Below are 45,952 nucleotides of genomic sequence, written 5' to 3' on the forward strand. Positions count from 1 at the left end.
TTTAGTTTTAAAAAATTTGTTAGATAATAATTATATAACTTCAGAATGGTTTGAAAAACTTACAAAAAAGGAAATAATTTTAAAAAAAAATAAAAAAATTTATTTAGAAGATGCTCAATATTTTATTGAAGATGTGAGAAAGAGCGTAATTGAAACTTTGAGCTATGATAAAGTTTACAAACAAGGTTTTAATATCAATACTCCAATAGATTTAAATTTACAAACAATTGCAACAAAATCACTTAGAGATGGATTAATAGCATATGATAAAAGAAAGGGATGGAGAGGACCACTTACTAACAAGAATTATAATTCAGAATGGAAAAAAGATTTAGAAAAATATAAATTAGAAAATTCAATTAATTGGAAATTAGCAATAGTCAAAAAGATAAATAAATTTTCGGCAGAAATAGAAACAGAAGATAATATCAAAGGTGTTATTGAATATCAGAGTATTTCTTGGACAAAAAAAGAATTTAATAAATTATTAAAACCTGGTGATATTATTTATGTTAAAAATCTTAAAGATAATATTTTTAACTTAAAACAATTACCAAAAGTAAATGGTGGAATTGTTGTGATGGATCCATTTACTGGAAGAGTTTTAGCGCTAAGCGGTGGTTTTAGTTTTAAACAAAGTGAATTTAACAGAGCAACTCAAGCTAAAAGACAACCTGGATCAGCTTTTAAACCATTTGTTTATGCATTAGCCTTAGAGAATGAATTTACACCAACATCATTAGTTCTAGATGCACCGCTGGTTTTAGACCAAGGAGATGATTTAAAAATGTGGAAACCAGAAAATTATGGAAAAAAATTTTATGGACCTTCGACTTTAAGGGTTGGTTTGGAGAAATCTAGAAATTTAATGACAGTAAGAATTGCCCAAAATCTTGGGGTAAAGAAAATAGTTGATTTTTCAAAAGCATTAAAAATTTATGATAATCCAGAAGAACTTTTATCCATATCTTTAGGATCTGCTGAAACAACTTTGTTAAAACTTACATCTGCTTATTCAGTTTTTGTTAATGGAGGAAAACTTGTTGAACCAATACTGATAGATAGAATTCAGGACAGCGAAGGAAGTACTATTTTTAATAATGATAAAAGAAAATGTATTAATTGTGATCAAATTTCTTATTTAACCAACGATTATCCAGAGATTAAAAATAACTATAAGCAAATTTTTTCTCCAGAAACAGCTTTTCAAATGACATCAATCTTAGAAGGAGTTGTTCAAAGAGGTACAGCTAAAAAACTAAAAGACTTAAATTTAAATATTGCAGGTAAAACTGGAACAACAAATAAAAATACAGATACTTGGTTTATAGGTTTTACCTCAAATGTACTAGTTGGTGTTTATGTTGGTTCAGATAATCCAACTCCATTAGGAAAATATGAAACGGGATCTAAAACGGCTTTGCCAATATTCAAAAGTTTTATTAGTGATTCTATTAACAAAAATGATGCAAGACCATTTAAGGCTGCTAAAGGTACAGTGATGATGGTTGTTGACCCTTTAACAGGTCAAAAAGCAAAATTTAACTCAAAGAATACTATTATTGAGGTTTTTAAAAAAAAAAATGTGGTTGATGGAAAAGTACTTTATACAAATTCAGATAGATTAGATTCAAATAATATATTAAAGTTTTATTAATGCATAATAATTTTCAAAATTTAAAAGAAGAGATTGAAAAGATAAATCAAAAAATACAGGAGTATCTTTGAAAAAAACAATATCCATTCAAAGCTACAATCTTTAAACTCACAAATGCTGAGTGCCGATTTTTGGCAAGATAAAAATAATTCTCAAAGAGTAATCAAAGAAAAGAAATTTTATGAAGATTTAACTAATTCTTTAAATAATAATGTCGAAAAACTAAAAGATTTAGATGATTTGAGTCAACTGGCATATGAAGAAGAGAATTTACAAGTTCAAAATGAAGTTTTACAAAATATAAAAGATTTAAGAAATGAAGTTAAAAAAAATGAAATTAAATGTTTTTTATCTAATGAAGCAGACCCTTTAAATTGTTATATAGAAATACATGCTGGTGCTGGAGGTACAGAAAGTCAAGATTGGGCTGATATGCTTAGAAGGATGTACTTAAAATGGTCTGATAAAAAAAATTTTAAATCAAGTTTAATAAGTGAGCATAAAGGAGATGAAGCTGGAATTAAATCTGCGACGATCAAAATAGATGGGGATTATGTTTTTGGATGGTTAAAAAAAGAGTCAGGAATACATAGATTGGTTAGGATTTCTCCATTTGATTCTGGAGCAAGAAGACATACAAGTTTTGCAAGTGTTTGGATTTATCCAGTTGTAGATGAAAATATAAATATAGAAATTTTAGAAAAAGATTTAAGAATAGACACTTATCGTTCCAGTGGAGCAGGCGGCCAGCATGTTAATACTACTGATAGCGCAGTTAGAATAACACACATTCCTTCAAAAATTGTTGTTCAATGTCAAAATGAAAGATCTCAACATAAGAACAAAGAAACATGCATGAACATGTTGAAAGCAAGGTTATATGATTATGAAATTAAAAAAAGGGAGGAAGAAAATCAAAATGTTGAAAGTTCCAAATCAGAAATAGGTTGGGGCCATCAAATTAGATCTTATGTTCTTCAACCTTACAGACTTGTAAAAGATAATAGAACTAGTTTTGAAAGCACTAGTCCAGATAAAGTATTAGATGGCGATCTTGATGAATTTTTGGAACAATCACTTTATAAATTAAATGAAAAATAATATTTTAAAATATTTTAGTCTGCTTCTGTCAGTCTTAGTTATTTTGACAGTTTATCTCACCACTATAGGTATAGAGACAGATAAATTTAATGATCAAATTAAAAAGAGAATTTTACTAATAAATAAAAAGATAGATATAGATTTAAAAAAAATTAAATTAACTCTAGATCCTTTTAAATTAAAAATTTATGCAAAAACAATTGGTGCCACAGTATATTTTGCAAAAAGACCTCTACAATTAGAAAGTATTAAAACGCAAGTTTCACTTAGTTCTTTAATTAAAAATGAAATTTCATCATCAAATATAGAGGTAAAAACTAAGTCTATATTATTAGATGATTTAATTAAATTTATTCGGACCATAAATAATAAACCTCAATTATTTATATTAGAAAAAATTGTAAATAAAGGTCATGTAATTATAGATCTGAGTTTGAATATCGATGAAAATGGTAAACTTAAAAATGATTTTATCATTGAAGGTTTGATAAAAGATGCAAGTATTAATTTTTTAAATAAGGCAAATTTTAAGAATATAAATTTTAATTTCAATTTTCGAAAAGATAATTATTTTTTTAATGAACTAAATTTTAAAGTGGAAGAAGTGAAATTTCTTTCAAAAAAACTTAATGTAAAAAAGAAAAAAAATAGTTTTTTAGTTGATGCTATTATTGAAAACGATCAATCAAGTTTAAATTCAAATATATTAAAATTATTAAATTTTAGTTTTGAAAATATAATTATTGATGATGCTAAATTTAAAACAAATAATGAATTTTCTTTGGAAATAGATGAAAAATTCAAAGTTAAAAATATTATATTGAGTTCTGATATAAATATTACTCAAATAAAATATAAAAAATTAAAAATAATTAATAATTATTTTCCAGAAGTTGACGACTTAATTTTACTTGACAATCATAAATTAAATTTAAATTACAAGGATAACAATTTATCAATTAATGGTAAGGGGCAAATACAGTTAAATACTGATGAAGTAGATGAAATTAAATATTTAATAAGTAAAAAAGATAAGGATTTAATTATAGAATCAGATTTATTTTTAAAAAATATAGTTTTAGAACAACAGGATTTTTTAAAAATCTTTTTCCCTCAAACTAATAGAAATATTAATTTTAATAATCAAAAATTAAAAGTTAATTATAAAAACAATAATCTAACTTTTTCAGGTTCCGGAAAATTTAAAATCGATAAAGATTTTGAAGAAATTGATTATTTTATTGAGAAAAAAGAAAATAAAATAAGTTTTAATACTAATTTAAACGTAAAAAGTACATTATTTAAAATTGATAAAATAAACTTTAAAAAAAAAGATAATAGTCAAATGTATCTTCAAATTAATGGAGAACTAAAAAATAATAAAAAAATGAATATAAATAACTTTATTATTTATGAAGAAAAAAATAACATTAAAATTAAGAATTTATCTCTTAACGATTCTAATCAAATAATGAAAATTGATCAGGCAAATTTCAATTATGTAGATACAGAAAATAAAAAAAATAATTACAACATAAAAAAAGTAGAGGGCCAAAAATACTTAATTGATGGCACTTCATTTAATGCAAATTCTTTAATTTCGAATTTATTAGATGCCGATGAAAAAAAAGAAAACAGTCTTTTTGAAAATAATATAAGCCTGGACCTAAACTTTGATGAAGTTTACTTTGATAAAATATACTTTGTTAAGGATTTAAAAGGGAAGATTAATATTATTAATAACAAATTAGAAGAAGCAGATATTTTAGCCTTTTATAACAATTCACAAAATATAAAATTTACAATTAAAACAAATGATCGAGGTGAAAAAATTACAACTCTTTTTTCATCTAAGGCAAAACCACTAGTAGATAAATACAAATTCATTAAAGGTTTTGAAGATGGTAATGAAGGATATTTAGATTTCTCCTCTCTAAAAAAAGACGGAATTTCAACTTCCAAGTTGGTTATAGATAATTTTAAAGTTAAAGAAATTCCTGCATTAGCAAAGTTGTTAGCACTTGCATCTCTTCAAGGATTAGCAGACTTACTTACAGGAGAAGGGATTAGATTTACAGATTTTGAGATGAATTTTACAAATCAAGATGAACTTATGAAAATTCAAGAGTTATACGCAATTGGCCCAGCAATATCTATTTTATTGGAAGGATACATTCAGGAAGATAAATTAATAAGTTTGAGAGGAACTTTAGTTCCAGCGACAACAATTAACAGGTCTATTGCTTCAATACCTTTGCTTGGAGATCTATTGATTGGAAAGAAAGTGGGCGATGGTGTTTTTGGAGTCAGCTTTAAAATTAAAGGTCCTCCTAAAGATTTAGAAACTACTGTAAATCCAATAAAAACTTTAACACCTAGGTTTATTACTAGAACTTTAGAAAAAATTAAAAAAAATTAATTTAACTCTATTTTAATATGTCTTTTTTTTCCGAGTGAAAGTTTAAGATAATTATCTTTAAATAAATTTTTATTGATTTCGAATTTTTCATCTGAAATAACGTCATCATTTATTTTTACCGCATTCCCTTTTATAAGTCTTCTAATTTCACTTTTCGAGTTTTCTAGTTTAGATAATAAAACAAGCTCTACTATATTTATTTTTTCTTCTATTTTATCTGATTGGATATTAACTTTAGGTAAGTTCGAACCCAGAGCGTTTCCAGAAAATGCTTCTTTTGCTGCTTGCTCAGAATTTTTAGCTGCTTCCTTTCCATGCAACATTTCTGTGGTTTTATTAGCAAGTAGTATTTTTAATTCATTTATATCTTTATCTTTAATTGTTTCTATTTCCTTAATTTCAATTTCAGTAAACATTTTTAAAAATTTAATTACATCTCTATCATCTACGTTTCTCCAAAATTGCCAATAATCATAAGCTGATAAGTATTTTTCATCTAACCAAATAGCCCCACTTTCAGTTTTTCCCATTTTAGCACCAGTTGCAAGTGTAATTAGTGGAGTTGTTAAACCAAAGGCTTGGTTATTAGAATATCTTTTAATAAGCTCAACACCATTAACAATGTTTCCCCATTGATCTGAACCTCCCATTTGCAAGAGACAATTTTCTTTCTTATTTAATTCAAGAAAATCGTATGCTTGTAAAATCATGTAATTAAACTCCATGTAGCTTAGAGACTGCTCTCTATCTAATCTAAGTTTTACACTATCAAATGTTAACATTCTATTTATCGTGAAATGTTTTCCTATATCTCTTAAAAAAGAAATATAATTTAAATCTTTAAGCCAAGTATGATTATTTACAAATATTGGTTTTGTATTTGGATCATTATTATCTAAAAATTTTTTTAAAATATTTTTAATATTTTTAATATTTTTCTCAATCTCCTCTTCGCTTAGTATTTTTCTAGTTTTGTCTTTACCAGACGGATCCCCAATTCTTGTAGTTCCTCCACCAAGTAAAACTATTGGTCGATGTCCATTTTTTTGTAGTAGTCGCAAACACATTATTTGCAATAAGCTACCCACATGTAAGCTTTCAGCTGTACAATCAAACCCTATGTAACCTTTAATCTTTTCTTGATCTAATTGTTTAGATAATTCATCTTCACTTGTACATTGATAGAAAAAACCTCTATCTTTAAATTCTTTTAAAAATTTATTCATAAGTTTATAGTTACAATATACAAATTTTTTTTAAAAAACATATCAATGAAAAAAAAATTATATACTGCAATTGGACTAATGAGCGGAACATCTATGGATGGTATTGATTTATCTATAATTAGCTCAGATGGATACGATGAATTTTCAAATATTTTAGATGATTATTATGAGTATGATAAAAATATTCAGGATCAGTTAGTTCGATTAAGAGATTTAGTCTTAACAAAGAAAGATCTTTTACAAAATTCAGAAAAATTAAGAGAATTAGAGCGTAATTTAACTCTTTTTCACGCTGATGCAGTTAATCAATCATTAAAAAAATATAGAGATCCCATTGATTTGATAGGTTTTCATGGTCAAACAATTTTTCATAACCCAAAGGAAAAAATTACCAATCAATTAGGAGATGGGAAATTGTTATCTCAAATGGTCAAAAAAAAAGTCATATATGATTTTAGACAAGCAGATATTCAAAATAATGGACAAGGTGCACCTTTGACTCCAATTTTTCATCACATTTTATCAAAAAAAATTAATAAAAATTTTAATATTAAATTTCCAATAGGTTTCTTGAATATTGGCGGTATCGCAAATGTTACAAAAGTTAAAAATGACTCTGATAATTTTCAAAATAATCTTTCTGCTTTTGATATAGGCCCTGGTAATTGTTTAATTGATGAATGGGTAAGAAAGAATTCAAATAAAAAATTTGATAAAAATGGTGAAATAGCCAATTCAGGGAGAGTTGATCAATTAATTCTTAATCAGGCAATAGATAATTTTAAAATAAATTCTTACTCCCACTCATTGGATATTAAAAATTTTGATATATCCTTTGCAAGAGGCTTATCTTTAGAAGAAGGTTGTGCTACTATAACAGACTTTACAGCATATTTAATTGCAGAAGGGTTAAAATATATTAGTAAAGAAAATAGTATTACATTTTTACTCTGTGGTGGTGGTAGAAAAAATAACAATCTAATTAATCGTATAAAAAATTACATATCAAATGAAAATTATATTAATTTGGAAAGTATAGATAATTATAATTTAAATGGTGATTATATTGAATCCCAGGCATTTGGATTTTTAGCTATAAGGTCTTTTTTGAATTTACCAATTTCTTTTAGCGCAACAACTGGTTGTAAAGAATTTACGGTAGGTGGAAAACTGGTCGAAAATTTTTAATATAGTGCTGTTTCTTTTTTTATATATTTATCAAGATGTTTAATTAAAGAATCGCTTGTTTTTGAAAAAAAGTGGTTAGCCTCTGATATTGCATTAAATTCTACTTTAATACCTTTTTGTGCACTTAATCTTTTATCAAGTTCAGTAATATATTCTACTGGTACCAATTCATCTTTTTTACCGTAAGCAACCAAGCCTGAAGTTGGACATGGAGATAAAAAAGAAAAATCATAAACATTTGGTTGAGGTGAAATTGCTATAAATCTGTTTATTTCTGGTCTTCTCATTAATAATTGCATTGCAATCAAAGATCCAAATGAAAATCCTGAAACCCAACATTGTGAATTGTCAAAATTTTCTCTTTCTAACCAATCTAAAGCAGCTGCTGCATCTGCAAGTTCGCCTTGACCATTATCAAATTCTCCATCACTTTTACCAACACCTCTGAAATTTACTCTGCAAACCGAAAAATCATTATCCATAAATGTATGAAAAGTATCTACTACTACTTTATTATTCATAGTTCCTCCATATTGAGGATGGGGCTGTAACACTAAAGCAATCGGTGAAGTATTTTTTTTACTTTTATAATATTTAGCCTCAAGTCTTCCTGCAGGACCAGGTATAAATATTTCTAAAATTTTATTATCCATATGCGATATTGATTATTATTCTCAAAAAAAATGTACGTTTATCATAAGTCAGCGACAATATGTTAGTTTTTTTTTATACTCTAAACTTGACCATTTTAGTCAAGTATGTATAAAAACCCACAATTTAAGGGTAAAAAATGAAACTTACATCAAAAGGTAGATATGCTGTCATGGCATTAGTCGATTTAGCCAGGTTTGATAATATCAATCCTGTATCACTGAGAGACATATCATTAAGACAAGGTATATCTTTAGATTATCTAGAACAAATTTTTTCTAAATTAAAAAAAAACGAAATTGTTAAAAGCATTAGAGGAACGCAAGGAGGGTACGTACTTAATAAAAATCCAAATGATATAAAATTAACAAATATCTTTCATGCAGTTGATGAAAAAGTAAAAACTGTTCAATGTAAAAAAGAATCTAAAAAAGGATGCAACGGCAAAGCTACAAAGTGCATTACTCATAATTTATGGGACGAGTTAGAGATACACATAAATACATTCTTTGAAAATAAAAGCCTAAAAGATTTACTAAATAACAATAAAGAAACAAGAGTTTAGAATGGACAACAGACAAAAAGAAATAAATAATTTAAAAGACTATAAATATGGTTTTTCAACGGATATAGAAAATATTCAAGCTCCAAAAGGTTTGAATGAAGATGTTATTAAATTTATTTCAAATATAAAAAAAGAACCTGCATGGATGCTTGAATTCAGACTCAAAGCTTTTGAGAGATTTAAGGTATTAAAAGAACCGGATTGGCAGAAACCTAAATTTCCAAAAATTGATTATCAAGATTTATATTATTACTCTGCTCCTAAAAGCATGAAAGATAAGCCAAAAAGTTTAGATGAACTGGATCCTAAACTTTTAGAAACTTATAAAAAACTTGGAATTCCTTTGCAAGAGCAAGCGAGATTAAATGGAATAGCTGTTGATGCTGTATTTGATTCAGTTTCTGTAGCTACTACCTTTAAAGATGAATTAACTAAACAAGGAATAATATTTTGCCCTATATCAGAGGCAATTCAAAATCACCCTGAATTAGTCAAAAAATATTTAGGATCTGTAATTCCAACAAGTGATCATTTTTTTGCAACATTAAATTCAGCAGTTTTTACAGATGGTTCATTTGTATACATTCCAGAAGGTGTTAGATGTCCAATGGAACTATCAACTTATTTTAGAATTAATGCATCTAATACAGGTCAATTTGAAAGAACTTTAATTATTGCAGATAAAGGAAGTTATGTAAGTTACTTAGAAGGATGTACAGCTCCAATGAGAGATGAAAATCAATTACATGCTGCTAATGTAGAACTAATTGCACTTGATGATGCGGAAATAAAATATTCAACTGTTCAAAATTGGTATCCAGGTGATCAAGATGGCAAAGGTGGAATTTATAATTTTGTAACAAAAAGAGGTTTATGCAAGGGAAAAAATTCAAAAATTTCATGGACACAAGTTGAAACAGGTTCTGCAATTACCTGGAAGTATCCTAGTTGTATTCTTAAAGGAGATAACTCTGTTGGCGAGTTCTATTCAATAGCTATTACTAACAATCATCAAAAAGCAGATACAGGTACTAAAATGATCCATCTAGGTAAAAATACTAAAAGTAAAATAATTTCTAAAGGAATATCAGCAGGTAGTTCAGATATGACATATAGAGGTTTAGTTGATATTTCATCAAAAGCTAAAAATTCAACTAATTATACTCAGTGCGACTCTTTATTAATGGGTAACAGATGTGGAGCTCACACTGTTCCTTATATAAAAAATAAAAATTCTGAGTCCAATATTGCTCATGAGGCAACCACATCCAAGATTAGTGAAGAGCAGCTACATTATTGTCAACAAAGAGGATTAAATCCAGAGGAAGCTGTTGGCTTAATTGTTAACGGTTTTTGTAAGGAAGTATTGCAACAATTACCTATGGAATTTGCTGTAGAAGCGCAAAAACTTGTAGGTATCAGTCTGGAAGGAAGTGTTGGTTAATATGCTTAAAATAAACAATTTAAATGCAACCATCGATAAAAAGTCTATTTTAAACGGACTATCCTTAAATATAAATCCCGGTGAGGTTCATGCAATTATGGGCCCTAATGGATCTGGAAAAAGTACTTTGTCCAATATTTTATCAGGAAAAAAGGGATATGAAGTTTCCGGGGAAGTTCTTTTTGAAGAAAAAGATTTATTTGAACTTGAAACAGAGGAAAGAGCACACAAGGGTATATTTTTAGCTTTTCAATATCCTTTAGAAATTCCAGGTGTAAATACAAATATATTTTTAAAAACTTCTTTAAATGCTGTTAGAAAAGCTAGGGGTGAGAAAGAGCTCGATGCTATTGAGTTTCTAAAATTGGTAAAAGAAAAGTCTAAAGAATTAAAATTTGATGAGGAAAAATTAAACAGACAATTAAATGTTGGTTTTTCTGGAGGTGAAAAAAAGAAAAATGAAATTTTACAGATGTCGTTGCTAGCTCCAAAACTTTCAATCCTAGATGAGACTGATTCTGGTTTAGATATTGATGCTTTAAAAATTGTTGCAGATGGAGTTAATACATTAAGAGATAAAAATAATTCATTTCTAATTATTACACACTACCAAAGATTACTTGATTATATAAAACCTGACTTTGTTCATGTTTTGATGAATGGAAAAATTGTAAAATCTGGTGGTCCAGATTTAGCACTAGAGTTAGAAAAAAAAGGATATGAAAATTTTAATTAAATGAAAGAACAATTACAAAAAGATTTTGATAATAGTATAAAAAATTTAAGTTTATCTCAAAAAGATATGGAAATAAAAAAATTTTGTTTAGATAATTTTATAGACAAAGGTTTTCCAAATAAAAAAGAAGAAGATTGGAAATTTTCAGATCTTAATCAAATAATAAAAAATAATATTGGAGAACTTAGTTTTTATAATGATCAAGCTTCTACTAATAAAGTTGATACCTCTGTATTTGTAGATGGATTAGAGCACAATAAAATAGTTTTTATAAATGGTAGAATTGAAAAAATTGATTTTGAATATGAAAAAAAAGATCAAATAGAAATAATTGGTCAATCAGAAACTATAAATGAATTTAAAAATAGCAATTCATTATCTGACTTAAATAATGCCTTTACTAATAAATGTTTTAAAATATTGGTAAAAAAAGGTTATCAGTTAGCAAAACCTCTTATTATCTATCATACAACAAATTCAAAAATTTGGTCTAAAAACATTAATTTACGACTTAATTTTGAACTAGATAAAGATAGTTCATTAAGATTAATCGATTTGTTTAATGATACATCTGAAAAGAATTTTTTAAATATATTTTATAACTTTGAATTAAAAGAAAATGCAGTTTTAAAAAATTATAAAGTAGATAAATTTGAGAATAAAAACATTAAATATTCTTTTAACAATATTGATCAAGATAAGAACAGTATTTCTGAAACATTTATTTTATCCTCTGGATCAAATTTTTCTAAAAATGAGATAAATTGTAATTTAAATGGAGTTTATGCATCAGCTTTTGTAAATGGTGTTTTTTCATTGAATAATGATAAACATCACGAAATCAGATCAATTATAAATCATCTAACTGAAAATACAAAAAGTTATCAACTAATTAAAAGTGTTTTAGATGAAAGTTCTAAAGCAGTTTATCAAGGAAAAATATTTGTAAATTCGGACGCCCAGAAAACTGATGGATATCAATTAAGTAAAGCAATATTACTGAATAAAGAGTCAGAGTTTAATGCCAAGCCTGAATTAGAAATTTATGCTGATGACGTTAAATGTTCGCATGGTTCAGCTTCAGGAAGTTTAAATGGAGATTCTATATTTTATTTAATGTCTAGAGGTTTGAGTTATCAGCAATCAAGAGAGCTATTAATCAATGGTTTTTTACTTGATGTTGTTGAAAAAATTACTGACCCAGAAATAAAAAATTTAATAAAAAATATGATTGGAATTAAAGAATGAATATTGATCAGATAAAAAAAGAATTTCCAATTTTTGATGAAAAAATCCAAAATAATGATCTAGTTTATTTAGATAGTGCGAATTCATCTCAAAAACCCAAGATAGTTGTGGATAGAATTAATGAATTTTATACCAAACAATTTTCAAATGTTGGTAGAAGTGTTCATTATCTTGCTGTTGCAGCTACTAATTTGTATGAAAATACAAGAACATCTGTTCAAAAATATATTAACGCTAAAGATAAAAATGAAATTGTCTTTACAAAAGGTGCTACCGAAGCATTAAATTTAGTTGCTAATACATTGGGTCAAAGCTACTTACAGGAAGGTGATGAAGTATTAATTACAGAGCTAGAACATCATTCAAATTATGTACCATGGCATTTCTTAAGGAAATCAAAAAATATAAAAATTAATTTTGCTGAAATAAATGAAGAGGGTGAAATCACCCTTGAGGAAATAGAAAAAAAAATAACTCCAAAAACAAAATTAATTTCTATTACTCATCTGTCGAATGTAACAGGTGCAATTTTACCCGTAAAAGAAATTACCCAGCTTGCACATTCAAAAGGAATAATTGTTGTAGTCGATGGATGTCAGGGAGCGCCACATTTAAAATTAGATATGCAAGATTTAGATTGTGATTTCTATGCAATTTCATGTCACAAAATGTATGGACCTACAGGTTTGGGAGTTCTTTACGGTAAGAAAAAATGGTTAGAAGAATTACCTCCATATCAAGGTGGTGGAGGAATGATAAATGAAGTTAAAAAAGATAGGATTTCCTATGGTGAATTGCCAAACAAATACGAGGCAGGAACTATGGCCACAGCACAAGTAATTGCTTTTGACCAATCAATAAAATTTTTAGAAAGCATTGGCATAGAAAATGTTATGAAACATGAAGCAGATCTAGTTGAATATGGACAAGAGTTATTACAAAAAAATAACTCAGTTAAACTTATTGGAAATCCAAAAAATAAAGGAGGGGTTTTATCATTCACTATAGAAGGAGTTCATCCTCATGATATTGCAACCATCTTGGATGAAGACGGGGTTGCAATAAGAGCAGGACATCATTGTTGTCAAATTCTTCATGACAAATTAAATATCCCAGCTAGTGCTAGAGCATCAGTTGGTATTTATAATACAAAAGAAGATTTAGATCAGCTAAACCAGTCAATAAATAACTGTAAAAAAATATTTAATTTATAATGAATTTAAAAGAGTTATATCAAGAAATTATATTAGAACACGGTAAGAATCCTAGAAATCTTAGAAAGACAGAAGGTTTTAATAAAGACGCCAAAGGTAATAATCCTCTTTGTGGTGATAATGTTCATGTTTACTTAAAACTAAATGGACAAAAAATTGTAGAAGATGCATCCTTCGAAGGGAGTGGTTGTGCGATTTCAATGGCTTCAGCCTCTATAATGACAGATTTAATTAAAGGAAAAAATGAGCATGAGGCTAAAGAGATAGTTGAGGATTTTTTGGGCATGATTAAGGAAAATCCTGAATTAAAATCTGAGTATTTGAGTGAAGATGAAAAAACTAAACTAATGTGTTTATCTGGTGTTAAGCAATATCCAATGAGAGTTAAATGTGCAACTTTATCTTGGCATACAATGGTTTCCGCTTTTGATGAAAAAACAGAAGAAGTAAAAACAGAGAATTAAATTATGACAAAAAAAGATGAAATAATTGAGGAAATAAGAAAAATTTATGACCCCGAGTTACCTGTAAATATCTACGAATTAGGTTTGATTTATGATATTAAAGTAAAAGATGAAAAGTTTGCTATTATCAAAATGACACTAACAACTCCAAACTGTCCAGTTGCGGAAAGTTTACCAAAAGAAGTTAAAGAGGGCGCAATGCAAGTTGAAGGTATAGAGGATGTAGATCTTGAATTAGTTTGGGATCCTCCCTGGAATAAAGATATGATGTCAGAGGCAGCAAAATTGGAATTGAATTTGTAATGAACCCAATAATTAAATTAAGTGATAACGCAGCTTTAAGAATAAAAGAGATAATGTCTAATGCTGAAAAAGATTCTATTGGTGTTAGAGTATCAGTGAAATCTGGTGGTTGTGCAGGGATGTCTTATGTAATGGAGTATACAAAAGAGTTAAATCCTAACGATGAAGTTATTGAGGATAAGGGTGTGAAAGTATTCGTAGATTCAGCTGCTATTATGTATCTTCTTGGCACTGAAATGGATTACAAAAAGGAAGAATTGTCCTCGTCATTTGTGTTTAATAATCCTAATGAAACTGAGCGTTGTGGCTGCGGAGAGTCCTTTAAAATATCATAAGTTGTATTATCCCACTAATTGCATATCTGTATTGCATTATATGCATATCTAGTATATAGATTCTTTATGAACAAATTTGAGTTTAAAAATCTTGTTAAAAACTTAAAAGACTCTTTAAAGGAGAAAACATTCTTTAAAGAACTACGTAAAGAAGTTGAAACTGGTGCGAACGGCACACAAGATTACGTAGTTAAAAAAGGTGTTAACAAAGATACAATTGCAACCACTAGACAGTAATAAAGTTTATTAGCTACTGTAATACATCTCAAACTCTACAGGATGAGGTGCATGTTCAAATTTGTGTATTTCTTCAAACTTCAGAGCAATATAAGCATCAATCTGATCGTCAGTAAAGACACCTCCCTGAGTTAAAAACTCTCTGTCTTTATCTAAACTTTCCATTGCTTCTCTTAAAGAACCACAAACTGTTGGAATGGCTTTAACTTCTTCAGGTGGTAATTCATATAAATCTTTATCAAAAGATTCACCTGGATGAATTTTATTTTTAATTCCATCAATTCCAGCCATTAACATAGCTGCGAAAGTTAAATATGGGTTTCCTGCAGCATCTGGAAATCTAATTTCACATCTAGCACCTTTTTTGCTTAATGTAATCGGTATTCTACAAGATGCAGATCTGTTTCTTGCTGAATATGCAAGAAGAACTGGTGCTTCAAAACCAGGTATTAATCTTTTGTAGCTGTTTGTTGTAGAGTTAGCAAAGGCATTAATTGCTTTAGCATGTTTAAGAATTCCACCAATATAATGCAAAGCAGTTTCACTCAAACCAGCATAAGCGTCTCCTGAAAATACCGGAGTATCACCTTTCCAAATAGATTGGTGAATGTGCATACCTGAACCATTATCACCAGCAACTGGTTTTGGCATAAAAGTTGCAGTTTTTCCAAATGAATGTGTAACCATTTGAACAACATATTTATATAATTGCACGTTATCAGCTTGGTTTACTAAAGTTCCAAAATACATTCCAAGCTCGTGCTGACTAGGAGCAACTTCATGGTGATGTTTTTCAACTTTAATACCAACTTCTTTCAAATTTTTAAGATACTCACCACGCATGTCTTGTTCACTATCAACTGGTGGTACTGGGAAATATCCTCCTTTAATTTGAGGTCTATGACCCATATTTCCATTTTCATATTCTTTACCTGAATTGTAAGGACCTTCTTTACTATCTAATTTAAATCCACACTCATTCATATCATTTTTGATTCTTACATCATCAAAAACAAAAAATTCTGGCTCAGGTCCAAAAAAAGCTTTATCACCTATACCTGAAGCTTTTAAATATTCTTCAGCTTTTTTAGCAACACCTCTTGGATCTCTTTCATAAGGATCTTTTTTAATTGCATCTAGAATGTCACAAAACAAAACCACAGTATTATGAGACGTAAAAGGATCCATGAACATTCTTGCAGTATCAGGTTTTAAAATCATGTCAGACTCATTAATTGCTTTCCAACCTGCAATTGACGAACCATCAAAAAAGACACCTTCATTCAACATATCTTCATCAACTATTGAAGCATCCATTGTTAAGTGTTGAAGTTTTCCTCTTGGATCAGTGAATCTTAGATCCACAAATTCTGCTTCTTTTTCTTTGATAAATTTTAATACGTTTGCTGCACTCATTTTGTCTCCTATGTAATTTTGTTTGGCCTAATTAGCAAAAAAATACCTAAAAATATTGCTTATTTAATAAATAACACCTATGCAATTTTCACATAAGTAGTGTAATTAGTCACTAAAATAATAAATATATTTAACTTGTGAATTCAATATTAAATAAAGAGCCGGTTTTAAGAGCAGAAAAATCACTAAAACAATTTAACCCAGATCTTAAAGTGATTGTTTTAGAGCAAACTGCCAGAACAGCTAACGATGCAGCTACAGCTTTAGGTTGCAAAGTAGGAGCCATTGTCAAAAGCTTACTTTTTAAAGCAGGGGATAGTTATGTTTTATGTTTAGTTTCTGGAGATAAGAGGTGTTCATTAAATAAATTAAAAAAAATTTTAGATGAAAAAGATGTTTCAATGGCGAACCCAGAGGATGTTAAAAAAATTACTGGATATACAATTGGTGGAGTATCTCCAACAGGACATTTAACAAAAATAAAAATTTTTATTGATGAAACTTTAAATAGATTTTCTTCTATTTTTGCAGCCGCAGGTCATCCTAATGCTATTTTCGAAATAAATTTTGAAAATTTGATTGCATTAACTTCTGGTGAGATAAAAGAGATAACAGAATGAGACAACCAAAATTAATTGATTATTTTTTATTAACAATATTGTCTCTTATATGGGCTTCTGCGTTTTTTAATATAAAAATAGCAACTTATTCTTTTGGTCCAGTTACAATTGCTTTCCTGAGGGTATTTTTTGGAGCAATTCCAGTTTTACTATTGTGTTATTTTAAAAATATTAAAGTTGAAGCTTTTTCTAAAGATTGGCATTGGTTTGCAATGATAGGGTTTATTAATTTAGTAGCTCCATTTTTCTTAATTGCTTATGGAGTTAAATCAGTTCAAAGTAACTTGGCAGCTATATTGATGTCAACTACTCCTTTAAGCTCCACAGTGCTAGCTCATTTTTATACAAAAAATGAAAAATTTAATTTAGTAAAAACTATTGGAATTTTAATTGGGTTTTCTGGAATAGTTTTTTTATTTTCTGACAATCTCTTAATAGATGAAAATAATTTTGTTTCAGCTTTATTAATATTACTTGGATCAACCTGTTATGTTATAGGCGGAGTATTAACATTAAAAATAAGTAAGAAAAAAAATGAAAATGTAACTGGATCTATTTTAATTTGGGCAATAATTATTTTGTTACCATTAACATTTTTAATTGAACAACCATTTGAAACTATGCCAAGAACAGATTCTTTGATATCGGCTATTTATTTAGGAATTGTTCCTACAGGTATTGCTTGGTTGTTACGTTTTAGAATTTTGACTACAAACGGACTAATTTTTCAATCTCAAGTTTCTTATTTGATACCAATTTTTGGAACTATTTTAGGTTACATATTTTTAAAAGAATTAATAACATTAAAAGTTTTAGTATCTTTAGTTGCTGTTTGTATAGGTATTTACTTTGTTAAAAGAGGTGGAAACAAACAAACTATTTAATTTTTGCCATTGCTTCTATATGTGATGGTCTAGTTTCACAACAACCACCAATAATAGTTGCCCCATGTTCTTTAAACTTCTTTGCAATTTCCTGAATTTTTTCTGGTGTAAAATCTTCACGGTGACCTAAAAACTCATTGGGATTTCCTTTTGTTTTTAAATAATTAGCTGTATACCCATTTTTTGGCTTAGTGGTTTTAAAGCCATTTAATTTAAATCCAAAAGGAACATTTAATTTTTTTAATTCCTCTAAATTTAATTCATAATTTTCTGGGGAAACACACGACAACATTACACCTAAAAGATTATCATCAAGTATATTTTTAATTTCTGAAATTTTTTCACCACTAGGTAACTTTGTTCCCTCAGAAATATGGATCCCAACTAAATAAGGCTTATTCAATTCTTTGATTGCTTCGATACCACATTTAAATTCTTTAATGCTGCTCCAAACATCAAAGTAATAAAAATCTACATATTCATTTAATAATCTAGCCTGTTCATTAAAGTCTTTAGTGATTTCAGCCTCACTTCTTCTATCCTCTTCATAAGTTAAATGTTGAGGAGGCAAACCCCCGGCAATCTTAATATTAGGGAAATCTTTTTTTACATTTACAGCAATTTCACCAGCTTTTTTATTAAGGTATTCAAATTTGTCCTCGATATTATTGTCTCTCAGCCTCTTTCTTCTAGTTGTGAAAGTAGTTGTAACGATTACCTCAGCTCCTGCTTTTACAAAATCCTTATGAGTGTCTTCTAAAAGCTTGTGGTAATCAGAGTTTAATATTGCGTTCGCACTCCACAAAGTTCCATTTGGTTTCATGCCACGAGCTAAAAGTTCTTGTCCCATTCCACCATCTAATATTCTTGTTTCTTTAAAAAAATTAATATTCATTTTGTCCTCACTTTTTTAGTGCTTTAGCTTTATGCTAGGTGCACAATATAGTTCAACTACCTTGCTTATTTGATTATTTTGGGATTTCCATTTTAGCAGTTTATGCCCGCAATAGGATCAAATCGGCAACTATCTTTTAATTGATAAATGAATGTTTGTAAACTATTTATCTAAAATAATTTTAGCATTAAAAGAAAAAGATCTCCTTTCAGCATTAATATTAAATGGATATGCAGTATGCATCAAATAGTTTGGAAAAATTATTAAGTCCCTTTCTTTAGGTACAATATTAAAAATACTTCTGCTCAAAAAACCTCTTTGTCCATTTATAAAATCAATTGTGCCGTTAGTCTTATCTTTTTTGTTTATTAAAAATTTATTTTTAGTCATATCTTTTGGTACTTTTAAATAACCAACGCCAGATAAATCTCCATCATGATAATGGATAGGGTTATATTCATCTTTAAATTGACTAACTACCCATAAATTTAATATTTTTATATTTTTAACTTTTTTAATTTTTTCATTTTTAAGAAAATCTTTGATATTTTTTTTTATTTCTCTCTCTAAATTCTTTTTTATAAAATTATTTGAAATTTTAATTTCTTTTTTAATTTGACTGGCTAATTTAGAACTATAATCATTATTTTTTGTTAAAACTTTATTATCAATCTCTTTATTCAAGATATTTAAAAATTTCTTTGAAATTTTTGTCTTTCCAATTGATGGACCAAAAGGCTTAATATTTTTCATAATGCTTAGATATATTAAAAGGATATTTATTCAAGATTAAGCAATAAGTTTAATTCCCATTCTTATTGCGACAAAAATTACAAGAAAAGAAGTTAGTAGAGCTAAAATTTTATTCGATAAAAATTTAATGTTTAATAAGCTACCAATTTGTCCTCCAATAAGCACCGCTAAAAACAATGGCCAATAGTTAGTAACCTGATGTAAAACCTGATCTTTTGTCAACTGTCCAGCTATCCCAAAGATAGAATTGATTAAAATAAACAAAGATGCACTACTGGTGATATGTCTAGGGTATCCAGCTTTCATTAAAAATAGAAGAGGGCTTAAAAAAATTCCTCCGCCAATTCCTACTAACCCTGACATAAAGCCAATTATCGATCCAATGGAAATTGAGATTAATCTTGGTATTTTATTAATTTTAACTTGCTCTTTATTAAAAGATTTACTTTCAATTAATAAAAAAATTCCTGCGACCAACAAAACACAAAATAATAAAATCTCAAATAAACTTTTTTCAATTTTTATTGATCCTCCAATAAAGGCAAAAGGTATGGAGCCAATTAAATAAGGAAAAAGTAAATTAAAGTTTATATTCTTAGATCTTATAAAATTAATAGAATTACCAGATACAACAATAATATTACATACAAGGGCTATAACTGGAAATATTGTGTAAGGCACACCCCAAATTAAAAGTAATGCGAGATATGTTGAGCCTCCCCCAAAACCAACACTTGAGTATATTAATGCAGTTACAAAGAAAAGAATTGATAATATAATCATTTTTAAATTATGGATGTAAATATAGCTTTATTAACTGTAACAGATACAAGAACATTTGATAATGATAAATCGGGTGCAATCTTGGTTGAAAAAATTAAAGAAGCTAAACATCAATTAATTGATAGAAAAATTTGTAAAGACAATAAAGAAGATATTGTAAAAATTTTAAAAGAATGGACTAATCAAAAAGATATAGATGTGATTATAACTACGGGAGGAACAGGTCTTACTGGAAGAGATATAACTCCTGAAGCGATTGATGAAATTGCAGATAAACATATACCTGGATTTGGGGAGGTTTTTAGAACAATAAGTCTAAAAACAGTTGGAACATCATCTATACAATCTAGAGCTTGTGCAGTTTTATCCAATGGAAAATATGTATTTGCATTACCTGGATCTTCTGGAGGTGTTACTGATGCATGGGATGGAATATTAAAGCATCAACTAGATATTAATCACAAACCTTGTAATTTTGTTGAATTATTTCCTAGACTTAAGGAAAAATAATTATTTTTGATATTTGTCTTTCCATTCAGAGTAAGGCATTCCATAAACATGCTCTCTTGCATCAGGATCAGAAATTTCAATTCCTTTTTTTCCCGCCTCTTCTCTGTACCACTTAGAAAGACAGTTTCTACAAAAACCTGCAAGATTCATCAGATCTATATTTTGTACATCTTTTCTTTCTCTAAGATGAGATATAAGCCTTTCGAATGCTGCAGACTGTAATTCTTTTTTTGTATTTTCGTCCATAATTTATTATATGTTTAATTTATGAAATTAACAGGATCTTATAAAATTAATTTGGAGAAACAAAAAGTTTGGGATGCTTTAAATGATCCAGAAATACTAAAACAAGCAATCCCTGGGTGTGAAGAGTTTAATAAAAAATCTGACACTGAATTTTCTGCAAAAGCTACAAATAAAATTGGACCTTTTAATGCTACATTTTCTGGTGACATTGAATTGAAAGATTTGAATCCTCCTAATAGTTATAAGATTTCAGGATCTGGAAATTCTTTAGTTGGTTTTGCTTCAGGAGAAGCTGAAGTTAAACTTGAAGATACAGACAAAGGAACAAATTTAATTTATTCCGTTGAAGCACAAGTAGGTGGTAAAATTGCACAGGTAGGCTCAAGACTTATTGATATGACAGCAAAAAAGATGGCAGATATTTTTTTTGGTAAATTTTCTGAATTAATTTCTTCTGAAAAAAATGAATCAATTGAGATAGCCGAGACTGTCGACCAAAAAGTACCTGTGTCAAAAATTAATTATAGATATTTAACAGCCGCAGTAGTTCTAGGAATTTTCTTAATTTATTGGATGTTTTTAAAATAAATTCTAGTCTTACTAGAGTTTAAATTTGATAGTTGCCTTTACATTCCCAAAATGATTAAATCTTAAAGGGTAAAGATATTAATTAAAGGAGAGATTATGGGTAAAATTTCACTAGAAGTTAATGGAAGAAAAGTCGAAAAAGAAGCATCAGATAACACTTTACTATCTACATTTTTAAGAGAGCATTTACAGTTAACAGGTACACATATTGGATGTGACACTAGTCAATGCGGAGCATGTGTAGTTCATGTTGATGGAAATTCTTTAAAAAGTTGTACGGCTTTAGCAGCTGACGTTAATGGATCAAAAGTTACAACAATTGAGGGTTTAGAAACAAATGGAAAAATGCATCCAATGCAGGAAGCGTTCAAAAAACTTCATGGCTTACAGTGTGGTTTTTGTACTCCAGGAATGGTTATGAGCGCAGTTGATCTTTTGCAAAAAAATAAAAAACCATCAGATACAGAAATTAGAGATTGGTTAGAGGGAAATATTTGTAGATGTACTGGTTATCAAAATATTGTTTCAGCTGTTAAAGAAGCAGCAACAAAAATGTAATTTTAAGGAGGAAAAAGAAAATGGCAAGTTTAGTAGGTTCTAGAGTTGAGAGAAAAGAGGATAAAAGATTTTTAACTGGTAAAGGCAGGTACACAGCAGATATTAATTTAGCAAATCAAACTTACGCGATTTTTGTTAGGTCTCCACATGCAAGAGCATCTATTAAAAAAATAAATATCGATAAAGCTTTAAAATCATCAGGAGTAGTAAGCATACTTACAGGCAAAGAAATAGCAGATGATAAAATTGGAGGTTTGATTGCGGGTTGGGCGATTAGAAGTGAAGACGGTACAGAAATGAAATGTCCTGGAAATCCTCCGCTAGCTAAAGATAATGTAAATTTTGTTGGAGATCCTGTTGCAGTTGTAATTGCTGAAAGTTTAGCAGAAGCAAAAGATGCTGCAGAAAAAGTTGAAGTTGATTACAAAATATTAAAAGCAGTCACAAGTACTGCAGATGCTATGAATGGAGATACTATTCATGAAGGCATCGATAAAAATCTTTGTTTTGACTGGTTATTAGGGGATAGACAAAAAGTTAAAGAAGCATTTGATAAGGCTGATAAAGTAATTTCTATTGATATCATTAATAATAGATTAATTCCAAATGCAATGGAGCCAAGAGCATGTGTAGCTGATTACAATGCAGCATCTGAAGAGATCACTTTATACACAACAAGTCAAAATCCACATTTATCAAGATTGATAATGTCTGCTTTTGGAAATGTAGCTCCTGAACACAAGTTAAGAGTTGTAGCTCCAGATGTTGGTGGTGGTTTTGGTTCAAAAATTAATGTCTATAACGAAGATATTGTTTGTAGCTGGGCAGCTAAAAAAATTAATAGAGCTATAAAGTGGGTTGCAGAAAGATCAGAATCTTTTTTAACTGACATACATGGAAGAGATCATGTAACTCATGCAGAATTAGCGGTTACTAAAGATGGAAAGTTTCTTGGTTTTAAAAATGAGACCATAGCAAACCTTGGAGCTTATGCTCGAGTATTTGGTACAGTTACACCAACTTATTTATTTGGACCTTGTGCAACTGGGGTTTATGAAATTCCGGCAGCTTATACAAATGTCAAAGCTGTATATACAAATACAGCTCCAGTAGATGCTTATAGAGGTGCAGGAAGACCAGAAGCTACATATACAATAGAAAGATTAGTTGAAAAAGCTTCCATGGAATTAGGGATAGATAAAACTGAACTTAGAATTAAAAATTTCCCTACAGCATTTCCTTTTAAACAAACATTAGTTCATACTGTAGATTCTGGCGATTATGTTGCTGGAATGGAAAAGGCAAAACAGATGGCAGACTACAAAGGTTTTGAGGCAAGAAGAAAAGAGTCTGAAGCCAAAGGAAAACTAAGAGGAATAGGTGTTACTTCATATTTTGAAGCATGTGGTATTGCTCCTTCAGCTGCTGTAATGTCTTTAGGATGTGGAGTTGGATTATGGGAATCTGCTGAGGTTAGATTTAATCCAACTGGACAAGTGACTGTTTATACAGGTTCACATAGTCATGGACAAAGTCACCAAACAACTTTTGCTCAAATAGCAGCGGATGAATTAGGTGTTCCAATAGAAAACATAGATATCGTTCATGGTGATACAGATAAAGGAACTTTCGGTATGGGAACATACGGTTCTAGGTCTTTAGCTGTTGGTGGTATTGCTATTGTCAATGCTTGTAAAAAAATAGTTGAAAAAGGTAAAAGAGTGACAGCAAAAATGTTAGAAGCAAATCCCGAAGACGTTGAGTTTAAAGATGGTGAATTTATTGTTTCTAAATCAAATAAAAAGAAAACAATAGGAGAAGTAGCTTTTGCTTGTTATTTACCTGGTGTAAGAGATGAAATGAAATCTCCATTACCAGAGGGTGATGAGCCTGGTTTAAAAGAAACTTCTTTTTATGATCCTTCAAACTTTTCTTTCCCAGCAGGAACACATATTGCAGAAGTTGAGATAGACCCTGAAACAGGACATGTGAAGCTTGAAAAATATACAGCTTGTGATGACTTTGGAAGAATAATTAATCCAATGGTTGTAGAGGGACAAGTTCATGGAGGTCTTGCTCAAGGTATAGGTCAAGCATTGTATGAAAACGCAGAGTATGATGAGACTGGTCAGTTGATGACAGGATCTTATATGGATTATACGATGCCACGTGCAGATAATTTTCCTGAGTTCAATATTGGATATACTTGCACACATGCAACCACAAATCCTTTAGGAGTTAAAGGTTGTGGAGAAGCTGGAGCTATAGCAGCACCACCAACAGTAATGAATGCTGTAATTGATGCTTTAGGTGGACAGGAAGTTACTATGCCAGCTACGGCGGAAAAAGTGTGGAAGGCTTGTAAAAATCTAAAAAAATCTAACTCAAAAGCAGCATAGGAGGTTTATGAAAGATTTTAATTATCATTCAGCAAAAGATAGTAAAGAAGCATCTAAACTTGCTTCATCTAATTCTGCTTTTTTAGCAGGAGGGATGACTACTATTCCTTCAATGAAGTTAGGGTTAGCCACTTATAAGGATTTAATTGATATAAAAAATATTAAAAAATTAAGTGGAATAAAAGTAAGTGGTAAATCAGTTATAATAGGAGCTGCAACTAAACATGTTGAAGTTGCCAATTCTAAAGATGTCAAAAAAGCAATTCCGTCATTGTCTAGTTTGGCTGAAGGAATTGGTGATCCACAAGTAAGAAATAGAGGAACTATAGGCGGTTCAATTGCAAATAACGATCCATCAGCTGATTATCCATCTGCATGTATAGCTTTAAATGCTACAATACATACTAACGAAAGAAAAATTGAAGCGTCAAAGTTTTTTAAAGGAATGTTCGAGACAGCATTAAAAAAAGGTGAGTTAATTGAAGCTGTAGAATTTCAGATACCAGAAAAATCAAGCTATCAAAAACATCCTAATCCTGCATCCAGGTATGCAGTTGTAGGTGTGTATGTCGCAAAACATAAAAGTGATGTAAACGTTGCTGTTACAGGTGCAAAATCATGTGTTTATAATGATAAAGAAATGGCAAAAGCACTTTCAGGCAATTTTTCTTCTTCATCAATAGATGGAATGGATCTTGATAGTTCTGATATGAACTCAGATATCCATGCTTCTGCAGAGTATAGAGCTAGTTTAGTTGTCACGCAGGCTAAAAAAGCCGTTGATGCTTGTTAGTTAAAAACTATATTTTATCAGATGAAAAATTCATTTGATGAGAAAATTTTAGACGAAGCTAAAGATTGGATTAAAGCTAATCAAAAAGTAGTTTTAGCAACAGTAATTCAAACCTGGGGATCTTCACCGAGACAAGTTGGTAGTAGAATGATTGTCAATGAAAAGGGAGATTTTTCAGGTTCTGTTTCTGGCGGATGTGTTGAGTCTGCAGTTGTAAGTGAATGCATGTCATTAATTAAAGATAACAAGCCTTGTAAAAAAATAGAATTTAAAGTTTCAAACGAGAGTGCATGGGAAGTGGGACTCGCATGTGGTGGAGAAATTGCAGTATATATTGAGCAGATACACTAATGAAACTTAAAACACTTGAAGAAATTTTAAAAAAAAAATCATCAAAAACTGAGTTTGCAATTCTTACAAATTTAGAAAACGGGAATAGTGAGATTTATATACCTGGAACTTCTCCAGAAGGAGAGTTTTCAAAATACACAAACGAAATCGAAAAATTTTTTAAATCAAAAAAAAATGGGATTATAGAAAATTCAGAGATATTTGTTGAAACTTATATAAAACCAATAAAAGTAATTATTGTTGGTGCTGTACATATTGCACAATACTTAGTTGATTTTGCAAAAAGTTTAAATTTTGAAATTAGCATCATAGACCCAAGAGGATATTTTGCATCTGAGCAAAGATTTCCTGATATTAAAGTTATTAATAAGTGGCCAAAAGAGGCTTTTGAAGAAATTGAAACAAATTCAAATACAGCCTTAATAGCTTTAACACACGATCCAAAAATAGATGATCCTGCTTTACAATTCGCTCTAAAGAATAAATTTTATTATATCGGAGCACTTGGTAGTAAAAAAACTCACGAAAACAGATGTCAAAGATTAAGTGAGGCTGGATTTACTAATGATGAAATCAATTCAATTCATGGACCAATTGGTATTAAACTTGGAGGTAAATCTGCTCCAGAAATTGCTTTATCTATCATAGCTCAATTAGTTTCTGAAACTTATAAAAAGTGATTAAAGTTATATTACTTGCCGCTGGTTTATCCAAAAGAATGAAATCAGAAAATAAACTTATTAAGTTATATAAAAATAAACCTCTAATTAATTATTCACTAAATGTATTAAAAAAAAGTAAAGCAAATAAAATTATTATAGTTCTTGGTCATCAATATAAAGAAGTAAGAAAAATAATTAAAAAAAATAAAAAAATTATTTTTACGTATAATAAAAACTATAAAAAAGGAATGGCCTCTTCCATAAAAATGGGATTAAAAAAAATATCTAAAAATGACAAAGGCTTTATTGTAGCTCAGTCTGATATGCCATTTGTTAAACAATCAGACATTAATAAAATTTGCAGATCTATAAAAACTAAAAAATTTTTAGTTCACGCATTAAAATATAAAAATAGATTAGGCAATCCCATTGGTTTTGATATTTCTTTGATAAAAAAATTTAAAAATATTAAAGGTGAGTTTGGAGCAAAATTTATTGTTAAAAGGCTTAAAAATAGAACAAATTTTATTAATACAAGCAGCCTTAAATCCTTTAAAGATTTTGATAAAGTTTCAGATTTTAGAAGCTGATTTAGTAATTTTAATCCTAAAAAGTAAAAGAATTATTAAAAGTATTAAAAATATAAGTGGTTTAAAAAATATTGTTTTTGATAGCCAAATATAATGAAGTACGCCAAAAATCCCAATTATATAAATTAATCTATGAATTTTTTTCCAATTTTGCTTCAACAGTCTAACCATTTTTTCAGATGATGTTACAGCAAGAGGGATTAATAAAAGCCAAGCTGAAAAACCAATAAAAATAAACTTCTTTTTTAAAACATCATTTATCAATGGTTCAAAATCAAATCTGTAATCTAGACCAACGTAACTAAGCATATGAACAGATGCATAAAAAAACGCGAACAAACCAAGCATTCTTCTAAATTTGATCCATTCTAACGATTTAGTAATTTTCCTAAGTGGAGTCATTGAAAGAGTTAAAAAAATAAAAATTAATGTCCATTCACCAAAGTGATTAATAATTCTATCCACAGGCTCTGGTCCTAATTGATTAAAAACTATTTGATAAGTAATTAAATAGATTGGCCAAAGCGAGAGAAAAAAAACTATAATTTTAGAATAGCTTCTCAATTTAATTTAATAATTTTTTTTTAAATCCATACCGCTATAAAGACTTGCGACTTCATCTCCATAACCATTAAACATTAAGGTCTTTACTCTAGGCGCCCAAACACCTTCACCAATTATTCTTTCAGTTGCTTGAGACCATCTTGGATGAGCAACATTAGGATTAACATTTGAGTAAAACCCATATTCTCTAGGAGAAGCCCACATCCAGGACGAGGTAGGCATTTTTTCTACAAATTTAATTTTAACAATTGCTTTGGCACTTTTAAAACCATACTTCCATGGAATAAATATTCTAAGTGGTGCTCCATTTTGATTTGGGAGTTTTTTACCATATAGACCTGTCACAACTGTTGTTAAAGGATGCATAGCTTCATCAATTCTTAAACCTTCTTTATACGGCCAGTTCAAAACAGGATATCTTTGACCTTTCATCTGCTCAGGATCGTATACACTTTCAAATTCAACAAATTTTGCTTTATTAGTTGGAATAACTTTTAATAGCAATTCGCTTAAGGAAAAACCCATCCACGGAATTACCATTGACCAACCTTCAACACACCTTAAACGATATATTCTTTCCTCAGAAACAAACATTTCCGAGATTTCCTCCATTGATAATTTAATTGGTTTTTCAACCTCTCCTTCAATAGCTATTTCCCAAGGGGTTGTTTTAAATATTTGAGAATTTCTATGAGGATCACTCTTTGATGTTCCAAACTCATAATAATTATTATAAGTCGTAATATCTTTATAACTTGTTAATTTATCTCTCTCGTTTGCTAAAGATTTATTTACAAATGGTATAGTAGACATAGCTAGTGAGCTTGCTCCAAGACCTATAGATTTAATGAAAGATCTTCTTTTTTTATAAATATTTTCTGATGTAATTTCTGAATTTTTAAATTTTATCATTTTAATTGTTTAGAGATACTCCTTTCAACCACTCACTATCCTCATTTTGATAATGTTCTTTTTTCCAAATCGGAGATCTTTTTTTAATTTCCTCAATTATATATCTAGATAACACAAAAGCTTGATCTCTATGTTTGCAAGCTACACCAATAATAATGCTTTTTTCTTTTAAACTTACATAACCTTTAACATGTTCAATAAATACTGCTTTTTCTTTAATATTTAACTTGTTATCTGCTTCCTCATAAATTTCTTCAAAACTTCTTATAACCATACTTTCTTTGGCATCATAGGTAATACCAGTAACTGATTTATTTTCATTTAAATCTCTTACAGTTCCAACAAAATATATTACAGCGCCAAATTTAGATTGATTTAAAAAATTTTCTGCTTTTGAAATCTCAATCTTCTCATTTTTTGAAGTATCAATAATTTTGGTATGTAGCATTAACCGCCTCCTATAGGAGGTATAATGCTAAAGTTTTGTTTTTTAACTATTTTATAATTGTCTGAGACAATTTTATCATCAGACGAACAAAAAGCTGATGATTTAATAATTTTTTTAAAAGTTTCATTTCCTTTAAATTTCATATCAATAAACTCTATCATTTGGTTTCTAAGATCTTTTATTGAGGAATTTTCAATTAATTCAAAGTCTAAATGGGATTTAGTACTAAATTCTCTAGCCGCACCAAATAGTTCAACTGATATTTTCATTAAATAATGTTTTTTAAAAAATCTGGGAGCCCATCAGGGTTTTTCCATAATCCACTTTTTCCACCTTCTTTAATTAATAATTTTACGTTATCAATTTTAAGATGTGGATTTACTATTTTGCTTAAATCATAAATTGTGATTAAGGCAGAGTTAACACCCATTATAGCTTCCATCTCAACACCTGTTTTTGCTACTGCAGAAACGACACAAAAAACCTCTAAAGAACTATCTAATTCATTCATAATTATTTTAGTAGCCGTATGGTCAATTGGAAGTGGGTGACATAAAGGAATAAGTTCACTTGTTTTTTTTACACCCAACACAGCCGATACCTCAGCTAAGGTAATAGGGTCTCCTTTAGGCATCTTCTTATTTTTAATTAAATCAAAAACTTCTTTTCCAACATAAATTTTACCTGATGCTAGAGCTCTTCTAAAAGTTTCTTTTTTTGAAGAAACATCAACCATATTAAAAGAATTTTTTTGAAATATTTCTTTAGCCCAATCTTTAAGCTCTTCTTGATTTATAATTTTTAATTTTGACATTAGCCGCCTGTGGTAGATAAATTTTTAGTTAAACCAGTTTCACCAAGCTCTAAATAATGTGATTCTTTTTTAAATTTCATTTGTCCCAAAATGAGATCTTGCAATTCATCTATTTGATCATTTTTTTGCAATAAATGTCTTATACTTATTCCAGTATTGCCAAATAGGCATAATCTAAGATCTCCTCTTGATGTAATTCTTAATCTATTACAACTTCTACAAAAATCTTTAGAATAGGGTGCTATAATTCCAAATTTCCCTTTATATTCTGGATTGATATAATTTAATGACGGTCCTGCATCCTTACCTAGGGTTTGGTAAATCCAATTGTTTTTATTTAAATATTCTTTGAAGATTTTTGAGGATACATGGTATTTTTTAAAATAATCAAGGTTATCTCCAGTTTGCATTAATTCTATATATCTAAAATCTACTTTGTTTTTTTTAATAAATTCTCCCCAAGTCTCAAAATCTTTGTCTGATGCATTTATTCCATTTAAAAGAACTGCATTAATCTTAATGTTTTTAAAATTTAAATCTTGTAGGATATTAATTCCTTTTAAAATCTCTGGTAATCGATCATGACCTGTAACATTTTTGAATGTATTTCTATCCAGACTATCAATGCTAATATTAATACCATTTATCCCACTATCTACTAACATCTTTGCTTTTTTGTCTAAATGATAACCGTTTGTAGTAATTACAACTTTTTTTATTCCAGCTTCATGTTTTAAGATTTTAATTATTTCAAAAAAATCATTTCTTACTGTTGGTTCACCGCCAGTAAGTCTTATTTTATTTACACCTAATTTTGAAAAAACTTTTGCGAGACGTCTTATTTCATCAAGATGAAGAAATTTTCTATTGTCACTTTTATCAATTTGATAACCATTAGGTAAACAATACCCACACTTAAAATTACAAACATCTGTAATTGAAAGTCTTATATATGGAAATGTTCTACCGAAACTATCTATAAGCATATTTTTTTATTATTATTTATCTTAATAAAAAAAATTACTAACTTCTAGTCTTAGAACCTTTCATTAAAGTTTTATTTTCCAACTGGTCGATAAGAAGATGCAGCTTTTGCAGCTTTTTCTGCAGCTTTGTTAAAATCAACAGCTTCCATGATATTCATATCTTCAATTGTGCCAGTTGATTGCATTAACATCTTCATACCTGCCATTGTTTCAAAATCTGATCCTTCAATAATAGCTATGAAATCATATGCTCCTCTTAGAGTCATCATTTCTATAAGTTTTCCACCAGCAGCTTCAGTTATTTTTTTTGCAGCCTCTTGTCTATTATCTGAAGGATTCTTAACGAAACCAGCAAGACCTTGAGTTGAGTATTTACCTAGTACAACAAACTTCATTATTCCTCCTTTTTTATATTTTAATTATAACAAAATTCGCATTTGTTAAAAATGATTTAGGATTAATAAGGTTTGAAAATGATTAACTAATTTTTACTTAGTCTATCCATTTCTTTTAATTCAACCTCAAGTTTATCTAGCTCCTCTCCACCAGCCATCATTCCTAATAGCTCTTCTCGGCTAATATCTTTTTTATTAAAAGTTCCTAAGCTTTTACCTCTATTAAGAACAGTAAAACTATTTCCTACAGGATATGCATGGTGAACATTGTGCGTAATTAAAATTACAGCTAAACCTTGTGAAGCCGCTTTTACAATGTATTTTAAAACCATTGATGCTTGATGAACACCAAGAGCAGAAGTTGGTTCATCTAAAACTAAAACTTTTGCACCAAAATATATAGCTCTTGAAATTGCTAAACATTGTCTTTCACCACCAGACATTGTTCCAACTGCTTGAGAAGGATCTCTTACGTCAATTCCAATTTGACCCATTCTTTCAGCAGCAATTTGATTTGCCTTTTCAATATCGAAAGTTTTTAAAAAAGGTAGTCCCTTTAATGGTTCTCTTCCCATAAAAAAGTTTCTTGTGACACTCATTAAAGGAACTAAAGCTAAGTCCTGGTAAACAGTTCCAATTCCCATATCCAAGGCATCTTTAGGTGAGTCAAAAACAGTTTTTTTACCTTCAATTACTATTTCACCTTCATCGGGTTTATGAACACCTGCTAAAGTTTTAATTAATGTAGATTTTCCTGCACCATTGTCGCCAAGCAAACACATGATCTCACCTTTTTTTAATTTCATAGTGACATCTTTAAGAGCAATCACTTTTCCAAAAAATTTACTAATGTTGTTAAATTCAATTAAATTTTCTGACATTATTTTGTCTCTGTTACTCGTTTTCTAATGTAATTATTAAATACTACAGCAATCAACATCATCGCTCCTAAAAACACTTTAAACCAATCAGTATCAACATCTGTATAAAATATTCCCATCGAAACAGTTCCAAATATTAATGCACCAAAAGCTGCACCAATTGCAGAACCATATCCTCCAGTTAATAAACAACCACCAACAACTGCTGCTGCAATTGCTTCTAATTCTTTTAAATTTCCTCTCATAGTATCTGCAGAACCAGCATCTAAAACTTGAATAGTTGCAAAAATAGTTGCTGCAACTGCTGTCCCAATAAATAAACTTATTTTAACTCTTCCAACGGGCACACCAACATTTGTTGCACCATTCTTGTCTCCTCCTGATGCAAAAATCCAGTTACCATATCTAGTCTTCATTAATATCCATGTTGCAAAAAGTGTAGCTGCAATAAACCATATTACTGAAGGAGGAATACCGGTAGCTAATGGAGTTCCATCGGTTCTTAATGCAATTAAATTCATTGAACCCAGCCAAGTAAACAGCCATTTGAAAGTATCAGTTGCAAACATCCAGGCGATTGGATCATTCTCTATTAAAACTCTTAAGCCTGGAACTTGAGTTCTTCCTGTAATTAATCTTGTAATTGCTAATGTTGCTCCTCTTAAAATAAACAACATTGCAAGAGTTACTATAAAAGATGGAAGTCCTGTTCTAACAACAAGGATACCATTGAAATAACCAACCAGTACTGCCATAGCAAAAGCAAAAATAATACTTATCCATAAAGGCCAACCCCAATAAATTGCAGGTATTGCTATACATATTCCTGCAAAACCAATCATTGATCCAATTGATAAATCAAATTCACCACCAATCATTAGCATTGCTGCTGCAATTGCAATTATTCCTAAATTTGCAGAAACATCTAAAAAGTTAAGAGTTCCATATGCACTGAACATTCCAGTGTCACCTGCAACTATTCCAAAAAATATGAATACTAAAATTGCACCACCAACAGCACCTAATTCGGGTCTATTTAAAAGCAATCTTAGTTTTGATACTTCTTTAAGTCTTTCGTCTTGACCTGAAGTTTTTTTTGATGCGATACTTTTTGCTTTGTCAGACATTTTGTTTTGAATTTTGTTTAGAAAAAAGGCCTAACTAAAAGTTAGCTAGGCCTTTTAAAGTATTTTTTATCTGTAACCTTGAGCTGCCCACTTAATTACTTTAGCAGCATTATCAGGAGTTACGAAACCAGGACCAGTCATAACTACTCCAGCTGGCATAGTTCCATATCTCATGTACTGACCAAAAATTGCTATTGGTAAGTAACCTTGTAGGTATTGTTGTTGGTCAATTAAAAACTCTACTTTACCTGCAGCAGCAGCTTTTAACATTCCTGGTGACATATCGAATGTACCAAGTTTAACAGAACCAACTTTTCCTGCAGCTTCTAAAGCTTTAAGAGCAGCTTCACCTGCAAGACCAGCACCTAAAGTTAGGATAGTGTCATATCCACCACCTAATTTAGCAGCAACAGCTTTTTGAATTTCTGTTGGGTCATTAGAAGTTCCTAAGATATCAACTGATCCACCAAAACCTTTTTTGAATCCAGCACATCTTCTATCTAATGCAACGTTTCCAACTTCGTGGTTAACACATAGTGCTTTTTTACCACCAGCAGCTTTCATTTTTTGTCCGCCACCTACACCAGCTTCAAACTCAGTTTGTCCAACGTGAGCACTGATACCTAGTGAAGCAAAGTCATCTGAACCAGAGTTCATTGAAATTACTGGAATACCAGCAGCGATAGCAGCTTTAACAGATTTTCCTAAAGCAGCAGCATCTGGAAGAGTAATCACAATACCTTTTGGTTTTTGTGAAACTGCGTTGTCAATTAATTTAGCCATTTCAACCATGTCGAAAGTAGCAGGTGCAGTGTACTTGCAAGATATTCCCATATCTGCACATCCTTTATCTACACCATTCTTAGCAACAGACCAAAACGGGTCGTTAGCTTGTCCGTGAGATACAACGATCACGTCTACTGCTAAAGCAGACACTGAAAGCATAACCCAAGCAACAAAAGCTAATAATGATTTGTATAATGTTTTCATTATTTTTCCCTCTCGTTTAAATAAAAGTTAACTTTTAATGCGCGAACGTTAACATAAAAAAAACCAAGTTGTAAAGACGACAACTTTAAAATGTATAACTTTTATATATAGTTTATAATTGTTTTAAATTTTCTATTATTAGTTGTATCTAAAATTTTATTTTAATTTGTTTTCTTTGTTTCAAAGAATTTGATGCAGCATTTGCTAAGATAAGAGCTCTTCTTCCATCCTCAAAACTAGATATAGGTTTATTTTTCTTTAATGTGTATCTTGCAAGTTCATCAAGCTGATGCCTGTAAGCATCAACATATCTATCAATAAAAAAATTAAGAAGAGGTTTTTTTTTGAGAAGTGTTATTTCTGTTAAATATTTCCGTCTCGTTTTCTTTTTTATTTCCAGATATTAACATGCCTTTAGATCCAAACAACTCCACTCTTTGATCATAGCCAAAACTACAATGTCTCGAATTGGTGATAATACATTGTACACCTTTTTTAGATCTTAAAATACATGAGGCAAGCTCATAATCTTTTATTTTATTAAATTTTTTGTCAGAAACATTACTTCCTGTTGAAAAAATGGAGTCTACTTCATCTTTTTCCAAATAAAATCTAACTAAATCAAAGTCATGTATCATCATGTCTTTAAATATACCTCCAGAAACTTTTAAATAATCTAAAGGAGGAGGGGCAGGATCTCTACTAGTAATTATAATTTTTTCTAGCTGTCCTATTTTTCCTTTTTGAAGTTCTTTTTTTAAAGAACTATGACCTGGATCATATCTTCTGTTAAATCCCAACTGAATTTTTGGATTCAGTTTTTTAATTTTTCTTAGGCATTTATTAACTTTATCAATATTTAAATCTAAAGGTTTTTCACAAAAAATTACTTTTTTATACTTAGCGGCTTCCTCAATTAATTTGATATGTGTTGGTGTGCTTGATGCAATAAATATTAGATCTATATTTTTATCTTTGAAAGCAATTTTAGGATTGTTAATAGATGTTGAGTTAAATTTTTTCGATATTTTTTGATTAAGTTTTGTATTTATATCAAAAGTATATTTTAAGTTAAAACTTTTATGAGAAAGTAAATTTTCAGCATGCATTTGACCAATTCTTCCAAGACCAATTAAAGCAACGTTAATCATAGCTTAACCCATTTTTTTGATTCGCTAGATTTTTTACATGCATTAATAAATTTAGCAGTTTCATATCCATCATCTTCATTAGGATAAAAAGTTCTTTTTTTTGATTTTAACGATTCAGCGAATTCTCTATAGATATTAGAAAAAGCATCCAAGTAACCCTCTGGATGACCAAATTTAATTCTAGAAAATTTTTTGGAAAAACTTGCATCATGAAATCCTCTTTCTAATATTCTAACAGCTCCTTTTGATGGATTAAATTTTAAATAAGTTGGATCATTTTGTATCCACTCTAAACTTCCTTTAGATCCAAAAATTCTTATTCTTAAACCATAAACCCCACCTCTTGCAGTACAACTTGTCCAAAACATTCCTTTTGCACCATTATCAAATTCAATTAATACTTTAGCGTTGTTATCCATTTTAACTGTTTTTGATACTTGAGTAATATCAGCAAAAACTTTTTTTGTTTTTAATCCAGACATATAACTGGCAAGATGACAAGCATGAGACCCAAGCTCGTTTAGAACTGTTGAGACACCTACAATTTTGTTATCAAGTTTCCAACGAAACATCTTTCTAGAGTTTTTTTTATTTATAGTTTTTCCTTCACTCCAGTCTTGAACATACTCAAAATTAACATCTTCTACTTTTCCAATTTTTCCTTTTTCAATTAATACTTTGGCTTCTCGAACCATCGGGTAAGCTGAATAATTATGTGTTAGAGCATATTTAATTTTTTTATTTTTTTTTATTTTATTAAATAAACTTTTGGCTTGTTTCAGATCAGCAGCAAAAGGTTTATCAGAAATAATATGAATGTTTTTATCAATAAATTTTTCAGCAATAATTTGATGACTTCCTGGTGGCGTCATTATTGACACAACATCAATTTTATCTTTTCGAAGACTTTCTTTGTTAGCCATAGTTAAATAATTTGAATAACATCTATCCTCACTAACACCGATGCTTTTTCCAAACGAAGTTGATTGTTTTGAATTTCTTGAAAAAACTCCTGCTACAATTTCATATTTGTCATCAAACCTTGATGAAATTCTGTGCACGTGACCAATCCAAGAATTAGGTCCACCTCCAATGATACCTAGTTTTAATTTTTTAGATTTCATTTTTAAAACTTATATATATAAGACTTATTTATGTCAGTAAAATTAGGAATAGCACCGATTGCATGGAGTAATGATGACATGCCAGAACTAGGAGGTGATACTTCTTTGGAACAATGCTTGTCAGAAGCAAATCAGGCAGGTTTTATAGGAATTGAGTCTGGAGGAAAATTTCCTAAAACATCTGAGGAGTTAATACCTAAATTAAAAGAGTTTAATTTAAATCTTTGTTCAGGTTGGTATGGAGCAAACTTAAGAAAAAATAGCATTACTGAGGAAAAAAATTTAATTCAAGATCAGCTAAAATTATTTAAAGATTGCAATTCACCTTGTATGGTTTTTGCTGAAGTTTCAGGCTCAATTCAAGGAGATCCAGACAGAAAACTTTCTACAAGACCAAAAATGGATCTTGACGAAGCTAAAGAATACTATTCAAAAATTTCTGAAATGGGTAAATATTTAGAGGATGAAGGAATGCCTCTTGCTTACCATCATCACATGGGAACTGTTATAGAAACTGAGGAAGATACCATAAGATTGTTAGAAAATACTGATGATAGTGTTAAACTTACTTTAGATACTGGCCATATGTTATTTGCTCAGGGCAATTCTCTAAAAATTTTAAAAGATTTTAGTGAAAGACTTATTCATATGCACTGCAAAGATATTAGAAAATATGTTTTAGAAAAATCTTTGAAAGAAGATTTAAGTTTTAGAGGAGCATTTTTAGAGGGTGCTTTTACAGTGCCTGGAGATGGCTGTATTGATTACAAACCACTATTTGATGTATTAAAAGAAAAAAACTATTCAGGTTGGTTGGTGGTTGAAGCTGAGCAAGATCCAGCAAAAGCAAATCCGTTTGAATATGCAAAGATTGGTTATAAATATTTAACTGAAACCTTAAATAGCTGCAATATAGAGATTTTTAAAAATTGATTATCTATAAATAGAAGTAAGTTCGTTGTTTCCTGCTGCAACACAAGGTGATTTAAAACAAGTACCAACAATCCACTCTGAACCCGGATCAGGTAAAAAATTCGAAGACATTACAAAGATCACTCCCATTTCGACGGCTTGACCAGCTTTACCTTCGGCTTTTATTCTTGGATCAGGATCAGTTTTTACTTTTGAGTCATCAGAAAATGGATTTTCTATCTTTAAATTTTCGTTAATATATTCTACAACTTTATCAGCTATCCATTCACCATTACATGGGTCACCCCAAACAGTGAATTTACCCTCATCATTATTTCCGCATTTATTTATTTCATCATTAATTAGATCAACAACCTTGTTGTGATTTTCTTTTACTAAATTAGCTTTAGCTTCAACTGCTGGCCTTGTGCTTGCTGTCCAAATTAACATTCCAACTACAAAAATTGCTGATGCAGATACTAAAAACTCTAAAAAACCAAAATTCTTGAAATTAATTTTCATTTATAATTTTACAGTCTTTGATTTTTCCAACTTTTTATCAAAAAAATCAATAATATTTTGAATAGTTTCTTTTCCCATTCTTGTCATGCATTCCTCAGTGAATGCAGCAGTGTGTGGGCTTAAAAATACTTTATTATTTTTAAGCAAAGGATTATTTGGATCAGGTGGCTCAATTTCAAAAACATCTAAACCAGCTCCAAGAATTAAATTTTCATTTAAAGCTTTATCTAGATCAATTTCATTTATAACCCCACCTCTTGCAGCATTGATTATAATACAATTTTTTTTCATATCTTTTAATAAATCATAATTGATAATATTCTTAGTTTTTTCATTAAGTGGCACATGAAGGGATATAGCATCCATGCTTTTTGAGGCATCTTCTAAACTATCTACTTTTATACCGCCGTGTTTTTCAATTATCTCTTTAGATACAAATGGATCATAGACAAAAACTTTCATTTCAAATCCCAGACATCTTTTTATTAAAGCCTGCCCAATACGACCAAATCCAGCAATCAATATATTTTTATTCCACAATTCAACAGTTTTGGGCAATTTATTTCGGTCATTGAATTTACCACTTTTAACAGTTTCATCGTACATATTTCCTTTTTTGGAAATATTTAGCAGCATAAACATTACATGCTCAGCTACTGCTACTGCATTTGCAGTTGCTGTTATCGCAAGAGTGATATTATTTTTTTTAGTGCTCTCTAAGTCTATATTGTCATAACCAACACCATGTCTTGAAATAATTTTTAATTTAGTTGAACCTTCTATAACTTCACCAGTAAGTTTTGCAGTCCTGATAGAAATACCATCACAATCCTTTATCTTGGATTTTAAAAATTCGTTATCTGTATTTTCTACTATTTCAAATTCATAATCAGAATTATCTTCTAATAATTTTATACCAGCAGTGTGAATAGGCTGAATAATTAAAATTTTTTTTTTACTACTCATAGTTCAGTTTTAATAAGGACTTTTTAATACGAAAATTAATTAAAAATGTAAATTACTTTTTACATACCCCAACGCATAGCTGCAGTATGTACAGGTGCATCCCAATTTTTTAAAATTTCATCATCACATTTTAGGAGTGTTATAGATGCTCCTTGCATTTCAAGTGATGTACAATAATTACCAACTAAACTTCTTGTGATTTCAATACCTTTAGATTTTAACATTTCACAAGCATCATCGTATACTAAATATAATTCAGTAAGAGGAGTTCCACCCATACCATTTACAAATAGAAGGGTCTTTTCATTTTTTTGTGGTTTTAAATCATCAAGTATAGCTTCCAACATATTATTAACTATTGTTTTTGATGGTTGAATTTTTTCTCTCTTTCTTCCAGGTTCACCGTGTATACCTACTCCAAATTCCATTTCATCATTTCCAATATTAAAAGTTGGTTTTCCTGCAGCAGGAACTGTGCAACTAGTAAAAGCAACACCCATAGTTCCAGAGTTTTTGTTTACTTTTTCACCAAGTTTTTTACATTCTTCTAAAGAACCTCCATTCTCAGCAAGTGATCCAACAATCTTTTCGACCAAAACTGTTGCAGCTACACCTCTTCTACCAGTTGTGAACGTAGAGTCTTCAACAGCCACATCGTCATTAGTAATGATACTGTCATTTTTACCTGAGTACATTTCTGCACCCATTTGAAAATTCATAATATCCCCAGAATAATTTTTAACTATGAACAAAACACCAGCACCGCTATCCACATGTTCAGCAGCTGCTTGCATTTGGTCTGGAGTAGGTGCTGAAAAAACAAAACCTGGACATGCTGCATCTAGCATTCCATGACCAACAAAACCACCGTGCATCGGTTCGTGTCCACTTCCTCCACCTGAAATTAAAGATACTTTTCCTTCTTTGGTTTTTGTCTTTCTAGAAATGAAGTTTGGTTCAAAATTTACTTTAATTATATCACTATGCGCTTTACCAAATCCATTAAGACTTTCTTTTAAAAAATCATCAACATTATTTATAAATTTTTTCATATTTCCTCCTATTTATTAATTAGTGATTTGCATATTGTATCGATTATAAGTTGTGATGAACGAGCCCCTGGATCTATATGACCTTTGGCACGTTCTCCTAAAAATGAAGCTCTACCTTTAGTAGCAAGCATGTCTTTTGTTGCTAACATTCTATCTTCAGCAATTTTTGTTATCTCACTTAACCCTTCTTTCATATCCGTATTACTACTTTTTAATTCATTAAGTTTTTCTGATACTGGAATTAAAACATCCATCATTGTTTTTTCTCCAATATCAGCTTTTCCTCTTTCCTTCATTGCATTAATTCCCGTTATAACCATTTCACATGCTTTTTTAAAATCTATATCTTTATCTAGATCTGGTGTTTTAGCCATAGACATAAAGAAAGTTCCAAACAAAGCTCCTGAAGAGCCACCAATACCTGACAAGACTTTCATAGCAATCATATTTAAACCTTTTTGTAAGGGCAGATTTTTAATATCATCTTCAAGCTCAACTACTAACTTAAGACCTCTTTGCACATTAAATATATGATCCCCATCTCCAATATTTTGATCTAGTGCTTCAATTTCTGCTGCATTTTCATCAATAACTATTTGAATATTTTTTGCTTGAGAAATTAAAAAATTAACGCTCATGTATCCTTTGGTCTCCGTTATCAAATTTTAAAACTTTATTCGTATTAATGTCAAAATTAATTTTTTCATTAATTGATGACTTATAGCTACCCTGAATTGAAGCTAATATTTCATTGTCTTGAAAATTAATAGCTACCACAGTCTCTGAACCTAAATTTTCTATAGAAATAACCTTTCCTTCGTATGGTCCATCACCTAACTCTATATTTTCTGGTCTAAGTCCAATTTTTGGTATGTTGTTGTCTAGTTTAAATAAAGAACCAGGTAAAATATTTATTTTTGGTGACCCCAATCTTTGGGATACATAAATTGAATTTGGATTTTCATAAATTTCTTCAGGAGTTCCAATTTGAACAATTTTGCCCTCTTTTAAGACTCCAATTTTATCTGCCAATGTTGTTGCTTCAGCCTGATCATGTGTAACATACAATATAGTAGCATTTAGATTTAATTGAATATTTTTTAATTCAACTCTAAGGGTTTCTCTTAGTTTAGCATCTAATGAGGATAGTGGTTCATCCATTAAATAAATATTTGGTTCACGAACTAGAGCTCTACCAATAGCCACCCTTTGCATTTCTCCACCAGAAAGTTCAGTTGCTTTATTTTTTAATTTATTTGTAATTTTGAGCATTTCAGCAATTTTCTCTACTTTATTTTTTATTTCTTCCTCAGGAAGTTTTCTCATTGGAGACCTCAAAGGAAAAGCAAGATTTTCATAAACAGTATAATGAGGATAAAGAGAGTATTGTTGAAAAACAAAAGACACATCTCTTGAAGCAGGTTGATCATGAGTTATATTTTCATCGTTGAATAATACATCTCCAGAATCAATTTTTTCTAAACCGGCTATACATCTAAGCGTTGTAGTTTTTCCAGCACCAGATGGACCCAGTAATACAAAAAATTGGCCATCTTCAATTGTAAGATTTATATCCTCCAAAGCTTTAATTTTTTTATTATAAGTCTTAAATAATTTTTTTAATTCTACTTTTGCCATTATTTTATAAATTCACTATTTAAAGATTTGTCCGTTTGACCGTCAAAAATAATAATATTATTATTTAAAGGTTTAACCTGCACATTTTCATTTAATTTAACGTTAATAGAAATATCTGTTTTAACTTTAATTTCACCTAAACTTGTTTTAACTGTAATTATTTTTCTTGATCCTAAATACTCTACTCCAAAAACTGAACCTTTTAGACCCTCATTATTGTTTAAAGTTAAATTTTCTGGACGTATACCAAAGAAATTTTTACTTCCTTTTGATTCCTCAAGTTGTTTGGGAATATCAAATTTAGCTCCTTCGATATTTACAAATGATTGATCTTTAGAAATTCCCTCATTAACTTCAAAAAAGTTCATACCTGGAGATCCTATAAATGAGGCCACAAATTTAGTTTTAGGTTTATTGTAAATAATATTAGGCTCATCAGCTTGTAATATTTCACCACCATCCATAACTGCAATTCGGTCAGCTAATGACATTGCTTCTAACTGATCATGAGTTACATAAACTGTGGTTGCTCCAATATCTAAATGTAGTTTTTTTAATTCTAGACACATTAATTCTCTAAATTCAGCATCCAAAGTTCCCAATGGCTCGTCCATTAAAAATGCTTTTGGTCTTCTAACTAGTGCTCTACCTAAAGCTACCCGCTGTCTATCACCTCCTGAAAGTGAGGAAATGTTAGAATTTAAAATGTGATCAATTCTTAAAAGTTTTGCTGCTTCTTCAACTCGATTTTTGATATCACTTTTTTTATAACCCTGCATTTTTAGAGGAAATGATAAGTTATTTCTTACATTCATGTGTGGATAAAGGGCAAATAATTGAAAAACAAAAGCTATATCTCTTTCTGATGCTCTTAACATTCCTACCTCTTCATCTCCAAGATATATCTCACCAGATGTAGGTAATTCTAATCCTGCAATCATTCGAAGTGTTGTAGTCTTTCCACAACCAGATGGTCCAAGTAAAACAAAGAACTCTTTATCATTTATCGTTAAATTAGAATTTTTAACTGCAGTAAAATCGCCAAATGATTTTTGTAAATTTACTATTTTAATTTGAGACATATTAATCCGGAAAGTGGCTTGTGATTATGAAACCTATAGTTCCTACTAAAATTACAATAAAAGAATAAGTAAACATCCACATTGCAAACGGTTGTAACAACATGAAAACTCCAATTAAAATTAGTATCGTTGATAAGTTTTCCCAATAAACTCTTCTAAATATTTTTCGCATTAATGACTTTTCTTCTTGCATTATTTTCTTACTGCTCCAAAGGTGATACCTCTTAAAAGATGTTTTCTTAAAATTATTGTAAAAATCATTACCGGTAATAGAAATAAAGTCGTTCCTGCTCCAATTGCTGGCCAATCAAGACCACCTTCACCAATGATTGTAGGAATAAATGGTGGGGCTGTTTGTGCATTGAATTGAGTTAGCAAAACAGCAAAAGCGTATTCATTCCATGAAAAAATCATACAAAAGATTGCAGTTGCCGCTATACCAGTCATTGCTTGTGGAAGAACAACTTTAAAGAAAGCTTGAAGTCTAGAATATCCATCGATCATAGCTGCTTCTTCATATTCTTTAGGAATTTCATCCATAAATCCTTTTAATAACCATACTGCTAAACTTAAGTTTACAACGGTATACAATATGATCATTCCAAGGTGAGTATCCCCAAGACCTAATTTTCTGTACATAATAAATATAGGAACAGCCACCGCTATTGGGGGAAACATCCTTGTCGAAAGAATAAAAAATAATAAATCATCTTTTAAAGGAACCCTAAACCTTGAAAACGCATATGCAGCTAATGCACCTAAAAATACAGATGCAAAAGTTGAACCAAATCCAATTATCATAGAATTTGAGTATCTACCTAAAAATTTAGATGGTCCTGTTATAACCATCTCTCTGCTTCTAACTAGTTCCTCATACCAATTTTCTGGGGGAGGTAATGAATCAAGGTATTCTTGTGATTGTCTTGATCTATTAGTAAATAAGTTAACATATCCCTCTAGTGATGGTTCAAACAAAACTTCAGGTGGATATGAAATAGCACTATCAACATTTTTAAAACTTGTCATTACCATCCAAGATATTGGTATCAAAGTAATTACAGCGTAAACTATGATAATAGCAGCAGCCATTTTTTTTGAAAAAGACGAAGGTTCCAAATATGATCTAGAGGTATCCATCAGCGTTCCTTTATTTTGTTCATTACTTTTACGTAGACATTTCCGAAACCAAATATGGTGACAAAAAGAATAACAGCAAATGCTGAGCTGTAACCTGTTTTCCATTTTTCAAATGCTTCTCTTTTTAAGTTAATTGAAGCAAGCTCTGTTGCAGAACCGGGGCCACCAGAGGTAAGCTCTACAACCATGTCAAACATTTTGAAATTCTCAATTCCTCTAAAAAGCAGAGCTAATAATAAAAATGGCAAAACAGAAGGTAAAGTAATATATATAAATTGCTGCCATTTACTTGCTCTATCAACCTCTGCAGCTTCGTATAAATAATTTGGAACAGATCTTAGACCTGCTAAGCAAATCAACATTGTAAAAGGTGTCCACATCCATGTGTCAACAATAACAATAGCCCAAGGAGCAAGCGTACTTGAACCAATCATGTCAAAGCTTCCTAAATCATAGAAAAAATTAACCACGTAATTAAATAGACCTACTTGAGGATTATAAAGATAAGTCCAAAATACTCCTACTACTGCAGGTGATAACATCATAGGTAAAACAATTAATGTGGTTAATAGTTCATTACCTTTAAATTTCCTATTAAGAAGTAAAGCTAAACCTAAACCTATGATTGCTTGGAGCAATAAAGTCCAAAACATAAAGCTTGCTGTAACTTGCATTTTTTCCCATATCGCTTCTTTATTAAGAACTTTAATATAATTTTTTAAACCAACAAACTGAGGTTCTCTTCCAATTTTATTTGCGTAAAAATTTGTAAAGGACATTTTGATTGCATAGACCAATGGATAAATATTTATAGCCAGTAGCAGAAGTACAGTTGGTCCGATAAAAAGCCAACCTACAGCTTTGTCAGAAAGTCCTTTGAATTTTTTTTTAACGCTCATATGAATTTTTTAATAAAAAAAGGGGAGGTTTAACCCCCCCTAATTTTAATTTCTTAACTATTAATGTTAAAGTTTTCCGTCTGCTTCGAACACTTCAACCCACTCTTCGATAATTTTATCTAGAGCGCCTTTAGCAGTTCCTTTACCATTAACAACATAGTCATGAATTGCTTCTTGCATAGGAAGCATTAACTCTACGAAAGTTGGTTCTTGCCAAAAATCTTTGACAATTCCCATTGAGTCCAAGAATCCTTGTGCATAAACAGTTGATGTTGGGAATGATGGTGAATTCAAAACATCATTATGACATGAGTATCCACCTAGGTCCCACCATTTTTGTTGTACATCTGGTCTTGCAAACCACTTAATGTATTCAAGAGCAAGATCTTGTTTGTCTGAGTATTTAACAACAGATATCCCTTGTCCACCTAATGTTGCAGCTGCAACATTTTGTTTCGGATTTGCAAAGAATCCACTAACTCTTCCACCACTGTCTTCTTTAGAAACACCTGGCCAAAATGCATACCAATTCATTTGGAATGCAACTTGTCCTGATTTGTAAGCATCTAAGTTTGCAACCATGTAAGCATCAGAGTGTCCTGGAGGTGCGCAGTCTTCATATAACTTTCTGTAAAACTCAACTGCTTCTACAGCTTGTGGTGAATTGAAATATCCTTCCATATCATATGGTTTGTTAGGATTTTCATATTCCATACCCCACGCATACATAGCAGCTGTAACACCCATTGTTATACCTTCTGATCCACGCTCTGTGTTAATTGCAGCCCCATATCTTTTTTGACCATCAATTTCTCTTCCTTGGAAGAAAGTACACATATCGTATAATTGATTCCAGTTTGCAGGAACCCCTAGATCATAACCGTGTTTCTTTTTGAACTCAGATTTAAGTTCTGGTCTATCAAACCAGTCTTTTCTATAAGCCCAAGCTAATGCATCTCCCATAGCAGGTAATGCATAATAGTTTTCACTACCTTTAGGCCAAGTTGAATATGCGTAAACAGTAGCTGGCGAGAAATCGCTCATTGAAATTCCTTCTTTATCAAAGAAATCATTCAACTTAACGTAATGCCCGTATACTGCTCCAGCACCAATCCACTGAGAGTCACCTATTAAAAGGTCAAATGTTTTACCTTTGTTGTTAAGTTCATTTAACATACGGTCGGCAAAATTTGGCCAAGGGACAAACTCAAAATTAACTTCTATTCCAGTTTCTGCAGTAAATTCTTTAGTTAATTCTTGCAAAGCATTAGCTGGATCCCAAGCGGCCCATCCTAATGTTATAGACTTAGCGTTTGAATTTACAGAGAATGAAAATAGAGAAACAAACAATAAAATCATTATTTTTTTCATTTTATCTCCTCTTAGTTTAATTATTCTAATTATAATCTATCCAAAATGTTTTGTGGCTGCTAGTATTTTTTTTATATAAAATTAATTGTTGATAAATTTAAAGAGAGGGAGGGATTATGAACAATATAAAAGGTCCTGCAATTTT

Annotated in this window: 53 protein-coding genes and 1 riboswitch; of the genes, 24 read left to right on the forward strand and 29 right to left on the reverse strand. The window is 30.1% G+C overall.

What is annotated here, in order from left to right; genetic code table 11:
* From AMN81_RS06050 to AMN81_RS06060, 3 genes are all read left to right on the forward strand, one after another.
* Positions 1-1,657, forward strand: a 1,657-nt coding sequence (locus tag AMN81_RS06050) for a penicillin-binding protein 1A (RefSeq protein ID WP_072091199.1), incomplete at its 5' end; no start/stop codon positions are given.
* Positions 1,657-2,758, forward strand: a protein-coding gene (gene prfB / locus AMN81_RS06055; protein ID WP_320408695.1) for a peptide chain release factor 2 whose coding sequence is annotated in 2 segments (ribosomal slippage) — positions 1,657-1,725 and positions 1,727-2,758 — 1,101 coding nt in all. Because the reading frame shifts where the segments join, the coding sequence is not laid out codon by codon here. The genes AMN81_RS06050 and prfB, both read left to right, overlap by 1 nt.
* Complete coding sequence (locus AMN81_RS06060; RefSeq protein WP_072091202.1) at positions 2,748-5,177, forward strand: AsmA-like C-terminal region-containing protein; 2,430 nt, start codon at positions 2,748-2,750, stop codon at positions 5,175-5,177. The genes prfB and AMN81_RS06060 overlap by 11 nt, the downstream gene beginning before the upstream one ends.
* Here the strand turns inward: AMN81_RS06060 and tyrS are convergent.
* Positions 5,174-6,403, reverse strand: a complete 1,230-nt coding sequence (gene tyrS, locus AMN81_RS06065) for a tyrosine--tRNA ligase (RefSeq protein WP_072091203.1) — start codon at positions 6,401-6,403, stop codon at positions 5,174-5,176. The two genes, AMN81_RS06060 and tyrS, sit on opposite strands and share 4 nt — an antisense overlap.
* A 45-nt stretch (positions 6,404-6,448) precedes the next feature.
* Between tyrS and AMN81_RS06070 the strand changes: the two genes are divergently transcribed.
* Complete coding sequence (locus AMN81_RS06070) at positions 6,449-7,591, forward strand: anhydro-N-acetylmuramic acid kinase (protein ID WP_072091205.1); 1,143 nt, start codon at positions 6,449-6,451, stop codon at positions 7,589-7,591.
* On the opposite strand, the gene AMN81_RS06075 is transcribed toward AMN81_RS06070, so the two are convergent.
* Entirely contained in the window at positions 7,588-8,232 is a 645-nt protein-coding gene (locus tag AMN81_RS06075) for an alpha/beta hydrolase (RefSeq protein WP_072091269.1), read from the reverse strand. The genes AMN81_RS06070 and AMN81_RS06075 overlap by 4 nt on opposite strands.
* Before the next feature lie 149 nt (positions 8,233-8,381).
* Here AMN81_RS06075 and AMN81_RS06080 point away from each other — a divergent pair, with 149 nt between their 5' ends.
* The 9 genes from AMN81_RS06080 (at position 8,382) to AMN81_RS06405 (ending at position 14,788) form a co-directional block, all read left to right on the forward strand.
* A complete protein-coding gene (locus AMN81_RS06080; RefSeq protein ID WP_072091208.1) occupies positions 8,382-8,807 on the forward strand; it encodes an Rrf2 family transcriptional regulator in 426 nt (141 codons plus the stop codon).
* 1 nt (position 8,808) lies between these two features.
* Positions 8,809-10,251, forward strand: coding sequence for a Fe-S cluster assembly protein SufB (gene sufB, locus AMN81_RS06085; protein ID WP_072091209.1), 1,443 nt, complete (start codon positions 8,809-8,811; stop codon positions 10,249-10,251).
* Position 10,252: 1 nt separating this feature from the next.
* A complete protein-coding gene (sufC, locus tag AMN81_RS06090) occupies positions 10,253-10,987 on the forward strand; it encodes a Fe-S cluster assembly ATPase SufC (RefSeq protein ID WP_072091211.1) in 735 nt (244 codons plus the stop codon).
* Positions 10,988-12,235 (forward strand): Fe-S cluster assembly protein SufD, encoded by a 1,248-nt coding sequence (gene sufD / locus AMN81_RS06095; protein WP_072091212.1) that lies wholly within the window; start codon positions 10,988-10,990, stop codon positions 12,233-12,235.
* On the forward strand, positions 12,232-13,449 hold the full coding sequence (locus tag AMN81_RS06100) for an aminotransferase class V-fold PLP-dependent enzyme (protein ID WP_072091214.1): 1,218 nt from the start codon (positions 12,232-12,234) through the stop codon (positions 13,447-13,449). The genes sufD and AMN81_RS06100 overlap by 4 nt, the downstream gene beginning before the upstream one ends.
* Positions 13,449-13,913: a Fe-S cluster assembly sulfur transfer protein SufU gene (sufU, locus tag AMN81_RS06105; protein WP_072091216.1), complete on the forward strand. Its 465-nt coding sequence runs from the start codon at positions 13,449-13,451 to the stop codon at positions 13,911-13,913. Before AMN81_RS06100 ends, sufU begins: the two co-directional genes overlap by 1 nt.
* Positions 13,914-13,916: 3 nt before the next feature.
* A complete protein-coding gene (locus tag AMN81_RS06110; RefSeq protein ID WP_072091217.1) occupies positions 13,917-14,216 on the forward strand; it encodes an SUF system Fe-S cluster assembly protein in 300 nt (99 codons plus the stop codon).
* Positions 14,216-14,551 carry a HesB/IscA family protein gene (locus AMN81_RS06115; RefSeq protein WP_072091219.1) on the forward strand — a complete coding sequence of 112 codons (336 nt, stop codon included), beginning with the start codon at positions 14,216-14,218 and terminating at the stop codon, positions 14,549-14,551. The genes AMN81_RS06110 and AMN81_RS06115 overlap by 1 nt, the downstream gene beginning before the upstream one ends.
* A 66-nt stretch (positions 14,552-14,617) precedes the next feature.
* Positions 14,618-14,788 (forward strand): hypothetical protein, encoded by a 171-nt coding sequence (locus AMN81_RS06405; RefSeq protein ID WP_023855029.1) that lies wholly within the window; start codon positions 14,618-14,620, stop codon positions 14,786-14,788.
* Positions 14,789-14,797: 9 nt separating this feature from the next.
* On the opposite strand, the gene glnA is transcribed toward AMN81_RS06405, so the two are convergent.
* A complete protein-coding gene (gene glnA, locus AMN81_RS06120) occupies positions 14,798-16,204 on the reverse strand; it encodes a type I glutamate--ammonia ligase (protein WP_072091220.1) in 1,407 nt (468 codons plus the stop codon).
* A gap of 137 nt (positions 16,205-16,341) precedes the next feature.
* Between glnA and AMN81_RS06125 the strand changes: the two genes are divergently transcribed.
* Positions 16,342-16,824: a YbaK/EbsC family protein gene (locus AMN81_RS06125; RefSeq protein ID WP_072091222.1), complete on the forward strand. Its 483-nt coding sequence runs from the start codon at positions 16,342-16,344 to the stop codon at positions 16,822-16,824.
* Positions 16,821-17,708: a DMT family transporter gene (locus AMN81_RS06130; RefSeq protein ID WP_072091224.1), complete on the forward strand. Its 888-nt coding sequence runs from the start codon at positions 16,821-16,823 to the stop codon at positions 17,706-17,708. Before AMN81_RS06125 ends, AMN81_RS06130 begins: the two co-directional genes overlap by 4 nt.
* On the opposite strand, the gene AMN81_RS06135 is transcribed toward AMN81_RS06130, so the two are convergent.
* The 3 genes from AMN81_RS06135 to AMN81_RS06145 all read right to left on the reverse strand — a co-directional run bounded on the left by AMN81_RS06135 (position 17,701) and on the right by AMN81_RS06145 (position 20,139).
* A complete protein-coding gene (locus AMN81_RS06135; protein ID WP_072091225.1) occupies positions 17,701-18,603 on the reverse strand; it encodes a homocysteine S-methyltransferase family protein in 903 nt (300 codons plus the stop codon). The two genes, AMN81_RS06130 and AMN81_RS06135, sit on opposite strands and share 8 nt — an antisense overlap.
* A gap of 7 nt (positions 18,604-18,610) precedes the next feature.
* Positions 18,611-18,674, reverse strand: a riboswitch (SAM riboswitch).
* Between the two features lie 91 nt (positions 18,675-18,765).
* Positions 18,766-19,356, reverse strand: a complete 591-nt coding sequence (locus tag AMN81_RS06140) for a putative 2OG-Fe(II) oxygenase (RefSeq protein ID WP_072091227.1) — start codon at positions 19,354-19,356, stop codon at positions 18,766-18,768.
* Between the two features lie 36 nt (positions 19,357-19,392).
* Positions 19,393-20,139 carry a sulfite exporter TauE/SafE family protein gene (locus AMN81_RS06145; protein WP_072091228.1) on the reverse strand — a complete coding sequence of 249 codons (747 nt, stop codon included), beginning with the start codon at positions 20,137-20,139 and terminating at the stop codon, positions 19,393-19,395.
* Between the two features lie 9 nt (positions 20,140-20,148).
* Between AMN81_RS06145 and AMN81_RS06150 the strand changes: the two genes are divergently transcribed.
* A complete protein-coding gene (locus tag AMN81_RS06150) occupies positions 20,149-20,649 on the forward strand; it encodes a molybdenum cofactor synthesis domain-containing protein (RefSeq protein ID WP_072091230.1) in 501 nt (166 codons plus the stop codon).
* Here AMN81_RS06150 and AMN81_RS06155 read toward each other — a convergent pair whose 3' ends face one another.
* A complete protein-coding gene (locus tag AMN81_RS06155; protein WP_072091233.1) occupies positions 20,650-20,895 on the reverse strand; it encodes a DUF1244 domain-containing protein in 246 nt (81 codons plus the stop codon). It abuts the gene before it with no gap.
* A 21-nt stretch (positions 20,896-20,916) separates the two neighbouring features.
* On the opposite strand from AMN81_RS06155, the gene AMN81_RS06160 reads away from it, so the two are divergent.
* From AMN81_RS06160 to AMN81_RS06190, 7 genes are all read left to right on the forward strand, one after another.
* On the forward strand, positions 20,917-21,483 hold the full coding sequence (locus AMN81_RS06160; protein WP_072091235.1) for a CoxG family protein: 567 nt from the start codon (positions 20,917-20,919) through the stop codon (positions 21,481-21,483).
* 96 nt (positions 21,484-21,579) lie between these two features.
* Positions 21,580-22,041 (forward strand): (2Fe-2S)-binding protein, encoded by a 462-nt coding sequence (locus tag AMN81_RS06165; protein ID WP_072091236.1) that lies wholly within the window; start codon positions 21,580-21,582, stop codon positions 22,039-22,041.
* A gap of 20 nt (positions 22,042-22,061) precedes the next feature.
* Positions 22,062-24,440, forward strand: a complete 2,379-nt coding sequence (locus tag AMN81_RS06170; protein WP_072091237.1) for a xanthine dehydrogenase family protein molybdopterin-binding subunit — start codon at positions 22,062-22,064, stop codon at positions 24,438-24,440.
* A gap of 7 nt (positions 24,441-24,447) precedes the next feature.
* Positions 24,448-25,233: an FAD binding domain-containing protein gene (locus AMN81_RS06175; protein WP_072091239.1), complete on the forward strand. Its 786-nt coding sequence runs from the start codon at positions 24,448-24,450 to the stop codon at positions 25,231-25,233.
* Between the two features lie 21 nt (positions 25,234-25,254).
* Positions 25,255-25,584: an XdhC family protein gene (locus AMN81_RS06180; protein WP_072091240.1), complete on the forward strand. Its 330-nt coding sequence runs from the start codon at positions 25,255-25,257 to the stop codon at positions 25,582-25,584.
* Positions 25,584-26,264, forward strand: coding sequence for an XdhC family protein (locus AMN81_RS06185; protein WP_072091242.1), 681 nt, complete (start codon positions 25,584-25,586; stop codon positions 26,262-26,264). Before AMN81_RS06180 ends, AMN81_RS06185 begins: the two co-directional genes overlap by 1 nt.
* Positions 26,261-26,836 carry a nucleotidyltransferase family protein gene (locus AMN81_RS06190; protein ID WP_072091244.1) on the forward strand — a complete coding sequence of 192 codons (576 nt, stop codon included), beginning with the start codon at positions 26,261-26,263 and terminating at the stop codon, positions 26,834-26,836. Before AMN81_RS06185 ends, AMN81_RS06190 begins: the two co-directional genes overlap by 4 nt.
* Here AMN81_RS06190 and AMN81_RS06195 read toward each other — a convergent pair.
* The 12 genes from AMN81_RS06195 to AMN81_RS06250 form a co-directional block, all read right to left on the reverse strand.
* Complete coding sequence (locus AMN81_RS06195) at positions 26,819-27,301, reverse strand: protein-methionine-sulfoxide reductase heme-binding subunit MsrQ (protein WP_256998243.1); 483 nt, start codon at positions 27,299-27,301, stop codon at positions 26,819-26,821. The genes AMN81_RS06190 and AMN81_RS06195 overlap by 18 nt on opposite strands.
* Before the next feature lie 105 nt (positions 27,302-27,406).
* Positions 27,407-28,312, reverse strand: a complete 906-nt coding sequence (gene msrP, locus AMN81_RS06200; protein WP_072091247.1) for a protein-methionine-sulfoxide reductase catalytic subunit MsrP — start codon at positions 28,310-28,312, stop codon at positions 27,407-27,409.
* A 1-nt stretch (position 28,313) separates the two neighbouring features.
* Complete coding sequence (locus AMN81_RS06205) at positions 28,314-28,760, reverse strand: molybdopterin synthase catalytic subunit (protein WP_072091248.1); 447 nt, start codon at positions 28,758-28,760, stop codon at positions 28,314-28,316.
* Positions 28,760-29,029 carry a MoaD/ThiS family protein gene (locus AMN81_RS06210; protein WP_072091250.1) on the reverse strand — a complete coding sequence of 90 codons (270 nt, stop codon included), beginning with the start codon at positions 29,027-29,029 and terminating at the stop codon, positions 28,760-28,762. Before AMN81_RS06210 ends, AMN81_RS06205 begins: the two co-directional genes overlap by 1 nt.
* On the reverse strand, positions 29,029-29,574 hold the full coding sequence (gene moaC, locus AMN81_RS06215; protein ID WP_072091251.1) for a cyclic pyranopterin monophosphate synthase MoaC: 546 nt from the start codon (positions 29,572-29,574) through the stop codon (positions 29,029-29,031). Before moaC ends, AMN81_RS06210 begins: the two co-directional genes overlap by 1 nt.
* Positions 29,574-30,560 (reverse strand): GTP 3',8-cyclase MoaA, encoded by a 987-nt coding sequence (gene moaA / locus AMN81_RS06220; RefSeq protein ID WP_072091252.1) that lies wholly within the window; start codon positions 30,558-30,560, stop codon positions 29,574-29,576. The genes moaC and moaA overlap by 1 nt, the downstream gene beginning before the upstream one ends.
* 71 nt (positions 30,561-30,631) lie before the next feature.
* A complete protein-coding gene (locus AMN81_RS06225) occupies positions 30,632-30,955 on the reverse strand; it encodes a GYD domain-containing protein (RefSeq protein ID WP_080986929.1) in 324 nt (107 codons plus the stop codon).
* Positions 30,956-31,041: 86 nt separating this feature from the next.
* Complete coding sequence (locus AMN81_RS06230) at positions 31,042-31,836, reverse strand: ATP-binding cassette domain-containing protein (protein ID WP_072091256.1); 795 nt, start codon at positions 31,834-31,836, stop codon at positions 31,042-31,044.
* Positions 31,836-32,963, reverse strand: a complete 1,128-nt coding sequence (locus AMN81_RS06235; protein ID WP_023854056.1) for an ABC transporter permease — start codon at positions 32,961-32,963, stop codon at positions 31,836-31,838. Before AMN81_RS06235 ends, AMN81_RS06230 begins: the two co-directional genes overlap by 1 nt.
* Positions 32,964-33,029: 66 nt before the next feature.
* Positions 33,030-33,953 (reverse strand): sugar ABC transporter substrate-binding protein, encoded by a 924-nt coding sequence (locus AMN81_RS06240; protein WP_023854055.1) that lies wholly within the window; start codon positions 33,951-33,953, stop codon positions 33,030-33,032.
* A 326-nt stretch (positions 33,954-34,279) separates the two neighbouring features.
* Positions 34,280-35,104, reverse strand: a complete 825-nt coding sequence (locus AMN81_RS06245; protein WP_080986930.1) for a Gfo/Idh/MocA family protein — start codon at positions 35,102-35,104, stop codon at positions 34,280-34,282.
* Positions 35,101-36,228, reverse strand: a complete 1,128-nt coding sequence (locus AMN81_RS06250) for a Gfo/Idh/MocA family protein (protein WP_072091258.1) — start codon at positions 36,226-36,228, stop codon at positions 35,101-35,103. Before AMN81_RS06250 ends, AMN81_RS06245 begins: the two co-directional genes overlap by 4 nt.
* A gap of 30 nt (positions 36,229-36,258) precedes the next feature.
* Here AMN81_RS06250 and iolE point away from each other — a divergent pair, with 30 nt between their 5' ends.
* Positions 36,259-37,161, forward strand: a complete 903-nt coding sequence (gene iolE / locus AMN81_RS06255; RefSeq protein ID WP_072091260.1) for a myo-inosose-2 dehydratase — start codon at positions 36,259-36,261, stop codon at positions 37,159-37,161.
* Here iolE and AMN81_RS06260 read toward each other — a convergent pair whose 3' ends face one another.
* From AMN81_RS06260 to AMN81_RS06305, 10 genes are all read right to left on the reverse strand, one after another.
* Entirely contained in the window at positions 37,162-37,662 is a 501-nt protein-coding gene (locus AMN81_RS06260) for a hypothetical protein (RefSeq protein WP_072091261.1), read from the reverse strand.
* On the reverse strand, positions 37,663-38,628 hold the full coding sequence (locus AMN81_RS06265; protein WP_072091263.1) for a hydroxyacid dehydrogenase: 966 nt from the start codon (positions 38,626-38,628) through the stop codon (positions 37,663-37,665).
* A gap of 59 nt (positions 38,629-38,687) precedes the next feature.
* On the reverse strand, positions 38,688-39,680 hold the full coding sequence (dhaK, locus tag AMN81_RS06270) for a dihydroxyacetone kinase subunit DhaK (protein ID WP_072091265.1): 993 nt from the start codon (positions 39,678-39,680) through the stop codon (positions 38,688-38,690).
* Positions 39,681-39,688: 8 nt separating this feature from the next.
* The gene (gene dhaL, locus AMN81_RS06275; RefSeq protein ID WP_034390111.1) at positions 39,689-40,318 is read right to left on the reverse strand and encodes a dihydroxyacetone kinase subunit DhaL; all 630 of its coding nucleotides are present in this window, start codon (positions 40,316-40,318) and stop codon (positions 39,689-39,691) included.
* Positions 40,308-41,318, reverse strand: coding sequence for an ABC transporter ATP-binding protein (locus tag AMN81_RS06280; protein WP_023854047.1), 1,011 nt, complete (start codon positions 41,316-41,318; stop codon positions 40,308-40,310). The genes dhaL and AMN81_RS06280 overlap by 11 nt, the downstream gene beginning before the upstream one ends.
* Positions 41,318-42,400 carry an ABC transporter ATP-binding protein gene (locus AMN81_RS06285; protein ID WP_072091266.1) on the reverse strand — a complete coding sequence of 361 codons (1,083 nt, stop codon included), beginning with the start codon at positions 42,398-42,400 and terminating at the stop codon, positions 41,318-41,320. Before AMN81_RS06285 ends, AMN81_RS06280 begins: the two co-directional genes overlap by 1 nt.
* A gap of 1 nt (position 42,401) precedes the next feature.
* Positions 42,402-42,572, reverse strand: coding sequence for a hypothetical protein (locus AMN81_RS06290; protein ID WP_256998244.1), 171 nt, complete (start codon positions 42,570-42,572; stop codon positions 42,402-42,404).
* Between the two features lie 20 nt (positions 42,573-42,592).
* Positions 42,593-43,537: a carbohydrate ABC transporter permease gene (locus tag AMN81_RS06295; RefSeq protein ID WP_023854044.1), complete on the reverse strand. Its 945-nt coding sequence runs from the start codon at positions 43,535-43,537 to the stop codon at positions 42,593-42,595.
* Positions 43,537-44,436 (reverse strand): carbohydrate ABC transporter permease, encoded by a 900-nt coding sequence (locus AMN81_RS06300; RefSeq protein ID WP_023854043.1) that lies wholly within the window; start codon positions 44,434-44,436, stop codon positions 43,537-43,539. Before AMN81_RS06300 ends, AMN81_RS06295 begins: the two co-directional genes overlap by 1 nt.
* Positions 44,437-44,502: 66 nt before the next feature.
* Complete coding sequence (locus AMN81_RS06305) at positions 44,503-45,807, reverse strand: ABC transporter substrate-binding protein (protein ID WP_072091268.1); 1,305 nt, start codon at positions 45,805-45,807, stop codon at positions 44,503-44,505.
* Between the last annotated feature and the right edge of the window lie 145 nt (positions 45,808-45,952).

This window comes from Candidatus Pelagibacter communis, from assembly GCF_001179845.1.
Lineage (GTDB): Bacteria > Pseudomonadota > Alphaproteobacteria > Pelagibacterales > Pelagibacteraceae > Pelagibacter > Pelagibacter ubique_Q.

Bases quoted from the DNA above. Each gene is read 5' to 3' on its own strand.
- AMN81_RS06295 (WP_023854044.1), bottom strand. From the start codon at position 43,537: ATGGATACCTCTAGATCATATTTGGAACCTTCGTCTTTTTCAAAAAAA.
- AMN81_RS06230 (WP_072091256.1), bottom strand. From the start codon at position 31,836: ATGTCAGAAAATTTAATTGAATTTAACAACATTAGTAAATTTTTTGGA.
- tyrS (WP_072091203.1), bottom strand. From the start codon at position 6,403: ATGAATAAATTTTTAAAAGAATTTAAAGATAGAGGTTTTTTCTATCAA.
- sufB (WP_072091209.1), top strand. From the start codon at position 8,809: ATGGACAACAGACAAAAAGAAATAAATAATTTAAAAGACTATAAATAT.
- AMN81_RS06135 (WP_072091225.1), bottom strand. From the start codon at position 18,603: ATGAATATTAATTTTTTTAAAGAAACAAGAATATTAGATGGTGGAATG.
- AMN81_RS06175 (WP_072091239.1), top strand. From the start codon at position 24,448: ATGAAAGATTTTAATTATCATTCAGCAAAAGATAGTAAAGAAGCATCT.
- AMN81_RS06305 (WP_072091268.1), bottom strand. From the start codon at position 45,807: ATGAAAAAAATAATGATTTTATTGTTTGTTTCTCTATTTTCATTCTCT.
- glnA (WP_072091220.1), bottom strand. From the start codon at position 16,204: ATGAGTGCAGCAAACGTATTAAAATTTATCAAAGAAAAAGAAGCAGAA.
- AMN81_RS06260 (WP_072091261.1), bottom strand. From the start codon at position 37,662: ATGAAAATTAATTTCAAGAATTTTGGTTTTTTAGAGTTTTTAGTATCT.
- AMN81_RS06285 (WP_072091266.1), bottom strand. From the start codon at position 42,400: ATGTCTCAAATTAAAATAGTAAATTTACAAAAATCATTTGGCGATTTT.
- AMN81_RS06205 (WP_072091248.1), bottom strand. From the start codon at position 28,760: ATGCTACATACCAAAATTATTGATACTTCAAAAAATGAGAAGATTGAG.
- AMN81_RS06245 (WP_080986930.1), bottom strand. From the start codon at position 35,104: ATGATTAACGTTGCTTTAATTGGTCTTGGAAGAATTGGTCAAATGCAT.
- AMN81_RS06210 (WP_072091250.1), bottom strand. From the start codon at position 29,029: ATGAAAATATCAGTTGAACTATTTGGTGCGGCTAGAGAATTTAGTACT.
- AMN81_RS06130 (WP_072091224.1), top strand. From the start codon at position 16,821: ATGAGACAACCAAAATTAATTGATTATTTTTTATTAACAATATTGTCT.
- AMN81_RS06110 (WP_072091217.1), top strand. From the start codon at position 13,917: ATGACAAAAAAAGATGAAATAATTGAGGAAATAAGAAAAATTTATGAC.
- AMN81_RS06140 (WP_072091227.1), bottom strand. From the start codon at position 19,356: ATGAAAAATATTAAGCCTTTTGGTCCATCAATTGGAAAGACAAAAATT.
- AMN81_RS06235 (WP_023854056.1), bottom strand. From the start codon at position 32,963: ATGTCTGACAAAGCAAAAAGTATCGCATCAAAAAAAACTTCAGGTCAA.
- AMN81_RS06290 (WP_256998244.1), bottom strand. From the start codon at position 42,572: ATGCGAAAAATATTTAGAAGAGTTTATTGGGAAAACTTATCAACGATA.
- dhaL (WP_034390111.1), bottom strand. From the start codon at position 40,318: ATGAGCGTTAATTTTTTAATTTCTCAAGCAAAAAATATTCAAATAGTT.
- AMN81_RS06265 (WP_072091263.1), bottom strand. From the start codon at position 38,628: ATGAGTAGTAAAAAAAAAATTTTAATTATTCAGCCTATTCACACTGCT.
- sufD (WP_072091212.1), top strand. From the start codon at position 10,988: ATGAAAGAACAATTACAAAAAGATTTTGATAATAGTATAAAAAATTTA.
- moaA (WP_072091252.1), bottom strand. From the start codon at position 30,560: ATGCTTATAGATAGTTTCGGTAGAACATTTCCATATATAAGACTTTCA.
- AMN81_RS06070 (WP_072091205.1), top strand. From the start codon at position 6,449: ATGAAAAAAAAATTATATACTGCAATTGGACTAATGAGCGGAACATCT.
- AMN81_RS06100 (WP_072091214.1), top strand. From the start codon at position 12,232: ATGAATATTGATCAGATAAAAAAAGAATTTCCAATTTTTGATGAAAAA.
- moaC (WP_072091251.1), bottom strand. From the start codon at position 29,574: ATGTCAAAATTAAAAATTATAAATCAAGAAGAGCTTAAAGATTGGGCT.
- AMN81_RS06250 (WP_072091258.1), bottom strand. From the start codon at position 36,228: ATGAAATCTAAAAAATTAAAACTAGGTATCATTGGAGGTGGACCTAAT.
- AMN81_RS06155 (WP_072091233.1), bottom strand. From the start codon at position 20,895: ATGGACGAAAATACAAAAAAAGAATTACAGTCTGCAGCATTCGAAAGG.
- dhaK (WP_072091265.1), bottom strand. From the start codon at position 39,680: ATGAAAAAATTTATAAATAATGTTGATGATTTTTTAAAAGAAAGTCTT.
- sufU (WP_072091216.1), top strand. From the start codon at position 13,449: ATGAATTTAAAAGAGTTATATCAAGAAATTATATTAGAACACGGTAAG.
- AMN81_RS06240 (WP_023854055.1), bottom strand. From the start codon at position 33,953: ATGAAAACATTATACAAATCATTATTAGCTTTTGTTGCTTGGGTTATG.
- AMN81_RS06115 (WP_072091219.1), top strand. From the start codon at position 14,216: ATGAACCCAATAATTAAATTAAGTGATAACGCAGCTTTAAGAATAAAA.
- AMN81_RS06145 (WP_072091228.1), bottom strand. From the start codon at position 20,139: ATGATTATATTATCAATTCTTTTCTTTGTAACTGCATTAATATACTCA.
- AMN81_RS06405 (WP_023855029.1), top strand. From the start codon at position 14,618: ATGAACAAATTTGAGTTTAAAAATCTTGTTAAAAACTTAAAAGACTCT.
- AMN81_RS06165 (WP_072091236.1), top strand. From the start codon at position 21,580: ATGGGTAAAATTTCACTAGAAGTTAATGGAAGAAAAGTCGAAAAAGAA.
- AMN81_RS06080 (WP_072091208.1), top strand. From the start codon at position 8,382: ATGAAACTTACATCAAAAGGTAGATATGCTGTCATGGCATTAGTCGAT.
- AMN81_RS06185 (WP_072091242.1), top strand. From the start codon at position 25,584: ATGAAACTTAAAACACTTGAAGAAATTTTAAAAAAAAAATCATCAAAA.
- AMN81_RS06060 (WP_072091202.1), top strand. From the start codon at position 2,748: ATGAAAAATAATATTTTAAAATATTTTAGTCTGCTTCTGTCAGTCTTA.
- AMN81_RS06225 (WP_080986929.1), bottom strand. From the start codon at position 30,955: ATGAAGTTTGTTGTACTAGGTAAATACTCAACTCAAGGTCTTGCTGGT.
- AMN81_RS06300 (WP_023854043.1), bottom strand. From the start codon at position 44,436: ATGAGCGTTAAAAAAAAATTCAAAGGACTTTCTGACAAAGCTGTAGGT.
- iolE (WP_072091260.1), top strand. From the start codon at position 36,259: ATGTCAGTAAAATTAGGAATAGCACCGATTGCATGGAGTAATGATGAC.
- AMN81_RS06170 (WP_072091237.1), top strand. From the start codon at position 22,062: ATGGCAAGTTTAGTAGGTTCTAGAGTTGAGAGAAAAGAGGATAAAAGA.
- AMN81_RS06280 (WP_023854047.1), bottom strand. From the start codon at position 41,318: ATGGCAAAAGTAGAATTAAAAAAATTATTTAAGACTTATAATAAAAAA.
- AMN81_RS06150 (WP_072091230.1), top strand. From the start codon at position 20,149: ATGGATGTAAATATAGCTTTATTAACTGTAACAGATACAAGAACATTT.
- AMN81_RS06180 (WP_072091240.1), top strand. From the start codon at position 25,255: ATGAAAAATTCATTTGATGAGAAAATTTTAGACGAAGCTAAAGATTGG.
- AMN81_RS06160 (WP_072091235.1), top strand. From the start codon at position 20,917: ATGAAATTAACAGGATCTTATAAAATTAATTTGGAGAAACAAAAAGTT.
- sufC (WP_072091211.1), top strand. From the start codon at position 10,253: ATGCTTAAAATAAACAATTTAAATGCAACCATCGATAAAAAGTCTATT.
- msrP (WP_072091247.1), bottom strand. From the start codon at position 28,312: ATGATAAAATTTAAAAATTCAGAAATTACATCAGAAAATATTTATAAA.